This window comes from Amycolatopsis sp. NPDC031561 (assembly GCF_055580625.1).
This window is the reverse complement of sequence record NZ_JBVILA010000003.1, coordinates 174,029-230,572: the sequence shown is the minus strand read 5'-3', so window position 1 is coordinate 230,572 and position 56,544 is coordinate 174,029. Positions and strand designations below refer to the sequence as shown.

51 protein-coding genes (1 of these 51 running past the window's edge) are annotated in these 56,544 nt (G+C 68.9%); 29 read left to right on the top strand and 22 right to left on the bottom strand.

From position 1 onward, the window contains the following. The 3 genes in view from ACZ5IK_RS10210 to ACZ5IK_RS10200 are tightly spaced (at most 13 nt apart) and all read left to right on the top strand, a layout consistent with a single transcriptional unit that may run on beyond the window. A protein-coding gene (locus ACZ5IK_RS10210) for an ABC transporter ATP-binding protein (protein ID WP_465487423.1) crosses the window boundary here: on the top strand, positions 1 to 594 show its 3' portion. It extends 270 nt beyond the left edge of the window; the window shows 594 of its 864 coding nt (coding positions 271-864); its start codon lies off the left edge, out of view; the stop codon is at positions 592 to 594. 9 nt (positions 595 to 603) lie between these two features. Continuing rightward, positions 604 to 1,392 (top strand): ABC transporter permease, encoded by a 789-nt coding sequence (locus tag ACZ5IK_RS10205; RefSeq protein ID WP_465487422.1) that lies wholly within the window; start codon positions 604 to 606, stop codon positions 1,390 to 1,392. Between the two features lie 13 nt (positions 1,393 to 1,405). Next, entirely contained in the window at positions 1,406 to 2,326 is a 921-nt protein-coding gene (locus tag ACZ5IK_RS10200; protein WP_465487421.1) for an ABC transporter permease, read from the top strand. A gap of 35 nt (positions 2,327 to 2,361) precedes the next feature. Here the strand turns inward: ACZ5IK_RS10200 and asnB are convergent, their stop codons facing one another. Next, on the bottom strand, positions 2,362 to 4,194 hold the full coding sequence (gene asnB, locus ACZ5IK_RS10195) for an asparagine synthase (glutamine-hydrolyzing) (RefSeq protein ID WP_465487420.1): 1,833 nt from the start codon (positions 4,192 to 4,194) through the stop codon (positions 2,362 to 2,364). A gap of 344 nt (positions 4,195 to 4,538) precedes the next feature. On the opposite strand from asnB, the gene kdpF reads away from it, so the two are divergent. The 6 genes from kdpF to ACZ5IK_RS10165 are packed head-to-tail and all read left to right on the top strand — an operon-like array spanning position 4,539 to position 12,305. Next, complete coding sequence (gene kdpF / locus ACZ5IK_RS10190) at positions 4,539 to 4,640, top strand: K(+)-transporting ATPase subunit F (protein ID WP_020630647.1); 102 nt, start codon at positions 4,539 to 4,541, stop codon at positions 4,638 to 4,640. After that, positions 4,640 to 6,310 (top strand): potassium-transporting ATPase subunit KdpA, encoded by a 1,671-nt coding sequence (gene kdpA / locus ACZ5IK_RS10185; protein ID WP_465487419.1) that lies wholly within the window; start codon positions 4,640 to 4,642, stop codon positions 6,308 to 6,310. The genes kdpF and kdpA overlap by 1 nt, the downstream gene beginning before the upstream one ends. After that, positions 6,307 to 8,400, top strand: a complete 2,094-nt coding sequence (gene kdpB / locus ACZ5IK_RS10180; protein ID WP_465487418.1) for a potassium-transporting ATPase subunit KdpB — start codon at positions 6,307 to 6,309, stop codon at positions 8,398 to 8,400. The genes kdpA and kdpB overlap by 4 nt, the downstream gene beginning before the upstream one ends. Positions 8,401 to 8,404: 4 nt before the next feature. Then, entirely contained in the window at positions 8,405 to 9,016 is a 612-nt protein-coding gene (locus ACZ5IK_RS10175) for a potassium-transporting ATPase subunit C (protein WP_465487417.1), read from the top strand. 5 nt (positions 9,017 to 9,021) lie between these two features. After that, complete coding sequence (locus ACZ5IK_RS10170; RefSeq protein ID WP_465487416.1) at positions 9,022 to 11,607, top strand: DUF4118 domain-containing protein; 2,586 nt, start codon at positions 9,022 to 9,024, stop codon at positions 11,605 to 11,607. Then, positions 11,604 to 12,305, top strand: a complete 702-nt coding sequence (locus ACZ5IK_RS10165) for a response regulator (RefSeq protein ID WP_101609698.1) — start codon at positions 11,604 to 11,606, stop codon at positions 12,303 to 12,305. Before ACZ5IK_RS10170 ends, ACZ5IK_RS10165 begins: the two co-directional genes overlap by 4 nt. A 239-nt stretch (positions 12,306 to 12,544) precedes the next feature. On the opposite strand, the gene ACZ5IK_RS10160 is transcribed toward ACZ5IK_RS10165, so the two are convergent. Then, positions 12,545 to 13,144, bottom strand: coding sequence for a hypothetical protein (locus tag ACZ5IK_RS10160; protein WP_465487415.1), 600 nt, complete (start codon positions 13,142 to 13,144; stop codon positions 12,545 to 12,547). A gap of 243 nt (positions 13,145 to 13,387) precedes the next feature. Here ACZ5IK_RS10160 and ACZ5IK_RS10155 point away from each other — a divergent pair, with 243 nt between their 5' ends. Further along, positions 13,388 to 13,675 (top strand): acylphosphatase, encoded by a 288-nt coding sequence (locus tag ACZ5IK_RS10155; RefSeq protein WP_101609697.1) that lies wholly within the window; start codon positions 13,388 to 13,390, stop codon positions 13,673 to 13,675. A 90-nt stretch (positions 13,676 to 13,765) separates the two neighbouring features. Further along, entirely contained in the window at positions 13,766 to 17,365 is a 3,600-nt protein-coding gene (smc, locus tag ACZ5IK_RS10150) for a chromosome segregation protein SMC (protein WP_465487414.1), read from the top strand. 69 nt (positions 17,366 to 17,434) lie between these two features. On the opposite strand, the gene ACZ5IK_RS10145 is transcribed toward smc, so the two are convergent. After that, complete coding sequence (locus tag ACZ5IK_RS10145) at positions 17,435 to 19,018, bottom strand: sodium:solute symporter (protein ID WP_410605686.1); 1,584 nt, start codon at positions 19,016 to 19,018, stop codon at positions 17,435 to 17,437. Positions 19,019 to 19,027: 9 nt separating this feature from the next. Then, positions 19,028 to 20,239 carry an anhydro-N-acetylmuramic acid kinase gene (locus tag ACZ5IK_RS10140; RefSeq protein WP_465487413.1) on the bottom strand — a complete coding sequence of 404 codons (1,212 nt, stop codon included), beginning with the start codon at positions 20,237 to 20,239 and terminating at the stop codon, positions 19,028 to 19,030. 153 nt (positions 20,240 to 20,392) lie between these two features. Here ACZ5IK_RS10140 and ftsY point away from each other — a divergent pair, with 153 nt between their 5' ends. Next, positions 20,393 to 21,706 (top strand): signal recognition particle-docking protein FtsY, encoded by a 1,314-nt coding sequence (ftsY, locus tag ACZ5IK_RS10135; RefSeq protein ID WP_101609694.1) that lies wholly within the window; start codon positions 20,393 to 20,395, stop codon positions 21,704 to 21,706. A gap of 64 nt (positions 21,707 to 21,770) precedes the next feature. Here ftsY and ACZ5IK_RS10130 read toward each other — a convergent pair whose 3' ends face one another. Continuing rightward, positions 21,771 to 23,270 carry an MFS transporter gene (locus ACZ5IK_RS10130; RefSeq protein WP_465487412.1) on the bottom strand — a complete coding sequence of 500 codons (1,500 nt, stop codon included), beginning with the start codon at positions 23,268 to 23,270 and terminating at the stop codon, positions 21,771 to 21,773. A 108-nt stretch (positions 23,271 to 23,378) separates the two neighbouring features. On the opposite strand from ACZ5IK_RS10130, the gene ACZ5IK_RS10125 reads away from it, so the two are divergent. Continuing rightward, a complete protein-coding gene (locus ACZ5IK_RS10125) occupies positions 23,379 to 24,110 on the top strand; it encodes a TetR/AcrR family transcriptional regulator C-terminal domain-containing protein (RefSeq protein ID WP_465487411.1) in 732 nt (243 codons plus the stop codon). Here ACZ5IK_RS10125 and ACZ5IK_RS10120 read toward each other — a convergent pair. Then, entirely contained in the window at positions 24,100 to 24,876 is a 777-nt protein-coding gene (locus ACZ5IK_RS10120; protein WP_465487410.1) for an IclR family transcriptional regulator, read from the bottom strand. The genes ACZ5IK_RS10125 and ACZ5IK_RS10120 overlap by 11 nt on opposite strands. A gap of 103 nt (positions 24,877 to 24,979) precedes the next feature. Here ACZ5IK_RS10120 and aceB point away from each other — a divergent pair, with 103 nt between their 5' ends. Together aceB and ACZ5IK_RS10110 are read left to right on the top strand one after the other, a co-directional pair. After that, positions 24,980 to 26,557: a malate synthase A gene (gene aceB, locus ACZ5IK_RS10115; protein WP_465487409.1), complete on the top strand. Its 1,578-nt coding sequence runs from the start codon at positions 24,980 to 24,982 to the stop codon at positions 26,555 to 26,557. 4 nt (positions 26,558 to 26,561) lie between these two features. Continuing rightward, entirely contained in the window at positions 26,562 to 27,758 is a 1,197-nt protein-coding gene (locus tag ACZ5IK_RS10110) for a DUF6986 family protein (RefSeq protein ID WP_465487408.1), read from the top strand. Between the two features lie 96 nt (positions 27,759 to 27,854). On the opposite strand, the gene wzt is transcribed toward ACZ5IK_RS10110, so the two are convergent. Beyond that, positions 27,855 to 28,622, bottom strand: a complete 768-nt coding sequence (gene wzt, locus ACZ5IK_RS10105; protein WP_465487407.1) for a galactan export ABC transporter ATP-binding subunit Wzt/RfbE — start codon at positions 28,620 to 28,622, stop codon at positions 27,855 to 27,857. A gap of 97 nt (positions 28,623 to 28,719) precedes the next feature. Here wzt and ACZ5IK_RS10100 point away from each other — a divergent pair, with 97 nt between their 5' ends. Continuing rightward, complete coding sequence (locus ACZ5IK_RS10100) at positions 28,720 to 29,349, top strand: TetR/AcrR family transcriptional regulator (protein ID WP_465487406.1); 630 nt, start codon at positions 28,720 to 28,722, stop codon at positions 29,347 to 29,349. Positions 29,350 to 29,419: 70 nt separating this feature from the next. Here the strand turns inward: ACZ5IK_RS10100 and ACZ5IK_RS10095 are convergent, their stop codons facing one another. Continuing rightward, complete coding sequence (locus ACZ5IK_RS10095; RefSeq protein ID WP_465487405.1) at positions 29,420 to 30,667, bottom strand: HNH endonuclease signature motif containing protein; 1,248 nt, start codon at positions 30,665 to 30,667, stop codon at positions 29,420 to 29,422. Between the two features lie 317 nt (positions 30,668 to 30,984). Further along, positions 30,985 to 31,551 (bottom strand): CGNR zinc finger domain-containing protein, encoded by a 567-nt coding sequence (locus tag ACZ5IK_RS10090; protein WP_465487404.1) that lies wholly within the window; start codon positions 31,549 to 31,551, stop codon positions 30,985 to 30,987. An 83-nt stretch (positions 31,552 to 31,634) separates the two neighbouring features. On the opposite strand from ACZ5IK_RS10090, the gene ACZ5IK_RS10085 reads away from it, so the two are divergent. Continuing rightward, complete coding sequence (locus tag ACZ5IK_RS10085; RefSeq protein ID WP_465487403.1) at positions 31,635 to 32,807, top strand: epoxide hydrolase family protein; 1,173 nt, start codon at positions 31,635 to 31,637, stop codon at positions 32,805 to 32,807. Here the strand turns inward: ACZ5IK_RS10085 and ACZ5IK_RS10080 are convergent. Genes ACZ5IK_RS10080 through ACZ5IK_RS10065 form a run of 4 tightly spaced genes read right to left on the bottom strand, consistent with a single transcriptional unit; the run spans position 32,779 to position 35,834 of the window. Continuing rightward, positions 32,779 to 33,279, bottom strand: a complete 501-nt coding sequence (locus ACZ5IK_RS10080) for a GNAT family N-acetyltransferase (protein WP_465487402.1) — start codon at positions 33,277 to 33,279, stop codon at positions 32,779 to 32,781. The genes ACZ5IK_RS10085 and ACZ5IK_RS10080 overlap by 29 nt on opposite strands. Before the next feature lie 10 nt (positions 33,280 to 33,289). Next, positions 33,290 to 33,892, bottom strand: coding sequence for a DsbA family protein (locus ACZ5IK_RS10075; RefSeq protein WP_465487401.1), 603 nt, complete (start codon positions 33,890 to 33,892; stop codon positions 33,290 to 33,292). 36 nt (positions 33,893 to 33,928) lie between these two features. Continuing rightward, positions 33,929 to 34,411, bottom strand: coding sequence for a MarR family winged helix-turn-helix transcriptional regulator (locus tag ACZ5IK_RS10070; protein WP_465487400.1), 483 nt, complete (start codon positions 34,409 to 34,411; stop codon positions 33,929 to 33,931). Between the two features lies 1 nt (position 34,412). Then, the gene (locus tag ACZ5IK_RS10065) at positions 34,413 to 35,834 is read right to left on the bottom strand and encodes a PucR family transcriptional regulator (RefSeq protein ID WP_465487399.1); all 1,422 of its coding nucleotides are present in this window, start codon (positions 35,832 to 35,834) and stop codon (positions 34,413 to 34,415) included. Between the two features lie 136 nt (positions 35,835 to 35,970). Between ACZ5IK_RS10065 and ACZ5IK_RS10060 the strand changes: the two genes are divergently transcribed. Genes ACZ5IK_RS10060 through ACZ5IK_RS10030 form a run of 7 tightly spaced genes read left to right on the top strand, consistent with a single transcriptional unit; the run spans position 35,971 to position 43,303 of the window. Then, positions 35,971 to 36,840, top strand: coding sequence for an FAD binding domain-containing protein (locus ACZ5IK_RS10060; protein WP_465487398.1), 870 nt, complete (start codon positions 35,971 to 35,973; stop codon positions 36,838 to 36,840). Beyond that, positions 36,831 to 37,301: a (2Fe-2S)-binding protein gene (locus ACZ5IK_RS10055; RefSeq protein ID WP_465487397.1), complete on the top strand. Its 471-nt coding sequence runs from the start codon at positions 36,831 to 36,833 to the stop codon at positions 37,299 to 37,301. Before ACZ5IK_RS10060 ends, ACZ5IK_RS10055 begins: the two co-directional genes overlap by 10 nt. Next, positions 37,298 to 38,647: an 8-oxoguanine deaminase gene (locus ACZ5IK_RS10050; protein ID WP_465487396.1), complete on the top strand. Its 1,350-nt coding sequence runs from the start codon at positions 37,298 to 37,300 to the stop codon at positions 38,645 to 38,647. The genes ACZ5IK_RS10055 and ACZ5IK_RS10050 overlap by 4 nt, the downstream gene beginning before the upstream one ends. Next, on the top strand, positions 38,644 to 40,935 hold the full coding sequence (pucD, locus tag ACZ5IK_RS10045) for a xanthine dehydrogenase subunit D (RefSeq protein ID WP_465487395.1): 2,292 nt from the start codon (positions 38,644 to 38,646) through the stop codon (positions 40,933 to 40,935). Before ACZ5IK_RS10050 ends, pucD begins: the two co-directional genes overlap by 4 nt. Positions 40,936 to 40,969: 34 nt before the next feature. Next, entirely contained in the window at positions 40,970 to 41,464 is a 495-nt protein-coding gene (locus tag ACZ5IK_RS10040) for a nucleoside deaminase (RefSeq protein WP_020630619.1), read from the top strand. 34 nt (positions 41,465 to 41,498) lie between these two features. Beyond that, on the top strand, positions 41,499 to 42,941 hold the full coding sequence (locus ACZ5IK_RS10035; RefSeq protein WP_465487394.1) for an NCS2 family permease: 1,443 nt from the start codon (positions 41,499 to 41,501) through the stop codon (positions 42,939 to 42,941). Continuing rightward, positions 42,932 to 43,303: an allophanate hydrolase-related protein gene (locus ACZ5IK_RS10030; protein ID WP_465487393.1), complete on the top strand. Its 372-nt coding sequence runs from the start codon at positions 42,932 to 42,934 to the stop codon at positions 43,301 to 43,303. Before ACZ5IK_RS10035 ends, ACZ5IK_RS10030 begins: the two co-directional genes overlap by 10 nt. A 60-nt stretch (positions 43,304 to 43,363) precedes the next feature. Here the strand turns inward: ACZ5IK_RS10030 and ACZ5IK_RS10025 are convergent, their stop codons facing one another. Further along, positions 43,364 to 44,053: a hypothetical protein gene (locus tag ACZ5IK_RS10025; protein WP_465487392.1), complete on the bottom strand. Its 690-nt coding sequence runs from the start codon at positions 44,051 to 44,053 to the stop codon at positions 43,364 to 43,366. Between the two features lie 109 nt (positions 44,054 to 44,162). After that, positions 44,163 to 44,732 carry a TetR/AcrR family transcriptional regulator gene (locus ACZ5IK_RS10020; RefSeq protein WP_465487391.1) on the bottom strand — a complete coding sequence of 190 codons (570 nt, stop codon included), beginning with the start codon at positions 44,730 to 44,732 and terminating at the stop codon, positions 44,163 to 44,165. Positions 44,733 to 44,864: 132 nt separating this feature from the next. Here ACZ5IK_RS10020 and ACZ5IK_RS10015 point away from each other — a divergent pair, with 132 nt between their 5' ends. Both ACZ5IK_RS10015 and ACZ5IK_RS10010 read left to right on the top strand, forming a co-directional pair. Then, entirely contained in the window at positions 44,865 to 45,863 is a 999-nt protein-coding gene (locus ACZ5IK_RS10015) for an SGNH/GDSL hydrolase family protein (protein ID WP_465487390.1), read from the top strand. A 115-nt stretch (positions 45,864 to 45,978) separates the two neighbouring features. Further along, positions 45,979 to 47,499, top strand: coding sequence for an alpha/beta hydrolase (locus tag ACZ5IK_RS10010; RefSeq protein WP_465487389.1), 1,521 nt, complete (start codon positions 45,979 to 45,981; stop codon positions 47,497 to 47,499). Here ACZ5IK_RS10010 and pucL read toward each other — a convergent pair. The 4 genes from pucL to ACZ5IK_RS09990 are packed head-to-tail and all read right to left on the bottom strand — an operon-like array spanning position 47,496 to position 49,721. After that, positions 47,496 to 48,374, bottom strand: coding sequence for a factor-independent urate hydroxylase (pucL, locus tag ACZ5IK_RS10005; RefSeq protein WP_465487388.1), 879 nt, complete (start codon positions 48,372 to 48,374; stop codon positions 47,496 to 47,498). The two genes, ACZ5IK_RS10010 and pucL, sit on opposite strands and share 4 nt — an antisense overlap. Positions 48,375 to 48,380: 6 nt before the next feature. Then, a complete protein-coding gene (gene uraH, locus ACZ5IK_RS10000; RefSeq protein WP_465487387.1) occupies positions 48,381 to 48,698 on the bottom strand; it encodes a hydroxyisourate hydrolase in 318 nt (105 codons plus the stop codon). Then, a complete protein-coding gene (gene uraD / locus ACZ5IK_RS09995) occupies positions 48,695 to 49,186 on the bottom strand; it encodes a 2-oxo-4-hydroxy-4-carboxy-5-ureidoimidazoline decarboxylase (RefSeq protein ID WP_465487386.1) in 492 nt (163 codons plus the stop codon). The genes uraH and uraD overlap by 4 nt, the downstream gene beginning before the upstream one ends. Positions 49,187 to 49,244: 58 nt before the next feature. Beyond that, positions 49,245 to 49,721, bottom strand: a complete 477-nt coding sequence (locus tag ACZ5IK_RS09990; protein ID WP_465487385.1) for a helix-turn-helix domain-containing protein — start codon at positions 49,719 to 49,721, stop codon at positions 49,245 to 49,247. Positions 49,722 to 49,824: 103 nt separating this feature from the next. Here ACZ5IK_RS09990 and allB point away from each other — a divergent pair, with 103 nt between their 5' ends. Both allB and alc read left to right on the top strand, forming a co-directional pair. Continuing rightward, the gene (gene allB, locus ACZ5IK_RS09985) at positions 49,825 to 51,153 is read left to right on the top strand and encodes an allantoinase AllB (protein WP_465487384.1); all 1,329 of its coding nucleotides are present in this window, start codon (positions 49,825 to 49,827) and stop codon (positions 51,151 to 51,153) included. Between the two features lies 1 nt (position 51,154). Further along, the gene (alc, locus tag ACZ5IK_RS09980) at positions 51,155 to 52,171 is read left to right on the top strand and encodes an allantoicase (RefSeq protein WP_465487383.1); all 1,017 of its coding nucleotides are present in this window, start codon (positions 51,155 to 51,157) and stop codon (positions 52,169 to 52,171) included. Between the two features lie 70 nt (positions 52,172 to 52,241). Here alc and ACZ5IK_RS09975 read toward each other — a convergent pair whose 3' ends face one another. Then, complete coding sequence (locus ACZ5IK_RS09975) at positions 52,242 to 52,418, bottom strand: hypothetical protein (protein ID WP_465487382.1); 177 nt, start codon at positions 52,416 to 52,418, stop codon at positions 52,242 to 52,244. Between the two features lie 107 nt (positions 52,419 to 52,525). Between ACZ5IK_RS09975 and ACZ5IK_RS09970 the strand changes: the two genes are divergently transcribed. Further along, positions 52,526 to 54,643 carry a DNRLRE domain-containing protein gene (locus ACZ5IK_RS09970; protein WP_465487381.1) on the top strand — a complete coding sequence of 706 codons (2,118 nt, stop codon included), beginning with the start codon at positions 52,526 to 52,528 and terminating at the stop codon, positions 54,641 to 54,643. A 3-nt stretch (positions 54,644 to 54,646) separates the two neighbouring features. On the opposite strand, the gene ACZ5IK_RS09965 is transcribed toward ACZ5IK_RS09970, so the two are convergent. Further along, positions 54,647 to 55,123, bottom strand: a complete 477-nt coding sequence (locus ACZ5IK_RS09965) for a CoA-binding protein (protein WP_101609665.1) — start codon at positions 55,121 to 55,123, stop codon at positions 54,647 to 54,649. Next, positions 55,120 to 56,409, bottom strand: a complete 1,290-nt coding sequence (locus tag ACZ5IK_RS09960) for an O-acetylhomoserine aminocarboxypropyltransferase/cysteine synthase family protein (RefSeq protein ID WP_465487380.1) — start codon at positions 56,407 to 56,409, stop codon at positions 55,120 to 55,122. The genes ACZ5IK_RS09965 and ACZ5IK_RS09960 overlap by 4 nt, the downstream gene beginning before the upstream one ends. Between the last annotated feature and the right edge of the window lie 135 nt (positions 56,410 to 56,544).

The window sequence follows — 56,544 nt, the reverse complement described above, 5'->3', positions numbered from 1 at the left end:
GGCAGGCGCCTCAACCCCGGCTGGGACGACGAGTTCGCGCTCAAACGCATCGATTCGCTGCGGCTTCCCTTGAAACACAAGGTCGGCAAGCTGTCCGGCGGGCAGCGTGCGCAGGTCGCGCTCACCCTCGCGCTCGCGAAACGCCCGGACCTGCTGGTACTCGACGAGCCGCTCGCGAACCTCGACCCGCTGGCCCGCCACGAGGTCATGCGCGGGCTGATGGAGGCGGTCGCCGAAACCGGCATGACCGTTCTGCTCTCCTCGCACGTCGTCTCCGATCTGGAGAACACCTGCGACTGGCTGATCGTCCTCAACGGCGGCCGCGTCCAGGTCAGCGGCGACATCGACGAACTCGTCGCCGGGCACCGGATCCTTTCCGGGCCCGCGGAGGAGGCCGACGCGCTGGCCAAACGCGTCGCGGTCGTGGACGAGGCGCGAGCCGGACGGCAGGCGACCGTCTTCGCCCGTACCGAACCGGTCCCGCTCGGTCCACAGTGGACCGAAAGGCCGGCGAACCTGGAGGAGCTCGTCCTCGCCTACCTCCGGCGACCCGAATCCGCGAGCCTGCCTCGCCCGACACTGGCTTCGGCGTAAGGGGCGACGATGCTTTGGCTCACCTACCGCCAGCACCGCATGCAACTCCTGATCACGGCGGGCCTGCTGGTCCTCGTCGGGATCCTGTTGCTGATCAACGGGAACGCCGCGGCGGACAGTCTCGATCCGGCGAAGCTCTTCAAAGACCTGTACACCTACCTTTCCTGGCTGCAGGTCGTGCCGGTGGCGATCGGCGTCTTCTGGGGCGCGCCGCTGGTCGCGGCCGAGTTCGAACGCGGCACCACGAAACTCGCCTGGACCCAGTCGATCTCGCGGTTCCGCTGGCTCGGCGTGAAACTGGGGTTCCTCGCCGTCCTCGCTACCCTAGGCGGTCTCGCTTTCGGCATGATGATGCAGCGCTGGGTGGAGGTCTTCCCGACCGATCGCGGCGACACGGCGTTCACCAGTCGCTTCGACAATCCCGTCCTGTTCGCGATGACCGGCGTCGCGCCCGGCGCGTGGTGGCTCTTCGGATTCGTGCTCGGCACCGCCGCGGGCGCGCTCATCCGCAAGACCCTGCCCGCCATCGCCGTCACCATCGCGGTGACCGTCGGCCTGATGATCGGCGTGAGCAACTTCCGGGACTCCTACGCGGAGCCCCAGGTCGTCCCCATGGATACCGGACCCACCGGCCGGGTGGTGGAGATGGTCCGGGACGCCGCCGGGGAGATCACCGCGCTCAAGGTCCTGCCGCAGGAATGGTACTGGCGTTTCCAATGGACCGAGACCGGGATCCTCGCCGGAGTGAGCCTCCTGCTCGCCGCCGCCGCGTTCTACGCCATCCGACGCCGCTCCTAGAAAGGGATTGTCCTTGCTCTGGCTCACCTGGCGGCAGCACCGCACCCAGCTGCTCGTCACCTTGGGATTCCTCGCCGTGCTCGGTGGAGTCCTGCTCATGTCCGCGCAGATCGCCAAGGACGCCTCGAACGGCGAGATCTCCTTGTACTGTCACGGAGGCGGCACCCCGTGCCGTGAGTACGACGCGGGGCTGGAGGATCTCTATCAGAAGATCTACCCGCTGATCGCGATGCTGCCGTTCGTTCCGTTGCTGGCGGGTGTCTTCTGGGGCGCGCCGCTGCTCGCCAGGGAGTACGAGCGCAACACCCATCAGCTCGCGTGGACGCAGTCGATCGGCCGCGGGCACTGGCTGGCCGTCAAGTTCGGCGTCCTCGCCGGGTGCGCGATGCTGGCCGGACTGGCGTCGGGGCAGATGTTCGGCAGCTGGCTGGAACTGTTCCCCGGCAAGACGGAGACGTTCGTCGAGACGTCCTACTTCGGTGCGGTCGGGATCGCGCCCGCCGCCTGGTGGCTGTTCGCCTTCACCCTCGGTACGGCGGCCGGGGTGCTGGTGCGCAAGACCTTGCCCGCCATCGCGATCACGGTCGCGGTGTTCATCGCGGCCGCGATCGCCTTGCTCGTCCTGAGGCCGAATTACGCCGAGCCGGTGCGCACGATCGGTCCGGATCCGGCCGCGAAGGGGGCTCTGATCATCGAGGTGGGCAGGGTCGCGCCGGACGGCCGCGAGATGAGTTCGCTCGACGACGTGCCCGGCTGCCCGCTGGGGCTGGGGAAGAGCGAGTGCGCTCTGGCGGCGGGCTATCAGGACTTCACCGTCTACCAGCCCATCAGCCGGTTCTGGCGGTTCCAGTGGACCGAGGCGGGCATCCTGCTCGCCGCGACCGCGGTGCTCGGGGGCGTCGCGGTAGGGGGAACGGTCCGCCGCCGTCGCTGAGACGGCGGCGGACCGGGTACCGCCGCTTGGAAGACTCAGTCCAGCTGCAGTTCGGGCTGGTACAGATCGAACCAATGGTAGAGGTCCAGCGCCCGGTCGATGCCGGAGCGCTGGGCCGAGGACATCGTCGCCGGGTCCACTTCGGACACCCGGTGCAGCCAGTCCCGGTCCACCAGGGAGAACACCGGGTTGTCCCGTTCGGTCAGGGCCTCCTTGGCCTGCTGCTGCAACGCCGCCGCGTAGCCCGGGTCCTGAGTGGACGGATACGGGCTCTTGACCCGGTCGCGCACCGAAGCGGGCAGAACGTGCTTCGTGGCATGCCGCAGCAGGCTCTTTTCCCGGCCGTCGAACGTCTTCAGCGACCACGGCGTGTTGTAGACGTACTCGACGAGGCGGTGGTCGCAGAACGGCACCCGCACCTCGAGCCCGACGGCCATCGACGCCCGGTCCTTGCGGTCCAGCAGCATCCGCACGAACCGGGAGAGGTGGAGGTTGCAGACCGTCCGCATCTTCCGGTCCTGCTCGCTCTCGCCGTCGAGGTGCTCGACCTGGGCGACGGCGGTGCTGTACTGGTCGGCGATGTAACCGGGCAGGTCCAGCTTGGTCCGGACGTCCTCGCGCAGCAAGGCACCCCGCTCGCTGGTGAGCCCCATCCGGAAGGCGAGCCAGGGGAACGTTCCCGAGTTCACCGCGGCTTCGTCGTGGAACCAGCGGTAGCCGCCGAAGACCTCGTCGGCGGACTCGCCGGACAGCGCCACCGTCGACTCCGCGCGGATCGCCTTGAACAGCAGGTACAGCGAGGTGTCCATGTCGCCGAGCCCGGCCGGGATGTCCCGCGCGGTCAGCACCTTGCGGCGGATCTCGGGGTCGCTGAGTTCGGCGGGGTTCAGGATGACGTCCTGGTGCTCGGAGCCGACCAGGTCCGCGACGTCGCGGATGAACGGCGAGTCCGGGGTGTCGCGCACCTCGTCCGGCTGGAAGTTCTCTTCCTGGCCCTGGAAATCGACCGAGAACGTGCGCAGCCGCTCACCCTGCTCGGCCAGCCGCGCCGCCGCGAGACCGGTGACGGCGCTGGAGTCGAGCCCGCCGGACAGCAGGACGCAGCGGGGCACGTCGGCGATCAGCTGGCGGTGGACGATGTCGGTCATCAGCTCGCGGACCCGCTCGACCGTGGTCTCCTGGTCGTCCGTGTGCTGCTTCGCGTCGAGCTTCCAGTACGTCCGCGTGCGGATCCCGGAGCGGTCGACCGTGACGATCGTGCCCGGCCCGACCTCGTGCATGCCCTTCCACAGCGACCAGCCCGGCGTCTTGGTCATGGACATCAGTTCGCGGACACCGTCGGTGTCGACCACCTTGCGCGCCAAGGGGTTGGCGAGGATCGCCTTCGGCTCGGAGCCGAACAGGACGCCGTCCGAGGTCGGGTAGTAGTAGAACGGCTTGATGCCCATGCGGTCGCGGATCATCACGAGCTTCTCGTCGCGCTCGTCCCAGATCGCGAAGGCGTACATGCCGTTGAGGTGATCGACGACCTCGTCGCCCCACTCCAGGTAACCGTGGAGCACGACTTCGGTGTCGCTGTCGGTCTCGAATTTGTGGCCCCGCTGGGAAAGTTCCTGGCGGAGCTCGGTGAAGTTGTACGCCTCGCCGCTGTAGACCATGGCGGCCAGCCCGGCTTCGGCCATCGGCTGCCTGCCGCCCGGCAGGTCGATGATCGCGAGACGGCGGTGGCCCAGCGCCATGTTCGGCCGGACCCAGGTGCCCGAGTCGTCAGGACCGCGGCACGCCATGGTCTCGGTCATCGCGTCGACGACCTCCCGGCGCTGGGTCAGATCCGTGTCGAAGGAGACCCACCCTGCGATTCCGCACATCGCTACCTCCTGGTGATTAGTTAGCACATACAACTATCCGTAACACTGGTGTAACACGCTTCGTTCGGCTTGTCTGCCCGAATTGCACGCTCCGTCCGCAGTGCGTCACCGTCTGTGGGACAGGTCACCGGGCATCAAGAAGTCGTAAAGGCACCCGATCGGGGCATCAAGAGGCCGTCAGGCAGAGGTCTCGATGGCCCGTAACCAGCGCACTGTTGCGAGGTCCTGGTCACCGATGGGGTGACCTGTCCTGAGAGGTGCCTAGTGGCCGACTTGCTCTACGCCGTGCTCCTGATCGGCGTATTCGTGGTTCTCGCTCTGACCCTGCGCGGTCTGGAGAAGCTGTGACCGGCACGGGAACCGTGGCCAACGTCGTCGGCGGACTGCTGGCGCTGGGGCTGATCGTCTATTTGTTCATCGCACTGGTCAGGCCGGAGAAATTCTGATGTCAGACGTAATGGCCGGCCTCTTGCAGGCCGGCCTCCTCCTCATCGCGCTCGCGGTGGTCTACCGGCCACTCGGCGATTACATGGCGCGCGTCTTCTCGGTGTCTTCCGCCGAGAAGCACACCAAGGTCGAACGCGGCCTGTACCGCCTGTTCCGGGTGAACCCCGGATCGGAACAGCACTGGAAGACCTACGCGTCCGCCGTGATCGGCTTCTCGTTCGTCTCCGTCGTCTTCCTGTACCTGCTTCAGCGATTCCAAGCGATCCTGCCGTGGAGCCTCGGCAAGGAACCGGTCTCGCCGGCGGTCGCCTTCAACACCGCCGTCAGCTTCGTGACCAACACGAACTGGCAGTCCTACAGCCCCGAAGCGACCATGGGTCACTTCGTCCAGATGGCCGGGCTGACCGTGCAGAACTTCCTCTCCGCCGCCGTGGGCCTTTCGGTCGCCGTCGCGGTCGTCCGCGGTTTCGTCCGCGCGAAGACCGACCGTCTCGGCAACTTCTGGGTGGACCTGACCCGCGGCACGATCCGGATCCTGCTGCCGATCGCGTTCGTGGCCGCGATCGCGCTGATCGCGCTCGGCGTCGTCCAGAGCCTCAAGAGCGGTGTCGACGTCCTCAACCCCGACGGAAGCACCAGCAAGATCGCGCTCGCGCCGGCCGCGAGCCAGGAAGCCATCAAGGAACTCGGCACCAACGGCGGCGGCATCTTCAACGCCAACTCCGCGCACCCCTTCGAGAACCCCAACGCCTGGACCAACCTGATCGAGATCTTCCTGATCCTGGTCATCCCGGTCTCGCTGACCCGGACGTTCGGCAAGCTCGTCGGCAACACCAAACAGGGCTACGTCCTGCTCTCGGTGATGGCCACGCTGTTCACCGCGATGCTCACGGTGACCTGGCTGTCCGAAGCCCACGCGAGCGGTCCCGCGTCCTTGGCCGCCGGGGCGAACCTGGAAGGCAAGGAGCAGCGGTTCGGCATCGGCTTGAGCTCGCTGTTCGCCACCGCGACCACCGGCACGTCGACCGGCGCGGTCAACGGCGCGCACGACAGCTACAGCGGGCTCGGCGGCGGCGGGGTCCTGCTCAACATGCTGCTGGGCGAGATCTCGCCGGGCGGGGTGGGCACCGGTCTTTACGGCATCCTGGTGATGGCCGTGATCGCGATGTTCCTCGCCGGGCTGATGGTCGGCCGGACGCCGGAGTACCTGGGCAAGAAACTCGGCAAACGCGAGGTCACCTGCGCGGCCGTCGCCATGCTGGCGATGCCGACCGTGGTCCTGCTCGGCTCCGGTATCGCGCTCACGCTGGCCGACACCCCGGCCGCCATGACGAACTCGGGCGCGCACGGTCTCTCCGAGGTCCTTTACGCCTACGCCTCGGCGGGCAACAACAACGGCAGCGCGTTCGGCGGGCTCACCGTGACGAACGACTGGTTCCAGTCCTCGCTGTCGGTGGCGATGCTACTCGGCCGGTTCATCCCGATCATCGCCGTGCTGTGCCTGGCCGGATCCCTTGCCTCGCAACGGAAGGTCCCGGAGACCGCGGGCACGCTGCCCACCACCGGACCGCTGTTCGGCACGATGCTCGCGGGCACGATCGTGCTCGTCGCGGCCCTCACCTTCATCCCGGCGCTCGCGCTCGGGCCCATCGCAGAGGCACTCGCATGACCGTCACACAAGAACGCACGCCGGAAGAAACGGCGCAGCACCACAGCGAGAACACCGGCCGGGTAGGTGTCGGGATCTTCAGTCCCCGCCAGCTGCTGACCTCCCTCCCGGAGGCGCTGCGCAAGCTGAACCCCAAGCACCAGCTGGCCAACCCGGTCATGTTCGTGGTGTGGATCGGCTCGGCGCTGACGACGGTCTTCGCCGTCACCGACCCGAGCGTGTTCACCATCCTCATCACGATCTGGCTGTGGTTCACCGTCCTGTTCGCGAACCTCGCCGAGGCCGTCGCGGAGGGCCGGGGCAAGGCGCAGGCGGAAACCCTGCGGCGCAGCAAGAAGGAGACCATCGCGCGCCGTCTCACCGAGGACGGCGACGAGGAGAACGTGCCGGGTGCCGACCTGCGCGTCGGCGACCTCGTGGTCGTCGAGGCCGGACAGGTCATCCCGGGTGACGGCGACGTCGTCGAGGGCATCGCGACCGTCGACGAATCGGCCATCACCGGCGAATCGGCCCCGGTCATCCGGGAATCGGGCGGTGACCGGTGCGCGGTCACCGGCGGCACCACGGTGCTCTCGGACCGCGTCGTCGTGAAGATCACCACCAAACCCGGTGAGTCCTTTGTGGACCGCATGATCGCCTTGGTGGAGGGCGCTTCCCGGCAGAAGACACCGAACGAGATCGCGCTGACGATCCTGCTCTCGACGCTCACGATCATCTTCCTGCTCGCCGTCGTGGCGCTGCAGCCGATGGCGGGCTATTCCGGCAGCCAGCAGTCCGTGATCGTCCTGACCGCGTTGCTGGTCTGCCTGATCCCGACCACGATCGGCGCGCTGCTGTCCGCGATCGGCATCGCCGGGATGGACCGGCTGGTGCAGCGCAACGTGCTCGCGACGAGCGGCCGCGCGGTGGAAGCCGCAGGCGACGTCTCGACGCTGCTGCTGGACAAGACCGGCACGATCACCTTCGGCAACCGCAAGGCCACCGAGCTGGTCCCGGTCGGAACGTCCACTTCGGACGACATCGCCAAAGCGGCGAGGCTGTCCAGCCTCGCCGACGGCACGCCGGAGGGCCGCAGCATCGTCGAACTCGTCGCGAGGGAACACGGGCTCCCGGAGACGGCGTCCGACGACGAGAAGCTCGCGGACTTCGTCGAGTTCACCGCGCAGACACGGATGAGCGGTATCGACATCGGTGAGCGTCAGGTCCGCAAGGGGGCCACCGCCTCCGTCCGGGCGTGGGTCCGCGAACGCGGCGGCGACATGCCGGACGAGACCGAACGGGTCGTCGACGAGATCAGCCAGCAGGGCGGGACCCCGCTGGTGGTCGCGGAGTACGACGGCGTGAAAGCGTTCGTGCTCGGCGTGATCCGGCTGTCCGATGTGGTCAAACCAGGGATGAAGGAGCGGTTCGTCCAGCTCCGCGCGATGGGCATCAAGACCGTGATGATCACCGGGGACAACCCGCTGACCGCGAAGGCCATCGCGCAGGACGCGGGTGTCGACGACTACCTCGCCGAGGCCAAGCCCGAAGACAAGATGGCGCTGATCAAGAAGGAGCAGGAGGGCGGGCGGCTGGTCGCGATGACCGGCGACGGCACCAACGACGCCCCCGCGCTGGCGCAGTCCGACGTCGGCGTCGCGATGAACACCGGGACCTCCGCCGCCAAGGAGGCGGGGAACATGGTGGACCTCGACTCCGACCCGACGAAGCTGATCGAGATCGTGGAGATCGGCAAGCAGCTGCTGATCACCCGCGGCGCGCTGACCACCTTCAGCGTCGCCAACGACCTCGCGAAGTACTTCGCCATCCTGCCCGCGATGTTCACCGGCATCTTCGCCCAGCTCGGCGCGCTCAACATCATGAACCTGGCGACGCCGAAGTCGGCGATCCTGTCGGCGGTCATCTTCAACGCCCTGATCATCGTCGGGCTGATCCCGCTCGCCCTGCGCGGCGTCCGGTACAAGCCGTCCTCGGCTTCGGCGCTGCTGCGCCGGAACCTGCTGGTCTACGGCCTCGGCGGCATCGTCAGCCCGTTCCTCGGGATCTGGCTGATCGACCTGCTCGTCCGTCTCATCCCTGGAATCGGGTAATCCCATGAACGCACTGTTGAAGCAGACCCTCGCCGGGCTGCGTGTCCTGCTCGTCTTCACGGTCCTGCTGGGCGTCGTCTACCCGTTGGGCGTGTGGGCGGTCTCCCGGATCCCCGGCCTCGAAGGCAACGCGGAAGGCTCGATCATCACCCAGAACGGGCAAGCCGTCGGTTCGTCCCTGATCGGCGTCGACCCGGTCGCGGCCGACCCGGCCAAGGACCCCTGGTTCCACAACCGGCCGTCCGCGGGCTCGAAGGACGCCCTCGGTCCCGGCGACCCGTCGTCGTCCGGCGCGTCGAACAAGGGCCCGTACAACGAGGACCTGGTCGCCGCGATCGGCGAACGCAAGAAGCTCATCGCCGCCCGCGAGGGTGTCCAGGAGTCTCAGGTGCCCGCCGACGCGGTGACGACGTCGGGATCGGGGATGGATCCGGCGATCAGCGTCGCGTACGCGGACCTGCAGGTCGCCCGTGTGGCGCGGAACACCGGCCTCTCCGAGGAGAAGGTCCGGCAGCTCGTGGCGGAGAACACGGGCGGCGCCGGGATCGGTGCGCCGGGGGTCACTGTGCTGAAGGTCAACTTGGCCGTGCGCGACGCGGCCGGAGGAGCACACTGACACTCGTGGACGAGAACACGACCAAGCCGCGCCGGGGCGAGCTGAGGATCTACCTCGGCGCCGCCCCGGGCGTCGGCAAGACCTTCGCGATGCTCGGCGAGGCGCGACGCCGCCTCGACCGGGGCACCGACGTGGTCGTCGGCCTGGTCGAGACTCACGGACGCAAGAAGACCGCGGAGCTCGTCGAGGGGCTCGAGACCTTGCCTCGCCGCCGGTCCGAGCACCGGAACCACGAGTTCGAGGAGATGGACCTCGACGCGCTGCTCGCCCGCGCGCCCGAGGTCGCCGTGGTCGACGAACTCGCGCACACCAACGTGCCGGGTTCGCGCAACGAGAAGCGCTGGCAGGACATCGACGAACTGCTCGCCGCCGGGATCGACGTCCTCTCCACGGTGAACGTCCAGCACTTGCAGAGCCTCAACGACGTCGTCGAGCGGATCACCGGCGTCACCCAGCAGGAGACGGTGCCCGACGAGGTCGTGCGGCGGGCCGAGCAGCTGGAGCTGGTCGACATCACGCCCGAGGCGCTGCGGCGGCGCCTCGCGCACGGCAACGTCTACCCCGCCGAGCGGATCGACGCGGCGCTGGGCAACTACTTCCGTCCCGGCAACCTCACCGCCCTGCGGGAGCTCGCGCTGCTGTGGGTCGCCGACCAGGTCGACGTCGCCCTCCAGCGGTACCGGGCCGAGCAGAAGATCACCGACACGTGGGAAGCACGCGAACGGGTGGTCGTGTCCATCACCGGCGGCCCGGAAAGCGAGACGCTGATCCGCCGCGCGAGCCGGATCGCGAACCGCGCGGGCGCCGAACTGCAGGTCCTGCACATCCTGCGCGGGGACGGGCTGGCCGGGATGGGGCCGACGGCGGTCGGCAAGTACCGGAAGCTGACCGAAGAGGTCGGCGCGACCTTCCACACCGTCGTCGGCGACGACGTGCCGACGGCGCTGCTCGACTTCGCGCAGGGGGTGAACGCGACCCAGCTGGTCGTGGGCACGTCACGGCGTTCGCGGGTGGCGAGGCTGTTCGACGAGGGCATCGGCGCGGCCGTGGTCCAGCGGTCCGGCCCGATCGACGTCCACATGGTCACGCACGCGCAGGCGGGCGGGCGGTTGCGCGCTCGGTTCACCCGGAGCCCGTTGACACCGTCGCGACGACTGTCGGGCTGGGCCCTGGCCTTGGTGCTGCCGGCGCTGGCGACCCTGCTCGGGGTGCTGCTGCGGGACCAGCTGGACTTCTCGACCGACGTGGTCGACTACGTGCTCGCGACGGTGCTGGTCGCGCTGGTGGGCGGGCTCGGGCCCGCGCTGCTCGCGGCGGTGCTCTCGGCCGGGCTGCTGAACTTCTTCTTCACGCCACCGCTGTACAACCTGACCGTCCACGAACCGCGCAACGTGATCACCCTGGTCGCGATGGTGCTGGTGGCGATCCTCGTCGCGGCCGTCGTCGACACCGCCGCGAGGCGGGCCACCCAGGCCGCGCGGGCGCGGACCGAGGCGGCGCTGCTCGCCTCGTACGCGCGCACCGTGCTCACCCACACCAACCCGATCGAGCGGCTGCTGGAGAAGGTCCGCGAGAACTTCGGGATGACTTCGGTGACCCTGCTGGAAAAGCGGGACGGGAAGTGGAAACGGGTGGCGAGCGCCGGCACGGATCCCTGCGCCGACCCGGATCAGGCCGACGCCGACATCGCGGTCACCGCCGACGTCCACCTGACGTTGCGGGGACGCGCGCTGCCCGCGTCGGACCGGGGAGTGCTGGAAGCCGTCGCCGGGCAGGCGTTGCTCGCCCTGCGGCAGCAGCGGACGGCGAAGGCGGCCGTCCGCGCCGAACGCAAGGCCGAGGCGACCGAACTGCGCACGGCGCTGCTTTCGGCCGTGGGACACGACCTCCGCACGCCGCTGACGTCCATCAAGGCGTCCATCGGCAGCCTGCGCGCGACCGACATCTCACTGTCCGAAGAGGACACGGACGAGCTGCTGGAAGCGATCGAGGAGTCGGCGGACCGGCTCGCCGGGCTGATCGACAACCTGCTCGACTCCTCCCGGCTGGCGACCGGCGCGGTCCGCCCGCATCTGCGCCCGGTCGGCTTCGACGAGGTCGTCTCGCACGCCCTGTCCAATGTGGACAACTCGGATTCGGTCGTGGTCGCGATCGACGCGCGGCTGCCGTCGGTCTGCGCCGATCCCGGCCTGCTGGAACGGGTGGTGGCGAACGTGATCGACAACGCGCTGCGGCACGGCGTCTCCGGCGAACCGGTGGCTGCGCGCGCCAGCACGCATTCGGAGCACGTCGAACTGCGCATCATCGACCACGGCAAGGGGCTCAAGAAGGGCACCGCGGACTCGGCCTTCGCGCCCTTCCAGCGGCTCGGGGGAGACCGGGACAACGTGCCCGGCGTGGGACTGGGGCTGTCGGTCGCCAAGGGGTTCACCGAGGCGATGGGCGGGCGGATCCGGGCGGAGGACACGCCCGGCGGCGGGCTCACCGTCGTCATCTCGCTGCCCGCATATGTTGGTCAGGATCCCGAAAAGAACCTCCTCGCTTTCGACGACGAGGCTCTCGACAACGAAGAGGGGGAACGGGTGCGATGAACGCAGAAACCGCGTCGGCGACCGTTCTGGTCGTCGACGACGAACCGCAGATCGTGCGAGCCCTGCGGATCAACCTGTCGGCCCGTGGCTACAAGGTGATCACCGCGCACGACGGGACGGCCGCGCTGAAGGCCGTCGCCGAGACCAAACCCGACGTCGTCGTGCTCGACCTCGGCCTGCCCGACCTCGACGGCACCGAAGTGATCGCCGGGCTCCGCGGCTGGACGACGGTGCCGATCATCGTGCTGTCCGCGCGCGGCGACTCGGCCGACAAGGTGCAGGCCCTCGACGCAGGCGCCGACGACTACGTCACCAAACCCTTCGGCATGGACGAGCTCCTGGCACGCCTGCGCGCGGCGGTGCGGCGTTCGGCGGCGTCCAGTGTGGACGGTGCGGACGCGGTGGTGGACACGGGATCGTTCCGCATCGACCTGGCGGCCAAGAAGGTGCGCCGCGACGGCAAGGAAGTGCACCTCACCAAAACCGAATGGGGCGTGCTGGAACTGCTGGTGCGCAACCGGGGACGGCTGGTCGCGCAGAAGCAGCTGCTGCACGAGGTGTGGGGTCCTTCGTACGAGACCGAGTCGCACTACCTGCGGGTGTACCTGGCGCAGCTGCGGCGGAAGCTGGAACCGGAACCCTCGCGGCCGCGGCACCTGCTGACGGAGCCGGGGATGGGGTACCGGTTCGAGATGTGAGCGGGGTTTTCGTTCGGTCCCGGATGCGCTCGAGTGTCAGGAAAGGGGCTTTCAGGACACTTTTTGTCCTGAAAGCCCCTTTCCTGACATCCGGTAAGGCTTACCGAGGTCCACTCGTGGCCTTCGGGAGAACACGGGGAGGACGGGGACTTCCTCGGATCGGTGAGGGACTGTGTGGATCTTGGGACATCTGACGTCCCAAGATCCACACAGTGGGGCCTGGAATCACGTGGTGAGGCCTACCGAGCCGTGCTCGTGGAGGTGTCGGTACCGGAGACACTGGACCGGCCAGGTGAGGAGTCCGGGGCGCCGCTGGAGCTGGAACCGCCACCGCCGGTGGTGGTCGTCGGCGGGTTCTCGGTCGACGGCTTCGGCGTCGTGGTGGGCGGAGGCGTGGTCGGCGGCGTCGTCTTCGTCGAGGACGGCGGCAGCTTCGTCGGCGAGGGATCCGGTCCAGGACCCGGACCGGGGCCGGGCCCAGGTCCCGGGTTCGGCGGCACCACCGGGGGCGGGGTGACGACGCTGGTCGTCTCCTTGCCGTCCGGGCCGACCGACGTCACCGTGGTCGGCGGCGGGGTGGAGCTGGAGGACGCGCCGGGGACCGGCGAGCCGCTGACGGTCATCGGGCCGCCGGGGACGGCGTTGCCCGGGACCAGCTGGACACCGGCGGGCGTGCCCTGCCCGCCGGGGACGCCGGTGCCGCCCGCGGTGGCCGAGACGCCGGGGCCCGCCAGTTCGGCGATCGCCGCGAAGGCCGTCGCCACCACGAGGCCGCTGACGCCGAGTACGGCGTAGCCGGCGCGGTTGAGCTTGCCGGTGGCGCCGCGCGGGGGTGCCACGGACACTCGTGCGCTCGAATCAGACCCGTCGGGACGGGGCATGTGCTGGCTCCTCGGATGGGGGACTTCGGGGAGTTGAAACGGCTGATGAGAGAAACAGCGCGCCGTCTCCGGCTACCCGGGCGAGGTAGCCCAAAGTGGGGACCCGGCGCGGAGATTATCACCGCCGCCTCACCGTCTGCGAACGACGGCGAACGTTGTGTTCACCCTCCGCGTTCATTCGGATGGTGCACGATAGGGGTCGTGAGTGAGGAAGAAACGCACATCAGGCTGACCGCGTGGGTGCACGGCCGGGTCCAGGGTGTCGGTTTCCGCTGGTGGACCCGCAGTAGGGCGCTTGAGCTGGGGCTTGTCGGCAGCGCGGGCAATCTGGCCGACGGACGTGTCGAGGTGGTAGCGGAGGGTGTCCGTGAACACTGTGAGCGGCTTTTGACCGCTCTACGGTCGGGAGAATCACCCGGTAGTGTGGATCGCGTCGTCGAGCGCTGGTCGCCGGCGAAAGGCGGGATCCGCGGGTTCGTGGAGCGCTGAAGCCCCCGCGTCCCACGATCACCCTGGGCGCACAGGTAGCCTGGCCCGATTGAACGACCGGTTCCCGCAGCCTAGAGGGGTCAGCACGACGTGCACCTGAAGAGCCTGACGCTCAAGGGCTTCAAGTCCTTCGCCTCGGCGACGACGTTGCGTTTCGAGCCGGGCATCACCTGTGTGGTCGGGCCGAACGGCTCCGGCAAGTCGAACGTCCTCGACGCGCTCCGCTGGGTCATGGGCACCCAGGGCGCGAAGGACCTGCGCGGCGGCAAGATGGAGGACGTCATCTTCGCCGGGACCGCCGGCCGCGCCCCGCTCGGGCGCGCCGAGGTCACGCTCACCATCGACAACGCCGACGGCGCGCTGCCCATCGAGTACTCCGAGGTCTCGATCACCCGCCGGATGTTCCGCGACGGCGCGAGCGAGTACGAGATCAACGGCGACCGCTGCCGTCTGATGGACGTCCAAGAGCTGCTGTCGGACTCCGGTATCGGCCGCGAGATGCACGTCATCGTCGGGCAGGGGCAGCTTTCCGCGATCCTCGAATCCAAGCCCGAGGAGCGCCGCGCCTTCATCGAAGAGGCCGCGGGCGTCCTCAAGCACCGCAAGCGCAAGGAACAGACTCTGCGCAAGCTCGCGAACATGCAGGGCAACCTCGACCGCCTCGGCGACCTCACCACCGAGCTCCGCCGCCAGCTCAAGCCGCTGGGCAAACAGGCCGAGATCGCCCGCAAGGCGCAGTGGGTGCAGTCCGAACTGCGCGACGCCCGGCTGCGGCTGTTCGCCCACGACCTGGTCACCCAGCGCTCGGGCCTCGCCAAGGAAGAGGCCGACGAGCGGGTCGCCCGTCAGCGCCGTACCGAGGTCGAGCAGGCGCTGGAGATCGTCGCCGCAGAAGAAGCCGAGCTCGAGGCCTCGCTCGCCGAGGACGCGCCGCGCCTGGCCGCGGCCCAGGAGACTTGGTACAAGCTTTCCGCGTTGACGGAGCGGTTGCGCGGCACCGTGCGGCTCGCGCTGGAGCGTCAGCGGCACCTGTCGTCCGACGTGCAGCAGGCGAGCACCGGCCGCGACCCCGACGAGTTGCTCGCCGAGGCCGAGCACGTCGCCGAGCAGGAGCAGGAGCTCAACGAGGCCGTCGCCGAGGCACGCATGGTGCTTTCGGAGACCGTCCAGAAGCGTGAGCAGCTCGAACACCTCGTCCAGGCCGCCGAGCGCGCGCACATGGCCGCCGTCCGCGCCATCGCCGACAGGCGGGAAGGGCTGGCGAAGCTCGCCGGTCAGGTCGAGGCGCTGCGCAGCAAGAACGGCGCCACCTCCGACGAGATCGACAGGCTCACCGTGTCGCTCGAAGAGGCCGCCGAGCGCGCGGAGATCGCCGTCGAGGAACTCGAAGAGGCCAAAGCCGAGGGTGGCGTCGAAGAATCCGACGACGTCGACCTGCAGGCCCACCACGACCGCACGGTGGAGGCCAACAACGCCGCCAAGGCGCGGGTCGAGGAACTGGTCAAGGCCGAGCGGACCGCCGAGCGCGAGATCGCGTCGGAGAAAGCGCGTGTCGAGGCACTGTCGATGGGCTTGCGCCGCAAGGACGGCGCCGGGGCGCTGCTCGGCGCGCAGCACGAACTGCCGGGACTGCTCGGTTCGGTTGCCGCGCTGCTCACCGTCGAGGCGGGTCACGAGGTCGCGCTGGCCGCGGCGCTCGGCCCGGTCGCCGACGCGGTCGCGGTCAACGGCGGCGCCGACGCGCTCGCCGCGTTGAAGTTTTTGAAGGACAACGACTCCGGCCGCGCGGGCATTCTGCTCGGCGGGCTCGAGTCCGTTGTGGACACCAGTGCTTGGCCGTCGCTGCCCCAGGGCGCGCGCTGGGCACGCGAAGTGGTTTCGGCGCCGCCCGCGCTGCGCTCCGCCGTCGAGCACGCGCTCGACCGGGTGGCCATTGTGGACGGTCTGGAGTCCGCGCGGCGGCTCGTCGAGGTGTATCCCGAGGTCAGCACGGTCACGCCCGAGGGCGACGTCTTCGGCGCCCGCTGGGCGGTCGGTGGTTCCGCCCGCAGCGAGAGCGTCATCGAAATCCAGGCCGCCGTCGACGAGGCGGGCGACCGGCTGCACGCCGCCGAACGCGCGCTGGAACGCGCCGCCGCGGAACTCGAAGGCGCCCGCGCCGGACAGCAGGCCCGGCGCGAAGAGGTCGGCAGGGCCAAGGACGCGCTCGGGGACGCGAAGGTCCGCAAGGCCCGCTCGTCCGAGCGCTTGAACCGGATGCAGCAGGCCGCGCGTGCCGCGCAGGCCGAGATGGACCGGCTGAGCAACCAGCGTGCCAAGGTCGAGCAGAGCCGCGAAGAGGCGCTGCGGCAGCTCGCCGAACTCGAAGAGCGGCTGGCCGCCGTCGCCGATCAGGAGATCGACGAGGATCCGGACACCGCCGAGCGCGATCAGGCCGCCGAAGACCTCGGCACGGTCCGCCAGGAGGAGATGGAGTCCCGGCTCGCGCTGCGCACCGCCGAAGAGCGCGCGCGGAGCATCCAGGGCAAGGCCGAATCGCTCCGCCGCGCCGCGCACGCCGAGCGGCAGGCCCGTGAACGCGCCGAAAAGTCCAGGGCGGCGAGGAAACGCGGCGCCGAGATCGCCAACGCGGTGGTCAACGGCGGCGAGATCGCGCTGGAGCGCATCGAGGTCTCCGTGCAGCGCGCCGCCCACGAACGGGACGAGGCGCAGGCGCAGCGGCAGTCGCGGGAGACCGCGCTGACCCAGGTCCGCAGCAAGGTCCGCGAGCTGACCGGCGAGCTGGAGAAGCTCACCGACGCCGTGCACCGCGACGAGGTGCTTCGCGCCGAGCAGCGGTTGCGCCTGGAGCAGCTCGAAACCAAGATCGCCGAGGACTTCGGCATCGGCCTCGAGGACCTCGTCTCCGAGTACGGCCCGGACATCCCCGTGCCGCCGAGCGCGGGGGAGATGGCGGAGTACGAGGCCGCCAAGGAACGCGGCGAAGACGTCACCCAGCCGCCGCCGATGCCCTTCGACCGTGACACCCAGGCTCGCCGGGCGAAGCGCGCGGAGAAGGACCTGAGTCTGCTGGGCAAGGTCAACCCGCTGGCGCTGGAAGAGTTCGCGGCGCTGGAGGAGCGGTACAAGTTCCTCTCGACCCAGCTCGAAGACCTCAAGGACACCCGCAAGGACCTCGAAGCCGTCATCAAGCAGGTCGACGAGAAGATCCTCGAGGTCTTCGAGTCGGCGTACGAGGACGTCGCGCGCGAGTTCGAGACCGTGTTCAGCGTGCTGTTCCCGGGCGGTGAGGGCCGCATGGTGCTCACGCAGCCCAACGACCTGCTCTCCACCGGCGTCGACGTCGAAGCGCGCCCGCCGGGCAAGAAGGTCAAGCGGCTCTCGTTGCTCTCCGGTGGTGAGAAGTCGCTCGTCGCCGTCGGCATGCTGGTGGCGATCTTCCGCGCCCGGCCTTCGCCCTTCTACGTCATGGACGAGGTCGAGGCCGCGCTCGACGACACCAACATGCGACGGCTGATCGGGCTGCTGGAGCAGCTGCGGGACTCTTCGCAGCTGATCATCATCACCCACCAGAAGCCGACCATGGAGATCGCCGACGCCCTGTACGGCGTTTCGATGCAGGGCGACGGCATCACCAAGGTGATCTCGCAGCGGCTCCGGACCGCGGAAGAGGATCCGGTTCCGGCCTGACGCGTGTTATGAACGGGACTTTCCTTGCAAAATTTGCAAGGAAAGTCCCGTTCATTACATCCCGGGGCGCTAGACCGACGAAGGCTCCTTCACGTCCTCTTCGGCGAGCGGGTCCGCGCTGCTGTGCCGCAGCGAGAGCAACCCGCCCACCACGAGCGTGATCACCACGCCGCACAGCGTGTACCAGGGCCAGGCCAGCGCCACCGTGTTCCCCGACGCCTTGCTGAAGTCGACCCCGATCAGGCTGCCGTCCGGCTTGTTGAACTTGACGCCCAGGATGATGAACGCCATCACGACCACCGTCGACACGAACGCCACGATCGCGTCCACCTGCCTGGCCCGCTTGAACAACAGGCCCAGGAGGAACGCGCCGAGCAGCGCGCCGTAGGTGTAGCCGGTGATACCGAGCGCCTGCACCACGATCGGATCGGCCGAGGTCTTGTTGGAGGAGGCGAAGAAACCCGCGCACAGGATCAGCGCGCCCGCCCAGACGATCGTCCAGATCCGGCCGTGCCGCAGCCTGTCGGCTTCGGGCAGCTGCCTGCCGATCACCCGTTCGTAGACGTCGGTCACCGTGGACGAGGCCAGCGCGCCGAGCGACGAACTCAGTGCGGCGGCGAGGATCCCGGCGATCACGAAGCCCGACAACCCGCTCGGCAGATCGTTGACGATGAAGTTCGCGAACAGTTCGTCCTTGTTGGCCAGCCCGAGGCCCTCCGGCTTCGGCTTGGTCGGGTTCAGGCCGTTGTACAGCGCCCACAGCAGCACGCCGATGAACAGGAACAGCGCGAACTGGATGAACACCACGAAACCGCTGGCGACCAAGGCCTTCCGCGCGGCGCGCAGGTCGTTGGTGGACTGCAGGCGTTGCACGATCAGCTGGTCCGAGCCGTGCGACGCCATCGAGAGCACCGCGCCGCCGATCACCGCGGTGAAGAACGCGTACTGCCCGGTGAGCATGTTCGAGGAGAAGTCGAAGATCTGGAACTTGTTGGCGTCGACGGCCTTGCCGAACCAGCCGTCGGGCAGCCTGCTGGAGATCGCCCAGATCACCACGACCGCGCCGAGGATGTACCAGAGCATCTGGATCGCGTCGACCCAGACGACCGCGCGGACCCCGCCGAAGAAGCTGTAGAGCACCATGGCGATCCCGAGCCCGATCACGATGGTCCAGTACGAGACGGTCAGACCGTAGGCCGCCATCACCACCTTGATCGGGATCGCGGTGGCGAACAGCCGGATCCCGTCGGCCAGCGTGCGGGTGAGCAGGAAGGTCACCGACGCGGTGCCCTGCAGTCCGCTGCCGAACCGTTTGCCCAGGAAGGCGTACGCGGTGACCAGGTTGCCCGCCACGTAGCGCGGCAACAGCACCATCGACACCACGATCCGGCCCGCGATGTAGCCGATCGCCAGTGCGAGGTACGTCATCCCGCCGTCGCCGGGGGCGGCGATGTAGGCCACCGTCGGCACGGAAAGCACGGTGAGGGTGGAAGTCTCCGCGGAGACCACCGAAAGGCAGGCCACCCACCAGGAGATCTTGCCTTCCCCGACGAAGTAGTCCGAGCCGGATTTCTGTTTACCGCCGATCCAGACGCCCAGCAGGGGCATGCCGACCAGAAAAAGCCCGATGATCGCGAGGTCAAGTGCGCGCATCCGTATCTCCTATCGCTCGCCGGTCGTCGCCGCCACCCGTAGCCGGGTCACGGTTGAGGTATGCGGGGCAGGGAGCCGCAGGGGGCCCGCGCCCGGGGTGATGCTGCCGAGCAGCCGGTCGCCCCGGGCACCGGTCGCCGACGGGAGGTTCCCCGGGACGCCGGACCAGGTCAGCCAGCCGAGCAGAATGGTCAGGTATGCCTCTTTGCCCGCGCGCGGCAGTCCGTGGTCGTCGCTGGTCTTCACCGCCGTGCCGGGAAGGTTCCTGGCGAGCGAGGCCATCAGCGCCGGGTTGTCGGCGCCGCCGCCGGAGACGATCAGCGTGGCGATGGTGTGGCGACGGCATTCCGCGGCGATCGTCACCGCGGTCAGTTCGGTCAGTGTCGCCAAGAGGTCTTCCGCGCCGACCGGCGGGAGCCCGTCGAGTGCGGTGTCGAGGTACTCGCCGTGGAACAGTTCCTTGCCGGTCGACTTCGGCGGCGCGGCCGCGTAGTACGGGTCGAGCAGCAGCTTCGCCAGCAGGTCGGGCCGGACGTTGCCCCGCAAGGCGAGCGCCCCGTCGACATCGGCGCGCCTGCCGGTGACGCGGTGCGCGGCGATGTCCATCAGGGCGTTGCCGGGGCCGGTGTCGTAGGCGAGCACGTCGGCGTTGCCGGCGGGGACGACGGTGATGTTCGCGATACCGCCGATGTTGAGCGCCGCGACCGGTCCGGAGGCCGCCATTTCCCGGAGCCACAACGCGTCCAGGGTGCTGGCGAGCGGTGCGCCGTGCCCGCCTGCGGCGACGTCGCGCACGCGCAGGTCGGCCACCGCCGGCAGTCCGGTGCGCTCGGCGATCCACGCCGCGTTCCCCAGTTGCAGCGTGCCGCGGGCGGTGCCGTCCTCGACCCAGTGGAACACCGTCTGGCCGAGTGAGGCGACGACGTCGGCCTCGCCGCCGGCCAGTTCCTCGATGCCGCGTGCCGCCGCCTCGCCGAACGCCTGTCCCACCAAGGTGTCGAGTTTCGTCAGTTGTTCGGCGCTGCAGGGATTCGGCGGGAGGGCGCCGAGCAGGGCATCGCGAAGCGCTTCGGGATAGGGGACCTCGAACTGGCCGAGCGGGGAAAGCACCACCGTGTCCCCGTCGGCGCGCAGTTCGGCGGCCGCCACGTCGATCCCGTCGATCGAAGTGCCGGAGATGAGTCCGATCATCCGGACCCCAGTGCCGGAGAAAACCGTCATTCGGAGTGGTCTAGCCCTCGTGCCGGAGACCGCGCAAGCGACACCGTTTCTTCTTGTCCGAAATGAGTCCTATCCAGTGGGTGCTTGACAAGATCGGCTTGCTTCCCGTGGGGCGTCTACGTCGGGCCGTGTGCGGATGCGAGGATTGGCGCCGTGTCGAGCACCCCCTGGTTCTGGATCGTTGTCGTTGCCGTCGTGGTACTGGTCGCCGTATTGGTGACCGGGCTGCTCATCGCGCGCCGCCGCCGGATCAGCCTGGACGAATCCCAGGCTGCCGAGGCCGTCGAGCGCCAGAAGCCGAAGGGCGGCGGCTATACCGCGACCGGCGGGATCGCGCTGGCTCCCGGTGGTGAGAAGACCGAAGAGGCCGAAGAACCCGAGCACCCGGTCGAGGACCGTCCCGAGACGGACGGCCAGCCCGCCGTCGGGGACGACGCGGCGGTGCCGAGGGATTCCGCGCAGCGCACGGTGCGCGACGTCGAACTTCCCGAACCGGCCGAGGAAGCCGCTCCCGCGCCGGTGGAAGAGATCGCCCCGGCGACCGGGCGCCTGGAGCGGCTGCGCGGCAGGCTGGGCAAGTCCCGTTCGGTGTTCGGGCAGAGCCTGCTCGGCCTCCTGGGGGCAGGCGACCTGGACGAGGACTCGTGGCAGGACGTCGAGGACACGCTGCTCATGGCGGACCTGGGCGCTGCGACGACCACCGAGATCGTCGAGCGTCTCCGTGACGAACTGAAGCGCCGCGCCGTGCGGACGTCCGAGGAGGCGCGCACGGTCCTGCAGGAAGTGCTGACGGCCGCCCTCTCGACCGACGCCGTCCGGGCCGTCCGCGCGCTGCCGCACATCGTCGACGGGGCGAAGCAGCCCGCCGTCGTCCTGGTCGCCGGGGTCAACGGCACCGGCAAGACGACCACCACCGGCAAACTCGCCCGGGTGCTCGTCGCGCAGGGGAGCACCGTCGTGCTCGGCGCGGCCGACACCTTCCGTGCCGCCGCGGCGGACCAGCTGCAGACCTGGGGCGAGCGGGTGGGCGCGGAGGTCGTGCGCGGCAAGGAAGGCGCAGACCCGGCGGCGGTCGCCTTCGACGCCGTCAAACGCGGCACCGAGGCGGGCGTGGACGCCGTCCTGATCGACACCGCCGGCCGTCTGCACACCAAGACCGGCCTGATGGACGAGCTCGGCAAGGTCAAGCGAGTCGTCGAGAAGCAGGCGAAGGTGGACGAGGTGCTGCTGGTGCTCGACGCCACCACCGGGCAGAACGGGCTGATGCAGGCCCGCGTGTTCTCGGAGGTCATCGACGTGACCGGCATCGTCCTGACCAAACTGGACGGCACCGCGAAGGGCGGCATCGTCTTCCAGGTGCAGCGCGAACTCGGGGTGCCGGTCAAGCTGGTCGGTCTTGGCGAGGGGCCGGACGACCTGGCCCCGTTCGAACCGGGCGCTTTCGTGGAAGCCCTGCTCAGCAGCTAGTGAGTGCTATGAAAGTCCCCTTCATTGCAAAATTTGCAATGAAGGGGACTTTCATAGCATTTGGTCAGACCGTGACAGGGACGTTCTCGCCGGTCCCGGCCGAAGCGGTCTTCTTGTCCCGCATCACCACGAAGGCGACCACCGCCGCGGCCAGCACGCCCACGGCGCTCACGAGGAACGTCGTCGACATCGCCGAGGTGAACGACTCGCGCGCCGCGGTGATGAGGCCTCCGTCACCGGTAGCGAAGGCGTCACCGATCGAGAGGCGGGCTTTCGCCGGGGCGGAAGCGGGCATCTGCGCGGTGAACAGGCTGGACACGATGCTGCCCAGGATCGCGATGCCGAGCGCCGCGCCGAGCTGCTGGATCGTGTCGTTGAGCGCGGAGCCGACACCGGCCTGCTCCTCGGGGACCTCGCCCATCAGTGCCGCGATCGCCGACGGCATCGCCAGCCCGCCGCCGGCGCCGAGCAGGAACAGCGCGATCGCCGGGAGCAGGAAACCCGAGGTCGTCGACAGCGTCGAGAGCAGGCCGAATCCGGCGGCCATCACGGTCATCCCGGCCGCGGCCAGCACGTGGTTGCCGACCTTCTGGCCCAGCGTCGCGCCGAGGGTGTTGCAGAGCAGCGAAGCGATGGCCATCGGGATGAACGCGAGGCCGGCCTGGGTCGGGGTGTAGCCGAGGACGTACTGCAGGTACTGGGTCAGGAGCAGCAGCAGTCCGCCGTTGCCGATCTGCACCAGCGTGAGCGACAGGCTGCCGCCACTGAAGTTGCGCTTGCTGAACAGCTTGAGCGGGACCATCGGCGAAGGCGTGTGCCGCTCCCAGAAAACGAAACCGGTCAGGCTCGCCACCGCGATCACCAGCGGGATCAGGGTTCCGGCCTCGGTGATGCCGTGCTTGGGCAGCTCGATGATCGTCCAGACCAGCGCGACCATCCCGGTCGCGGACAGGATCGCGCCGAGCGGGTCGGGCTTCTGCCACGGGCCTTTCGATTCCGGCATCAGGGTGAGCGCGGCGAGCACGGCGATGACGACGATCGGCACGTTGATCAGGAACACCGCGCCCCACCAGAACCACGCGATCAGCACGCCGCCGAGCACCGGGCCGCCGATCAGGCCGAGCATCGCGACCGCGCTCCACGCCGCCATCGCCTTGCGGCGTTCGGCGTCGTCGAAGACGGTGATCAGGATCGACAGGGTGCTCGGCATGATCAGCGCGCCGCCGACCCCCATCGCCGCGCGGGACAGGATCAGTTCGAGCGGGTTCCCCGCGAACGCGGCGACGAGTGAGGCCACCCCGAACAGGAGGAGGCCGATGATCATCACCTTCCGGCGGCCGAACCGGTCGCCGAGGCTTCCCGACGTGAGCAGCAGCCCGGCGAACACCAGGATGTAGGAGTCGAGGATCCACTGCGTGTCCTGCGCGCTCGCCCCGAGGTCGTCGGCCAGCGGCGGCACGGCGACCGTCAGCACCATGTTGTCCACGACCAGCACGAGCGTGCTCAGGCACAGCACGATCAGGATCCACCAGCGGCGCGGATCGCGTCCTTGTGTCGAGTTCATCGGGTTACCCCCAGAGGTGGTTGCGTACGTTGTTCTGCTGTTGCGCACACTGTACGCAGAACGCGAGAGCGTTCGCAAGGGGGTACGTCGTGCGCTACAGTGGGCGGCATGTCAGCCGAAGAACAGCCGATCCAGTCGGTGTGGACCCGTCCCCGCCGGAAACGGGACCAGCCCGCGTTGAGTCAGGCGCAGATCGTCGCCGAGGCCGTCCGGATCCTGGACGTCGAAGGCGTCGACGCGCTGAGCATGCGGAGGCTCGGCACCGCGCTGAACGCGGGCGCGACGTCGCTCTACCGGCACGTGGCGAACCGTGACGAGCTGATCGAGCTGGTCGTCGACGAGGTCTACGGCGAGATCGCCGTACCGGACAGCGAAGATCCGGCGCGATGGCGCGAAGCGGCCGTCGTCGGGGCGGAGAGTGTCCGCGCGATGATCCTGCGGCACCCGTGGGTCGCTTCACTGCTCGGTTCGGTCGGCCTGTCGTATCTCGGGCCGAACGTCATGCGGCTCAACGAACGGCTGCTGGCCGTCTTCGTGACCGCGGGATTCCCCGGCGACGAGGCCGACCAGGCGATCAGCGCGGTCATCTCCTACGTCATCGGCATGGGGACGACCGAAGCGGCCTGGCTCACGACGGTCGCGAAGAGCGGGCGAAGCGAGCGTGAGTGGGCGAAGCAACTGCGCCCCGCCGTCGAGGCGGCGGCGCAGGAGCATCCGCATCAGCGGGAGCGGCTCGTCCAGGACGACGTCGAGGCCGACCCGGAGCGGCTTCGCGACGAGAAGTTCCGCTACGGGCTGGACAGGATGCTCGACGGTCTGGAGACCAGGCTCAAACGGTGACCCCGTCACGCGAAAGGGTCGAACCGAGCGAGGTCGCGATCCGCTGGACGACGGGCGCGATCCGCTCGACGGCCTCCATCGTGAGCCGTCCTGAAGGGCCGGACACCGAGACCGCCGCAGGCACCGGCGCGCCCGGGACCGCGACGGCCACGCAGCGGACGCCCAGTTCCTGCTCGGCTTCGTCGAGCGCGTAACCCTGCTGGGCGATCTTCGCCAGCTCACGCAGGAGCGCGTCCCGGTCGGTGAAGGTGTGCTCGGTGTACGAGGGCATGCCGGTCCGCGAGAGCAGGGCTGTGACGTCGTCGGACGGCAGGTGCGCGAGCATCGCCTTCCCCACGCCGGTGCCGTGCGGCAGGAGTCGCCGTCCGACCTCGGTGAACATCCGCATCGAGTGCTTCGAGGGCACCTGGGCGACGTAGACGACCTCGTCCCGCTCCAGGACGGCGAGGTTCGCGGTCTCGCCGACCTCGTCGACCAGTTCCGCGAGCAGCGGCCGCGCCCAGGAGCCGAACTGCATGCTGGCGTTCTCACCCAGCCGGATGAGCCGTGCGCCCAGCGCATACCGGCGGTTGGTGTTCTGCCGGACGTAACCCAGGTCCACCAGCGTCCTGATCAGCCGGTGGATGGTCGGCATCGGAAGTCCGGACAGGGTCGCCAGCTCCGAAAGACTGGCTTCGCCCCCGGTGTCCGCGAGATGTTCGAGGAGGTCGAAGGCCCGCTGAAGTGACTGGACGCCGCCGTCACGCCCGTTCTTCTCCGCTGCCACCGTGGTGCTCCTTACGTCGGCGTTGATGTTCCGCTATGCAGAAACTATAGTCCGTCATGTAAAACCGTAGGGACGTTATTTATCTGAACTCGGGGTGTTTCTCATGTCTGAAGCTCAGGTGCTCGGCGATCCGGTCGAGCGCGGGGACGAAATCCTCACGCCGGAGGCACTCGCCTTCCTCGCCGGCCTGCACGAGGCCTTCGCCGCCCGTCGCGACGAGCTGCTGCAGGCCAGGGGCAAGCGCCGCGAGGAGGCCAGGACCACCGGCAAGCTCGACTTCCTGCCCGAGACCAAGGAGGTCCGCGAGGGCGACTGGAAGGTGGCCGAGGCCCCGCCCGCGCTGCGCGACCGCCGGGTCGAGATCACCGGCCCGACCGACCGCAAGATGACCATCAACGCGCTGAACTCCGGCGCCAAGGTCTGGCTCGCCGACCTCGAGGACGCCAACACGCCGCACTGGGCGAACGTCGTCTCCGGCCAGGTCAACCTGTACGACGCCGTCCGCGAGAGCATCACGCTGGAAAGCGGCGGCAAGAGCTACGCGCTCAAGGACGACGTCGAGCACGCGACCATCGTCGTCCGCCCGCGTGGCTGGCATCTCGACGAGCGCGGCCTGTCCTTCGGCGGGCGCCAGGCCGTCGGCGCGCTGGTCGACTTCGGCCTGCACTTCTTCCACAACGCGCAGGAGCTGCTCAACCGCGGCAAGGGCCCGTACTTCTACCTGCCGAAGATGGAGAGCCACCTCGAAGCCCGGCTCTGGAACGACGTCTTCACCCACTCGGAGAAGACGCTCGGCATCGAGCACGGCACCGTCCGCGCGACCGTGCTGATCGAGACCATCCCGGCCGCGTTCGAGATGGACGAGATCCTCTACGAACTGCGCGAGCACGCCTCCGGCCTGAACGCCGGCCGCTGGGACTACCTGTTCAGCGTCATCAAGTACTTCCGTGACGCGGGCGAGAAGTTCGTGCTGCCGGACCGCAACTCGGTCACCATGACCGCGCCGTTCATGCGCGCGTACACCGAACTGCTGGTGCGCACCTGTCACAAGCGCGGCGCGTTCGCGATCGGCGGCATGGCCGCGTTCATCCCGAACCGCAAGGACCCGGAAGTCACCGCCGCGGCGCTCGACAAGGTCCGCGCGGACAAGAGCCGCGAGGCGGGCGACGGCTTCGACGGTTCGTGGGTCGCGCACCCGGGCATGGTCGAGATCTGCCGCGAGGAGTTCGACAAGGTCCTCGGCGACAAGCCGAACCAGCTCGACCGGACCCGCGACGAGGTGTCCGTCACCGCGGACCAGCTGCTCGACGCGGCCTCGACGCCGGGCGGCGCCACCGCGGCCGGCCTGCGTGCGGCGGTCGACGTCGGCATCCGCTACATCGCCTCCTGGCTGAGCGGGAACGGCGCGGCGGCGATCCACAACCTGATGGAGGACGCGGCCACCGCGGAGATCTCGCGTTCGCAGGTCTGGCAGTGGGTCCGGAACGGCACACAGCTCGACACCGGTGACAAGGTGACCGGCGAACTGGTGCGTGGTGTACTGGCCGAAGTCCGCGGCGAACTCGCCGCCGAGATCAAGCCGGAGCTGCTGGAGCCCGCCGTCGAGCTGTTCGAGCAGGTCGCGCTCGCCGACGAGTTCCCGGACTTCCTGACACTGCCCGCCTACGAACGGATCAAGTAGACAGATGGGGAACGGGCGGCTCACCGAGGACGTCTACACCGCCGCCGACGCGCGCCTGGCCGAGGCCGACGCGCGTGTCGCGGCGAAGTATCCCGGCGAGCCGCCCGGCCGCCAGCCCGTGCACACCGTGTACGTGCCCGCGTCGCGGTACAAGACGCGGCTCGTGGCGGACTGGGGCAAGCAGGCCCTGCGGGTCTTCGGCGAGCACGCCGATCAGCTGGGCCTGGACGCGGACATCGCCGACCGGGTCAGGACCAAACTCCTGACCGAGCCGATCGAGGATCTGCGGATCGACTTCGAGGACGGCCTCGGCAGGCCGGGCGACGACGAGGAGGACGCCACCGCGCTCGCCGCGGGGCGGACCCTCGCCGTCACGGGCGGGACGCCGTTCGTCGGTATCCGCTTCAAGAGTTTCGAGCAGGCGACCCGGCGCCGCGGCATCCGCACCCTCGATCTCTTCCTGACGGGACTGCTGGAAAGCGGGCCGCTGCCGGAAGGTTTCGTCGTCACGCTGCCGAAGGTGACCGCCGTCGAGCAGGTCGAAGTGGCGGCGGACGTCATGGAACGCCTCGAATCCGCGTACGGCCTGCCGGACGGCGCGCTGCGGTTCGAAGTCCAGATCGAGACGGCGCAGTCCATTGTGGACGTCGATGGGACGGTGGCGGTACCGCGGATCATCGAAGCCGCGCGCGGCCGGTGTTCGGGACTGCACTACGGAACCTACGACTACAGCGCCGGTCTCGGGATCAGTGCCGAGTACCAGAGCATGGAGCATCCGGCCGCCGATTTCGCCAAGCAGCTCATGCAGGTTTCGGCCGCGGGGACCGGTGTCCGGCTTTCGGACGGCTCGACGAACAAGCTGCCCGTCGGCGACGCGATCCTCCCGGCCTGGCGCGAACATCTGCGGCTGGTGCGGCGATCCCTGGAAAACGGCTTCTACCAGGGTTGGGATCTGCATCCGCACCAGCTGCCGACCCGCTTCGCCGCGACCTACGCGTTCTTCCGCGAGGGATTCCCGGCGGCATTGGGACGGCTGCGGGATTACGCGGACCAGACCGGGCGCGGTGTGCTCGACGAGCCGGCGACGGCACAGGCCTTGGCGAGTTTCCTGCTGCGCGGCTTGGACTGCGGGGCCGTGGACGCGGGGGAGCTCTCGTTCACCAGGCTCGAACTGGACGGATACGCGCGGCGGAGCGTGTGAGGAGCGGCTGAGCTGTGTCAGTCGGCTGAGTCGCGGCCGGGTGTTTCCTTGCGAGGAGCCGTCGGGTTTCGGTGGCGGGCACCGCCGCTTCGGCCTTCAGCTGGTCAAGATCTTCCTCTGAGCGCTCTCCGTGCCGTGGTACCGCGCGAGAACCTCGTCCAGCGAGCCGTGCGCGCGGATCCGGCCCTCGTCCATCCAGAGCGCGGTGGTGCACAGCTCCCGCAGCAGTTCGTCGGCGTGCGAGGCGAACACCAGTAAGCCGGAGCGGCGAGCGAGGTCCACCAGTCGTTCGCGCGCCTTGGTGAGGAACGCCGAGTCGACCGCGCCGAGTCCCTCGTCGAGAATGAGGATCTCGGGATCGATGGTGGTCACCACGCCGAGCGCGAGCCGCACCCGCATGCCGGCGGAGTAGGTGCGCAACGGCAGGCGCAGATAGTCGCCGAGCTCGGTGAACTCCGCGATGTCGTCGACCCGCTTCTCCATCTGCTTGCGGGTCATGCCGAGGAACAGGCCCCGGATCAGGATGTTCTCGTAGCCCGACACTTCGGGATCCAGCCCGACACCGAGGTCGAACACCGGCGCGATCCTGCCGTCGACCCGCGCACTGCCCCGCGTCGGCTCGTAGATGCCGGACAGCAGCCGCAGAAGCGTGGACTTCCCGGCGCCGTTGTGCCCGACCAGGCCGACTCGATCGCCGTCGCCCATCGACAGGGTGACGTCCCGCAGCGCCTCGATGACCGGGACTTTCGCGCCGGTGCCGATCTTGCCGCCTACCTTGCCGAGCACACGTTTCTTGAGTGACCGGGTCTTGGCGTCGAAGATCGGGAAATCGACGTAGGCGCCCTGTACCTCGATGCTCACCATGCCGCTGCCTCCCCGTCTCGTCAGATGCGAACGGAAGTTATCATTCGCATTCGGGCGACGTCCGGGCGCCCGCCGAGAGGGAGGTAACGTGCGGTCGGTGAGTCAGCAATCCGTCGATCAGGGCTTTCGCCCGCCGCAGCAAGCTCGCAGCCGGGAGTCCCTGCAGAAGGTGCTGGCCGCCGCTGAGCACGTGCTGGCGAGCCAAGGCCTCGAGGAGTTCACCGTCGGGGCGGTCGCCGAGCAGGCGGGGATGTCGGTGGGCGCGATCTACCGCCGGTTCTCGGGCAAGAACCAACTGCTGTACGCCGTGAAGGACGAACTGCTCGGACAGCTGGAAACCGGTGTCAGCGAAGCGCTTCACTCGGCGAAGCCCGGGCTGGACGGAATCGTCGGCGCGTTCACCCGGTCCTTGGCGCACACCTTCGCCCGCCACGACAGGATTTTTCCCGAACTGCTCGACGGTCAGCGCGCCGAGGGGCGCGATCGCGGGCTCCAAGCGCTGGCCACAATCCAGGACGCCTTTGTCGAGGCTGCTCTTCCTCGCGTCGAGGCGGACCGAGAGCCGGCTCTCCGGATGGTGACCCGGACCATCATCGGTTCCTGCGTGCACCGGGCCGCCAGTAGCCGGTTCTGGGCGGACGGTCTGAGCTGGAGTGCTTGGGCGAGCGAAACTACCGCGATGGCGCTGGCTTATCTGACTTCGGCGGGGGATTCGGGGCGCGGGTAGGTGCCCGGGTTTGGGTGATGCGGGCATGCCGAGGGGGCCCGTCGCCGGTGTGGCTGGCGGGCTCCTCGGGTCAAACGTGGGTGTTGCGCTGGGGTCTTCGTAGCGGATCCAGGTATTGGGGTGGGATGAACTCCGGCAACCCATCCGACGCCATCCGGACTTCCCAATCACCGTGGTGGATCAGCCGATGATGGAAGCCGCACAGCAACACCAGGTTCCGGAGGTCTGTCGGTCCACCGTCCGCCCAATGATGAATATGGTGCGCGTGGCAGTTCTTCGGCCGTCGATGGCAGCCGGGGAACGCACAGCCCCTGTCCCGGATGTTCAAGGCGCGTCGTTGGCCGGGGGTGACGAACCGTCTCAGCCGTCCCACGTCGAGGGGCTCACCTGCGGCGTTGAGCACGACGGGGAGCATGAGGCAGTCGCAGGCCGCCATGCGGGTTTCGCGGGCGGTCATCTTGCCGACGAAGTCCACACACGCCGTACCCAGGCCGGATTTCAGTTCGTCGAGCCCGATGGTGATGTGGATCAGGGTGCGGTAGCCGCTGGTGCCGGGTTGGTCCGGGCAGGCGATCGCCAAGTCGAGCAAATCAGCCCAGGCGTCACCCTGGCGTTCGGCTTTGGTGCGGAGGTCGGCTTGGCCGAACTCGTCCATCGGGCGAGGCTTGGCGTACGCCTCAAGAGCGGCCGCGGTGCGGGCACCGGTCTCGTCATCCAGCAGACCGTTCAGTGTCCAGAAGCCGTCTTTGCGGCGTTCCACCGTCAGCTCGCGGCGGGGCTGGGCGGGTTCGGGATCCTTCGGCTCGTTGCCGTCCGGGTCGAGCCAGGCCAGCAGGCCTTCCTCGGCTTCCGCGAGTTGCCGGGGACCGGCGTTCCGGGCCAGGTCGGCGAGGATCTTCTCCGCGGTCTCCCGATCCTCGACAGACGCCTCGGCCGGGATTTTCCGCAGGATCTCCACGAGCTGCTTGATCCGTTCCTCCCCGATCGCACCCTCCGCCGCCGCAGTAGCGGTGGCGGGCGCGAAAGCCGGGATCTCCGTGCCGTCCAGGGCACGTGTCGGGTTCAGATCGATTGCACGCTTCACATACGGCCGCGCTTCACCCTGACTCAACCCCGCGACCTCAGCGAACCACGCCACCGTCGACCCATAGCCATACAAGTCTTTCGCGCCCCGAGACTCGACCTCCGCCAAATACCGCCCCAAACCAGCGGACGCGACCCGCATCACCTGCAGGAACTGCTGCACGCCATGCGCAAGCTCCAGCTTGCCAGCGCGCCACAACTCCTGCGGCAACTCGGGAACAAAGGTCTCGGACACCCCACAATAATACCGCAATCAATCGAACAAGTGTTCGTAATTTTAGGCGACAAGCAATCCGCGCATTCACCACTGATGGGTGATTTCGCCGGGACGGCACCGCTACCCGGCGCAACACCGAACCGTCAGCTGCGCGTTTAGTCGGCTAAATGCGACAGGTCGTCCGCAGGGCAACGCCGAACAAGTGATTTCGCTGCTGGCGAGCGTTTTCGCCAAGGCGGCACCGCTGCCCGGCGCGATATCCGAATCGTTGCCGAAATTGGCCACGTCCCTCTGTCGTCGGCTACCGCATTTAGTCGACTAAATGCAAAGAACAATCACCCGCCAGGCCTGGGATTCTTGCGTTGATTGGCATGGAAGCGCGCCTTCTTTTGGCGATTCCCGCAAGTGTTCATGTCACACCATCTCCGGGTGCGACTTTGGCTGGTGTCAAAGAAAGCGGCCTGACAGGTCGGCGACGCACACAGAGCCAGCTTCCCGTCCCGCTCGCCCGCGATGACGCTGATCGCGTCGGCGGCGATCACGCCGAGGGCGTCTTCCGCGCGGGAAACCTGCCATCGCCGAGCGCCCTCGGCCGTCAGGACGGCCGCCGCCCGCCCCTGAACGCTGCACTCGTTGATGACCTGCACGGCGGACGCGGGGAGGGCCTTCTGGGTCGCGGCCGCCGTCGCGGCGGCGTGGATCGACTCCCTCAGTTTCTGGGCGAGGTCGAGTTGGGCGGTCGTGCAGGAGTCCACGGCGAGACCGTTCACCGCCAGCCAGTCGACGAGCCGGTGCGGCACGGGGATGCGCTCCACGGCGTCGCCCTGACGCTCCGTCAAGGTCGCCGTGAAGCTGGTCGCGAGCACGCTACCGAGGCGGAAGTCGGGGTATTCGGCGGACATGGAACCACCTTAGCCGGTTGCGTGTCGGCACGAAGACCTGTTAGAACCGTCTTAGCCGGTTCCACGACAGCCCAGGAGGTCTCATGTCCCGTCCGACCAGCGACGTCCAAGCATTCGAAGCCCGAGCAACCGACGCCGACCTCGACAATCTGCGCGCGCGACTGGCCGCGGCGCGGTTGCCGGAGGCTGAGACGGTCCATCGCGCCGAGCCCGGTCCTCGCCGCTGGGACCAGGGCGTTCCTCTCGCCGACCTCGTCGAGGTCGTGGACTACTGGCGCACCGGGTACGACTGGCGCTCCTTCGAAACGCGCCTCGACCGGATCGGCCAGTTCCGCGCGGTCATCGACGAGCTGGGAATCCACTTCCTGCACCGCCGGTCCGCGCGTGCGGACGCCACTCCGCTGATCTTGACGCACGGCTGGCCGGGCAGCGTCGCCGAGTTCGTCGACGTGGTGGACGAGCTGGCCGATCCGAAAGGCGCGGACGCGCCGGCGTTCCATGTCGTGGTCCCGTCACTGCCCGGCTTTGGTCACAGCGACAAGCCGACTCGCACCGGGTGGGGCACCGAGAAGATCGCTGCCGCGTGGGTGGAACTGATGGGAAGGCTCGGTTACGGCGAATTCCTGGCCCATGGCGGCGATTGGGGAGGCAACATCACCACGGTTCTCGGCGGCAGGTTCCCGGAGCACGTCCTCGGGATCCACACGACGTTCGCGGAGTCGCCACCCGGGATGACCACGGACGGGCTGACGGCGGCCGAGCGCGCGTGGACCGAGGAGACCTACGATTTCTGGCATCACCGCGCGGCGTACGCGAAGCAGCAGGCGACCCGGCCGCAGACCATCGGTTACTCGCTCGTCGACTCACCGGTCGGGCTGCTCGCCTGGATCCTGGACAAGTTCGCCGAGTGGTCGGACACCGAGGACAGCCCGTTCGAGACGATTTCCCGGGACAGGATCCTCGACGACGTCACCCTGTATTGGCTGACGCGGTCCGGCGCGTCATCGGCACGCATCTACTACGAAAGTCACAACTCGCTCGATCCCGAGCTCCGGGTCGACGTCCCGTCGGCGATCACTATTTATCCTCGCGACATCGAGAAGTATCCGCGCGCCTGGGCGCAGGAGCGATACCGGCGGATCGTCCGATGGAGGGCGCCCGAAAGCGGGGGTCATTTCCCGTCGCTGGAGGTTCCGGGGTATTTCGTCAACGACCTGCGAGAGGGCCTCACGGCAGTGCTGGCCGCTCATCGGTGAGTGTCTTCACGTAACGACGGCAGGGAACCGAAATCGGCCCGTCCGGACCGGACGCCTGGTTGTCGAACTCGCCCTCGTCCACCCACCCGCATCGCTCGTAGAACCGCCGCGCCCGCGCGTTTCCCGGTGCCACGGCGAGCCAGGCGCGTGAATGCCCGCCGTCGCCCACGAGCCGTTCCGCCTCCGCGAGCAATGCGCCCGCCACTCCGCTCCCGCGATGATCCGACGAGACGTAGACCTGCTCGACCTCGTCGCCGACGACCATCACGAATCCCGCCACTTCGCCGTTCACCAAGGCGACGGCGGTGTCGCCGACGCGGTCCGCGGCTCGTTCCCAGAACGAATCGCGGGTGCGGACGCGGACGAGTTCGTCGGGCACGTTGCCGAGATGGCCGTCCTGCCAGCCGTGGTACCAGATGCGCGCGACGGCGTCGGCGTCCGCGGCGGTCGCCGGCCGAAGTGTCAAAGGCATGACACGGAGTCTAGGAAACCAGCGCGCCGATCCGCCGTTCCACCTCGTCCGCGCTCGCGTTCCCGGCGACCAGCGTCACCACCCGTTCCCCGTCGTCCGCCAGCAAGGTCGGGTATCCGGTGACCCCCAGGTCCCGTGCCCGCCGGAAATCGGCCGCCGCGGAAACCCGGTCCAGCGCGGCCTCGACGGCGTCCCCGTCCAAACCCGCCCGCTGCGCGACCACTCGATACGTCGAGACGTCGGACAGGCTCAGCCCATCGAGGTAGAAAGCCTCCTGCAGCAAGGCCGCGAGCCGCACCGCGCGGTCCGGCGCGACTTCGCGCAAGGCCGCCATCCCGCAGGCGGCGGCTTCGGAGTCCATGACGAACTCGCCGTCCGCGATGAGCCGTTCGTAGCTCTCCCCGAACGGGGCCCCGGTCCGGCGGGTGATCTCGGCGTTGGCTCCTTGGACGTGGCCGAACTGCCGGATCGGCACCCGGCGCCCGCCGATGAACAGGCCGCCGGACACCACCTCGACCGGCAGGTCCGGATGCCGGTGCGCGACGTCGGCCATGGTCCTGGCGAAGCCGTAGGACCAGCCGCAGTACGCGTCGAAGACATAGATGAGCCTCATGACCAGACCCAACGATGCCTGACGAGTCAGATATTCCTACCGGAGCTTGGGGAGTGCGTCACGTGCGGAATGGCTCAGCGTCCGGAGGTCCTGCGTGAACTGTTCGCGATGGTCCGCGGGAAGCGGGTCGAGGAAGAGCCGCTGGATGTTCTCGACGTGCACCCGCGCCGCCCGCACGGTCGTCTCCTCGCCCGTCTCGGTCAGCCGCACGAGTTGCACGCGGCGGTCTTCGGCGTCGGAGGCGCGCACGACCAGGCCGAGGATCGTCATCCGGTCGACCAGCCGGGTCGCGCCGCCGGTGGTCAATACCTGCTCCTGCGCGATCGCGCGCATGCTCATCCCGGACTCACCGGCCCTGCCGACGATCAGCAGGACTTCGAACATCAGGTGCGAGATCCCGCATTCGGCCTCCAGCGCGCGGCCGAGCAGGTATTCGAGCCGGTTCGCCGCGCCCATCATCCGCCCGAAAGCGACCACACGCGGGTCGTAGGCGGCTTCTTTCGCCGTGGTGATGCCCATTTCAGCTCCCTGCCGACAAGGCCAAATAGACGTCGAGCTGTTCGGTGAACTCGGTCAGATCGGCGCCGAGCAGTTCGCTCGCCCGCCCGATCCGGTACCGCAAGGTGTTGACGTGGACGTGCAGTTCCCGCGCGGCCCGCGTCGGCGAGCCGGAGCATTCGAGGAAGACGCGCAGGGTGTGCACCAGATCGGTGCCCTGCTCCGCGTCGTAGCTCAGAAGGGGGCCCAGCACCCGCCGCCGCAACGCCGCCCGGAGTTCGTCGGGCGCGCCCGCGAGCAGCAGCCGGTGCATGCCGATCTCGCCGCCGGGGACGACCTCGACCGTGCCCGGCCGTTCCGCCGCCGCGGCCAGCGCGTAGCGCGCGACCTCCTTCGCGCCCCGCAGCATCGAAACCGGGGAACGGTCGCTGATCCCGATCAGCACCCGGCGGCACGGCAGCAGCGATTCCACTGCGGTCAACGCGGCCGTCACGGTGGCGGGCCAGTCTTCCGGCCACTCGCCGTCGTCCTCGGCCAGCGCCCAGGTCGTCTCCCCGGCGGGTCCGACGAGGGCGCCCGGCGGCAGCAGTTCGGTCAGGATGCCGCGCGCCGCTTCGGATCCCTCGGTGCGGGCGACGACGACGCGCAGATCGCCGCGCAGTCCGGTCGCGGTCAGCGCCGCGTGCGGATCGCTTCCCTCGTCGAGTGCGGCCAGCAACGGTTCGAGCACCCTGTCGGTGACCGCGCGGACCTCGTCCGCCCTGGTCCGCGCGAGTCCGATCAGCCCGGCGAGTTCTTCGGCGATCTCCGCCTGCGCGGCGGTCAGCGCGCCACCGATCGCGAGCAGCCACGGCAGCGCCTGCCTGCCGCCGACCGGCCGGACGGAGACGTCTTCCGCCTCCAGGGCGCGACCGCCCGCGGCGACGAAGCGCCCCACCAGTTCGGCCGGCGCGACGGCGGGCACCACCCAGCAGGGGAGGCCGATCTCGGCGCGGGCCCGGTCCAGCAGCGAATCCACCGACGCGTTTTCGGTCGCGGCTGAAAGCAAACGTTTGCGAGCGCCTTCCCCGGCCGCGGCCAGCGCCAGCACGACGCGTTCGGTGACGACCGAGAACGACAGGTCCGTCGGCACTTCCAGCAACGGGATCCGGTGCCGTGTGCACGCTTCGACGAGGTCTTCGGGGATCCCGTCGGAATCCGCTCCGGAAGCCGCCAGCGCCACGGCCCCGGCCTTCGCCAGCGCGGCGACGAAGGCCTCGGAATCACCCGGCCCGCGCCACCACAGCAACCCGCTCAGGACGAGTTCGCCCGCCGACACGTACCGCCCGGGATCGGGCAGTTCGGTGACGAAGATCCGGGAGACCGGACGGTCGAGCAGTGCCGTCCCGGCGCGGACGCGCAAGCGCAACCCGGGAAGCGCGAGCAGAGTTTTCACGGTCGTCATCAGGTTTGTAGGAAAGCACAAAACGACAGGTGCGTGCAGGGGAGATTTCATGCTTCGGCACCGTTGCCGCCATACGGGCGCAGGGCGTCTACTGAGTCAACCGTCACAGAACGCCGCCGAACCGAGGAGCCCGAGAGTGGATTTCCTGCGCCCCAGCTCGCTGACCGAGGCGCTCGCCGTCAAGGCCGAGCGACCCGACGCGGTGCCCATCGCGGGTGGCACGGATGTCATGGTGGAGCTCAACTTCGACCACCGCCGTCCCGGCGCGCTGCTCGATCTCAACCGCGTCACCGAACTCGCCGAGTGGACCGAGGCCGACGGCGAGATCCGGCTCGGCGCGTCCGTGCCCTACGTCCGGGTGATCGCTGAGCTGGGTGAAGTTCTGCCCGCGTTGGCGATGGCGTCGCGCACCGTCGGGTCGCCGCAGATCCGCAACCGCGGCACCGTCGGAGGGAATCTGGGCGCCGCGTCGCCCGCCGGTGACACGCATCCCGTGCTGCTCGTGCTCGGCGCCGAGATCGAGGCCGCGTCGGTACGCGGGACGCGGAGGATCCCGGCCGAGGAGTTCTATCTCGGCGTCAAACGCCACGCCCTCGAACCCGACGAGCTGATCACCGCGGTGTACCTGCCCGCCGAGGTCGGCCCGCAGCAGTTCGCCAAGGTCGGGACGCGCAACGCGATGGTCATCGCGGTCTGCTCGTTCGCGGTCGCCCTGCACCTCGGCACCCGTGAGGTCCGCGCCGCCGTCGGCTCGGCCGCGCCGACCCCGCGCCGGGCGACCGCCGCCGAAGAACTCCTCTCCGCCGAACTTCCCTGGTCCACCAAGGCTTCGATCACGGATTCGGTCAAACGCCGGTTCGGTGAGCTGGTGTCGGAGGCGTCGTCGCCGATCGACGACGTCCGCGGCAGCGCCGACTACCGCAAACACGCGTTGTCCGTCCTGGCGCGGCGGACACTGACCTGGGCGTGGAACGACTTCCAGAAGGGTGAACGCGAGTGCGCGTGAACGTGACGATCAACGGCGAGTCCCGGCAGGCCGACGACGTCTGGGAGGGCGAAAGCCTGCTGTACGTGCTCCGCGAGCGGCTCGGCCTCCCGGGCTCCAAGAACGCCTGTGAACAGGGCGAATGCGGGTCCTGCACGGTGTACCTCGACGAAGTCCCGGTGTGTTCGTGCCTGGTCGCGGCCGGTCAGGTCGAGGGCCGCGAGGTCCGTACGGTCGAAGGGCTCGCCGACGGCGACAAGCTGGACAGGGTCCAGCAGTCCTTTGTGGACGCGGGCGCCGTCCAATGTGGCTTCTGCACGCCCGGCCTCGTGGTGGCCGCGCACGATCTGCTCAACCGGGTCGAGAACCCGGCCGACGAGGAGATCCGCGAGGCGCTGGCGGGGAACCTGTGCCGGTGTACCGGGTACGAGAAGATCCTCGACGCCGTCCGGCTGGCCGCGACCAGGGGAGAGACCTCGTGAAGACCGTCATCGAGAACGCCGCGATCGCGACCGTCGACGGCGAGGGCACCGAACACGCCTCGGGCCACGTCGTCATCGAGAACGACCGCATCGCGGCGGTCGGCGCGGGCAGGGCTCCCCAGGACGACTACGACGAACGCGTCGACGGCTCCGGATACCTCGTCACGCCCGGGCTGATCAACACCCATCACCACCTCTACCAGTGGGCCACGCGCGGCCTCGCCGCCGACCACACGCTCTTCGAATGGCTCGTCGCGCTGTACCCGATCTGGGGCAGGCTCGACGCCGAGATCACGCACGCGGCGGCCACCGCCGGGCTCACCCGGCTCGCGACCACCGGCTGCACCACCGTCGCCGACCACCACTACGTCTTCCCGCGCGACGGCGGCGACCAGGTCGAGGCCCTCGCCGCCGCGCGGATCCGCGTCGGCGTGCGGCTGCACGTCGTCCGCGGCTCGATGGACCGCGGCGAGTCCCAGGGCGGGCTGCCGCCGGACAACCTCGTCGAGGAGACCGAGGCCGCGCTGCTCGGTACCGAGGCCGCGATCGACCGGTTCCACGACGGCTCCGCGGGCGCGCATCTGCAGATCGCGGCCGGGCCGTGCTCACCGTTCTCGGTGAGCGAGCGGCTGATGACCGGCGCGGCGGAACTGGCGCGGCGCAAGGGAGTCCGTCTCCACACGCACCTCGCCGAGACGGTCGACGAGGAGAAGCAGTGCCTCGCCGAGGTCGGCTGCACCCCGGCCGAGTACGCCGACAAACTCGGCTGGCTGGCCGACGACGTCTGGCTCGCGCACTCGATCCACCTCGCCCCGGACGCGATCCGGCGGATGGGCGCCACCGGCACCGGCGCGGCGCACTGCCCGACGTCGAACGGGCGGATCGGCGCCGGGATCGCGCCGGTCCGGCAGCTGCTCGACGCCGGGGTGGCGGTCGGGCTGGGCGTCGACGGCGCCGCGTCCAACGAATCCGGCGGCCTCGGCGAAGAGCTGCACCAGTCGCTGTTGCAGGCGCGACAGCGTGGCGGACCGCGTGCGCTGACCACGCGCGAGGCACTGTGGATGGGCACGATGGGCGGCGCGCGCTGCTTGGGCCGGGAGAAGGACCTCGGCTCGATCGAGGCGGGCAAACTCGCCGACCTCGCGGTCTGGGACCTGAACGGGCTGAACTACGCGGGGATCACCGACCCGGTCGCCGCGCTGGTGCTCGGCGCCACCCCGCCGATCGCGCGGCTGTTCGTCGGCGGCGCGACCGTGGTGACCGGCGGGACGCTGCGCGAGGAATCCGAAGACGAGATCGCCCGCGAGCTGGCCGTGGCCGGTGCCCGGCTGAGGGAGACGCTATGACCTCCACCGAAGTCTCCAAGCAGACCGCGACCGCCACGGACAACGGCGTGGGCGCGAGCCCGCGCCGCCCGGACGGCACGGTCAAGGTGCGCGGCGAGTTCGCCTACTCCTCGGACCTGTGGCACGAGGACATGCTGTGGGGCGCGACGCTGCGCAGCCCGCATCCGTACGCGCGGATCACCGGCATCGACATCACCGACGCCCTTGCCGTGCAAGGGGTCTACGCGGTGCTGACCCACGAAGACGTTCCGGGCGTGAACAAGTACGGCTTGGAGCACACCGACCAGCCTGTGCTCGCCGTCGACGTCGTGCGCTACCAGGGCGAGCCCGTCGCGCTCGTCGCCGCGGACCACCCCGAGACGGCGCGCCGCGCGATGAAGCGGATCAAGGTCGCCTACGAGGTCCTCGAACCGGTGACGGATTCCGAGAAGGCCGCCGCCGGCGAGGGCGCCGAGCTGCACCCCGGCGGGAACGTCGTGAGATACGCGAAGATCCGGCACGGTGATCAGTCGGTCGAGGCCGACGTCGTGGTGTCCGGTGTCTACGAAGTCGGCATGCAGGACCAGGCCTTCCTCGGGCCCGAGTCGGGTATGGCGATCCCGGACACCGAAGGCGGTGTCGACCTTTACGTCGCCACGCAATGGCTTCACGTCGACCAGCAGCAGATCGTGGCCGCGCTGGGCCTGCCCAAGGACAAGGTACGGCTGACGCTCGGCGGGGTCGGCGGCGCGTTCGGCGGCCGCGAGGACCTTTCGATCCAGGTCCACGCGTGCTTGCTGGCGCTGCACACCGGCAAGCCGGTCAAGATGGTCTACAACCGCGAGGAATCGTTCTACGGCCACGTGCACCGCCACCCCGCGAAGATGTACTACGAGCACGGCGCGGACAAGGACGGCCGGCTCGTCTATGTGAAGGCGAAGCTGTACCTGGACGGCGGCGCGTACGCCTCGTCCACCGGCGCGGTGGTCGCGAACGCGGCCACGCTCGGCGTCGGACCGTACAATGTGGACAGTGCTTCGGTCGACTGCTGGGGCGTGTACACGAACAACCCGCCTTGTGGCGCGATGCGCGGCTTCGGCGCGGTGCAGGCGGGGTTCGCGTACGAGTCCCAAATGGACAAGCTCGCGGAAGCCTGCGGCATCGACCCGGTCGACATCCGGATCCTGAACGCGATGGAGGAAGGCAGTCTCATGCCGACCGGGCAGGTGGTCGACTCGGCCGCCCCGGTGGCCGAACTGCTGGAACGCCTGCGCGCCAAGCCCTTGCCTGTCGCACACGAAGAACTGGATCTGCGCCGGATGCCCGGTGGCGTCTCCAACACCACGCACGGCGAAGGTGTCGTCCGGGGGATCGGGTACGCGGTCGGCATCAAGAACATCTGCTTCTCCGAGGGCTTCGACGACTACTCGACGGCCCGTGTGCGGCTGCAGCTCGTCGGCGGCGAACCCGCGGCGACCGTGCACACCGCCGCTTGCGAGGTCGGACAGGGGCTCGTGACGATCATGCAGCAGATCGTGCGGACCGAACTCGGCATCGAGCAGGTGACGATCCTGCCGATGGACACCAACATCGGCAACGGCGGTTCGACGTCGGCCTCGCGGCAGAGTTACGTCACCGGCGGCGCGGTCCAGGCCGCGTGCGTCGCGGTGCGATCCGGCCTGCACAAGCACTTGGCGGGCAAACTCGCCGCGGACGGGAAGCTGAACGTCGTCGGCGGCAAGGTCGTCGGGGCCGACGGCAGTGTGCTCGCCGACCTCGCGGACGTGCTCGGGGACGAGGTCTTCGACGAGGTCGTCGAATGGCGTCACCGCCCGACGACACCCATCGATCCCGAGACAGGGCAAGGGAACGCGCACGTCCAGTACGGCTTCGCGGCGCACCGCGCGGTCGTGGACGTCGACACCGAACTCGGGCTGATCAAGGTCGTCGCGCTCGACTGCGCGCAGGACGTCGGCAAGGCGCTCAACCCGCAGGCGGTGCTCGGCCAGATCCAGGGCGGCTCCGCGCAGGGCCTCGGACTCGCGGTGATGGAGGAGATCCAGACCGTCGACGGGAAGATCCGCAACCCGTCGTTCACCGACTACCTGATCCCGACCGTGCTGGACATGCCGCCGATGGACATCGACGTCCTGGAGCGGCCCGATCCGAACGCGCCGTATGGTCTGCGCGGGGTCGGCGAACCGCCGACGATCTCCTCCACCCCGGCGATCGTCGCGGCCATCCGCGCGGCCACCGGGCTGGCGCTGCCCCGCGTCCCGGTGCGCCCCGAACACCTCACCGGCACCTGAGAAACCCGTACTTTTTCGAACTAGGAGCACATCCGTGGGTACCCGTCTGTCCATTTCGGAGTCCGACGAGCAGAAATGGCTCGCCGAAGCCGTCCAGCTGGCCACCACGAACGTCGAACGCGGCGGCGGCCCGTTCGGCGCGATGATCGTCCGGGACGGTTCGGTGCTGGCCACCGGGACCAACCAGGTGACGCCGACGCTGGACCCGACGGCGCACGCCGAGGTGGTCGCGATCCGCGCGGCCTGCCAGGCGATCGGCGACTACAAACTCGACGGCTGCGTCCTCGTGACCTCCTGCGAGCCTTGCCCGCTCTGCCTTTCCGCCGCGCTCTGGGCGCGTGTCGGCAAGGTCGTCTACGCCGCGGACCGCCACGACGCGGCCGAGGCGGGCTTCGACGACCGCGAGTTCTACGACCTCTTTTCCCGCCCGCGCGAGACCTGGTCACTACCCGTCGGCCAACTGTCCCTTCCGGACTCTTTCGCGCCTTTCCAGGCCTGGCTGTCGAAACCCGACAAGAAGGCTTACTGAGTTTCTTCCCGCCCCACAACGTTGTGGAGTAGGCATGACCCAATTAGGTACAGAGCGTCCCCATCTGCCCTCGTCCGAGCCGAGGCGGCTGTCCGGGCTCGACCGCTGGTTCAAGATCTCCCACCGCGGCAGCACGGTCGGCCGCGAGGTGCGCGGCGGGATCACCACCTTCGTCGCGATGTGCTACATCGTGCTGCTCAACCCGCTCATCCTCGGCGCGTCGGCGGACATCACCGGCGCGCGGCTGAGCACCGAGGCGATCACCACCGCGACCGCGCTGGCGGCGGGCGTCACCACGATCCTGATGGGATTCGTGGGCAACGCGCCGCTGGCACTCGCGGCGGGCCTCGGCGTCAACGGCGTCGTCGCTTTCCAGATGGCGCCGACCATGACGTGGGCGCAGGCCTTCGGGCTCGTCGTCCTCGAAGGCGTCTGCATCGTGTTCATGGCGGTTTCCGGGATCCGGGAACGGATCATCAACGCGATCCCGATGCCGCTCAAGGTCGCGATCACCGTCGGCATCGGGCTCTACATCGCGCTGGTCGGCCTGGTCAGCGCCGGATTCGTCACGCGGACACCCGACTCCGCGCAGTCGACCGTGCCGGTGCGGATGGGGATCGCCGGCCATCTCGAAGGCTGGCCGATCGCGATCTTCTGCCTCGGGCTGCTGCTGATGATCGTGCTCGTGAGCCGCGGCGTTCCGGGCGCGGTGCTGATCAGCATCGCCGTCGCGACCGGGCTCGCGGTGCTGGTCAACAGCGTGTTCGAGGTCGACGGCTGGGGACTGGTCGAACCCAAGGTGCCCGACCAGGTCGTGGCCCATCCCGATTTCAGTCTGCTGGGGGACATCGACCTGTTCGGCGGCTTCGCGTCGGCGGGGGCGGTGACCGCGGCGGTCTTCCTGTTCACGCTGGTGCTTTCCGGGTTCTTCGACGCGATGGGCACGATCACCTCGGTCTCCGAGGAAGCCGGGCTGGTCAAGGACGGCAAGGTCGAAGGCATGGGCCGGATCCTGCTGGTCGACGGCGCGGGCGCGCTCGCGGGCGGGGTCACCGGATCGGCGCCGAACACGGTCTTCCTGGAGTCTGCGGCGGGCGTCGGTGAAGGCGCGCGGACCGGCCTGGCGAGCATCGTCACCGGCGGGTTGTTCACCGCGACCCTGTTCCTGACCCCGATCGCGGCGGTCGTCCCGGCGCAGGCCGCGGCGCCCGCGCTGGTGGTCATCGGCGGGATGATGATGGCCCAGTGCGCGCGGATCCCCTGGCGGGACCTGGACTTCGCGATCCCGGTGTTCCTGACCATCGCGCTGATCCCGTTCACCTACTCGATCACCAACGGCATCGGCGCCGGGCTGGTCGCCTACGTGCTGATCAAGATCTGCAAGGGCAAGGTCCGCGAGATCGGCTGGATCCTCGGGATCCTGGCCGCGGTGTTCGGGGTGTACTTCGGGATCGAAGGGATCATGTCGTGGTTCTGATGTTCCTCAACGGCGGCGGGATGCGCGGCGGCCCGCTGCACGAACAGTTGCAGGGCGCGCCGTTGTGCTGCGTGGCCCGATCCGCGCCGAAGTACCACTACTTCTCGGTGGGGGACCGGTTCCCAGCGATGTACGAAGGCGGATCGAGCTCCGTCGTCGGGGAGGTCTACGACCTGCCGCTTTCGGTGTTGCGTGACCATCTCGTCCCCGCGGAGCCACCGGAACTGGAACTGGGCGTCATCGAACTGGAGGACGGCGCGTCCTGCCTCGCAACCGTGCTGCGTTCGTCCTTTGTGGACTCCGACGAGCTGACGGACATCTCCGAGGTCGGCGACTGGCGGGCCTACCTGGCGTCCCGCTAGCGGTCCGTGAAGGCCTCCTTCCTACTCTCAGGGTAGGGAAGGAGGCCTTCACGGAACCGGTCAGAGCACGAAGACGAGGTCGCTCGCCGCCGCGTGGAACATCTCGGGCGTGCCCGCGTAGAAGGCCCGCCAGACACCGGGCTTGCGGTGTTCGGCCAATGCCGCGTAGGCCCAGGTGGTGCCGTTCCAGGTGGCGTCCACCGTCGCCGCCGTGGTCCACCGGTAGGTGCTGAGCGAGAAGTACTGGAGCTCGACCGGGATCGGGTTCGCGGTGTACTGGCCGGGGAAGTCGATCGTGCCGGAGCCGGTCACGGCCTTGGCCGCACCGCGGCCCGCCGCGAACGAGGTGATCTTCGCCGGGTGGAGCACGACGATCTTCGGGGTGTCGGCCTGCGAGTTCGCGACCGCCGCGTCGGTGGAGAAGAAGTCGGCGTGGTAGTTGCCGGTGCGGATCGGGGTGAGCGTCGCGCTGTAGGCGCCAGCGGCATCGGTGACTGGCTTGGCCTGAGGCTCGCCGCAGAAGCCGTTGAAACAGAAGGAAATACCCACCTCGGCGCCCGCGATCGGGGTGGCGTCGGCCTTCTTGAGCTTCCCGGAGATCGTGACGGTCTTCCCGGCGTCGATCTTCGTGCTGCTGGTGGTCGTGGTGAGGGTGGACGGCTGGACCTCGGCGGCGGTCGCGGGTACCGCGACGGCGGTCAGCAGGGCGGCGGCCGCGATGGTGCCGATCACGAGCTTCCTGATGATCATGTGCTCCCCAAACGGAATTCGGCGTTGACGACCGCTAGGTCGATCGGAAGCCGTTGTGCGTTGCGGAGAAACCCCGGAGTTCAGCAACCGGCCGTCGGTGCTTCACGCATCAAGGGAGCAGCGTGCGCGCCAACGCGACCGACGAGACCCCCGCGACCTCGAGCGCTTCGGTGTTACGCAGCGATCGGCTCAACACGAACGCCCCTTCGAGACTGTTCACCAACGCGATCGTGAGCTGGCGCGCCGCCACGGGTTCGAGGCCGTACTTGCCCAGCTTCTCGGTGCCTGTCTCGATCCACGCGGTGAAGACGTCGGCCGTCGCGATCCGCAGCTTTTCGTTGGTGCTCGCGACCTCCAGCGCGACCGTCGCGATGGGGCACGCGTCGGCGTAGTCCGTCGCCTGGAGTGTCTCGGCAGCGCTCGCGAAGCACGCTTCGATACCGTGGATCAGGTCCGGCTCTTCGGCGAAGAAGATCTCGAACAGCGCGAGGTACATCATCCCGGAGGTGCGGATGACCTCCTCGCCGAGCTGCTCCTTGCCGCCGGGGAAGAAGTGGTAGAGCGAGCCGAACGGCGCTTTCGCGGCCTCGACGATCTGCTTCACCCCGGTGCCGGTGTACCCGTTGCGCCTCAGCAGCTCGGCGCCGGCGTTCACGATGCGTTCCCGCGTTCCTGTCACGCTCCCATGATAGAGCGTTCTATCAAGTGCCGTTCTCACCCTGAAACGTGAAAGATGCTCACTTCTATTGTGGACGGAGGTGGGAACTTGTCAGGATCGGCCGGTAGTCCAACGACGGATCACGAGGTCGCCATGCGCCGTACCGCCCGACTTGTCCTCGCCACGCTGCTGGCTGTCGTCTCCCTGGCGAGTTTGGGGACACCGGCGAGCGCCGCGGAGAGCCCCGCTTTCCGCAAGTACGTCGCCCTCGGCGACTCGTACACCGCGGGCCCGCTGATCCCGTGGCAGCAGGCGAGCTGGTGCTTCCGGTCGAACAACAACTATCCGGCCTGGCTGGCCACCAAGCTCGGGCTCTACTACAAGCCGGGCGCGTTCACCGACGTCAGCTGCTCGTCGGCGGACACCACGAACATGACCAGCCCGCAGACTGTGCCTTCGCCGAGCCTCGCCCTCGGTTCGGTGCCCGCGCAGTTCGACGCGCTGACCCTGGACACCGACCTGGTGACCATCGGCATCGGCGGCAACGACTACAGCGTCTTCGGCAGCCTGATCGGTACCTGCCCCGAGCTGCGCGACGACGACCCGACCGGCTCGCCGTGCAAGGACCACTTCACGATCAACGGCAAGGACACCCTGCTCGCGGCGCTCGCGAACACCCAGCGCAACCTCGAACGCGCCGTCAAGGGCGTCCGTGAGCGTTCGCCGGCCGCCACCATCGTGCTGGTCGGCTACCCGAGGATCGTGCCGTCGAAGGGCTACTGTCCCAGCGTGGTCCCGTTCGCCGACGGCGACTACGCCTGGGCCGACGAGGTCGAACGCGCGCTCAACAAGGCCGTCTCCACCGCCGCCCGGAAGCAGGGCGCCCGCTACGTCGACACCTACGGGCCGAGCCGAGGCCACGACGCCTGCTCCGGTGACGCGGCGTGGGTCAGCGGCAAGGACACCAATCTCTTCCGCGCGGTCGCGTACCACCCGTACGCGGCGGGAATGAAGGCCGAAGCCGACTTGGTCTTCAAGGCGCTGGGCGGCACCACCGCGGCGTCCGCGAAGGCGCCGGACGCGCGGAACGCGACCACCGCGGACGAACTCCAGCGGAAGGCCGCCGCGGCGGGACTTGTGCCGCGGACCTAGCCGTCCCTCAATCCTTGGTTCACCTTCCGGCGCTACCTGCGGTCGATGTTCGCGCGGTGTGCCCGGTCCTAGCGTCGGGAGCCGTTGGGAAACCAAGGAAAGAAGGGGGCAGCAGATGAAGCGGCTATTGACCGCCGGGGTGATCCCGGTGGTCGTGGGCGGGTTGCTCGCCGGGGCCTTGCCGGCTTCGGCGAGCACGCTGAACACGACGAACATCCCGGACCGCTACACCGGCCAGACACTCGATTGGCATCCCTGCGCGGCGGAGGAGCTGATCACGTTGCCGCCGGGCACCGACATCGGCGGCCTCGAATGCGCGACCTACCGCACGCCCCGCGACTGGGACCGCGCGGCGGAGCGGCAGGATCTGACCATCGCGGTCAGCAGGCTGAAGTCGACCGGGCCGTCGACGGCGTCGGTGCTCACCAACCCGGGCGGGCCGGGTGGCGCCGGTCGCTGGTTCCCGGTCACCTTCCGAGGGCAGGAGAAGCTGCGTCAACACCAGGACGTCATCGGCATCGACGTCCGAGGGACCGGCAAGAGCACCAACGTCACCTGCCGTGGCAGCGCCGACCTCATCCGCCAGCTGGACCCGCGTGACCGCGATCCGCGCAACCTGAACCAGATCCTGGCCAACGCGGAACACGTGGCCAAGTCCTGTCAGGCCGCCAGTGGTGAACTCGGGCCGCTGATCACCACCTACCAGACGATCAAGGACTTCGACCTGCTCCGGGTGCTGCTCGGCCGGGAGAAGATCAACTGGGTCGGCTACTCGGGCGGCACCTGGCTGGGCGCGCACTACGCGCAGCAGTTCCCCCAGCGGACAGGGCGGTTCGTGCTGGACTCCTCGACGGAGTTCACCACGACGTGGCAGAACTCGTTCAACCGGCAGGCGGTCGGGTTCGAACGACGCTGGCGGCAGGACTTCCTGCCGTGGATGGCGCGCTACGACGCCAAGTACCACTTCGGCACCAGCGGCGAAGAGGTCCGGCAGGCCTACGAGCGGCTCCGGTACACCTTGTCGCGTCATCCGCTCAACGGCAACGGGCCGATGGAGCTCGAGTACGCGATGGTCTACATGCTCTACAAGAAGGAATCCTTCCCGGCGCTGGCCGACCTGCTGGTCAAGGTCCGGGCGGGGCTGGAGAACGGGGCGAAGGCCGACGCTCTCGCCGCGGTCAAGGACGCGGGGGACTTCCCGGACGCGCAGGACGCCACGTTCTGGAACACCCTCTGCGGGGAAGGGCGGTTCACCGGGACCCGCGAGTCGCTGATCCGCGACTCGCAGCGGAACCTCGACCGCGGACTGCTCATGGCGGGCGGCGGCGTGCTGAACGCCTCGGTCTGCCTGTTCTGGGACAAGCAACCGCGTCCGCTGCCGAAGCTGGACGGCAAGGGGGTCCCGCCGGTGCTGATCGTCCAGTCCGAGCACGACCCGGCGACGCCGATCGAGGGAGCCAGGAAGGCGCACGCCGGGTTCGCGAACTCGCGGATGCTGACGGTCACCGGTGAAGGCGACCACGGGCTCTACGCGACCGGCAACGCCGCCGTGGACAAGGTCGTGGACGCCTACCTGGTCGACGGGGCCGTCCCCGCCGACCAGAGCGTTCCCGGGATGCCGCTGCCGGTTCCTTAGAAAGCGGCGAGGGTGTGCCAAGCCATGCCTGCGTCCTCCGCGTCATCGCGCAGGACCACGCCCTCGATCAGGCCGTACGGCCGGTCGGCGGCGTAGAAGACCTCGTTGTCGTTCTTCAAGCCGAACGGCGAAAGGTCCACCAGAAAATGGTGCTTGTTCGGCAGTGAGAGCCGGACTTCGGCGACCTCTCCGCGTTCCTCGAGCACGGCCTCTCCCATCGCGTACAGCGTTTGCTGCAGGGAGAGGCTGTGCTTGTCCGCGAAGGTCTCCAGCAGGATCCGCCGGACCTCGGCGTGGCTCGCGGTCCAGTCGATGCCGTCACCTTGGTAACGCCAGCGAGCGGTCACGGCGGTCGCGAGGATCCGGTCGTTCGTCTCGGCCAGTGTCGTGTACTCGTCACGCGGGAAGCCGTGGAACTCCGAACCGGTCGACTTGAGCACGACGAGATCGTCCAAACCGGACACCACCCAGGCCTGACCGTCCTGAACGGTCACCGCGGTCGTGCGCTTTTCGCTGCCCGCCTGGGAGAACGCGTGGTCATGCCCGGAGATGCGGTTCCAGCCGTGCTCGTCGATCAGGACCCGGGCGCCGGAGATGTGCTCGAACGAGTCGACGAAGTGCCGTCCGAGGCGGAGCGCGAAGTCCTCGATCTCGCCGACCGGGGCCTCCTTGGCGAAGGCGTAGACGGTGTTCTTCTGCGTGTCGGTCGCGACGACGTCGGCGTTGTCACCGGTGAGGTGCGTGGCCGCGAGGTCGCCGCGCAGCGACGTCGAAACGGTGAGGTCCTTGAGATGGTGGACGGTGCCTTCGCGCCGCACGGTGACGAGCCGGACTTCGGCCTTGCCGTACTGGTTGGGGCCCAGGGTGATGGCCACGGGCGATCAGCTCCCTCGATAGGTGGAATAGGCGAACGGGCTCAGCAGCAACGGCACGTGGTGGTGCTCGGTCCCGTCGGCGATGCGGAAGGTCAAGGTGACTTCGGGGAAGAAGGAGTCCGGGCCGAGGTGGGCGCCGGTGTCGAAGACCAGCCGGTACACCCCGGGGTCCAGGGTTTCCGGGCCCAGGTCGCGGATCCGGCCGTCGGTGTCGGTCCGGCCGTCGGCGATCGGTTCGCCCGCGCCGGTTTCGAGGCGGACCCCGACGCCGGGGGCGGGGCGTCCCGCGGCGGTGTCGAGGATGTGCGTGGTCACCAGGCTCATGACGTCACCGCCTTTTCCAGCCGCAGCGCGGCGATCTTGGCCAGCTCTTGACCGGCCACTTCGAGTTCCTTCTCCGGATCGTTCGAGAGCCTCGAACGGAGGTTTTCCAGCAGTTCGGGGCCGCTCCGGCCGCTCGCGCAGACCAGGAACACGTGCCCGAACGTCGCTTCGTACTCGGCGTTGGCCGCCGCGAACTCACGCGCGGCGGAACCGTCCACACCGGACTGTTCCGAGCGCGACCAACCGGCTTCGGTGCTCTCGCCGCCCGATTTCTCCCCGATCCGGGGATGGGCGGCCATCGCCTGCCGGATCTCGTCGGGGCGCAGCGGGGTCAGCGACTCGGACGCGGCGAGCAGGGCGGCCAGGTCGGCGTAAGGGCGCCTGGCCAGCAGGGTTTCCACCCAGCGCGGGACGTCGAGACAGGCTGTCAGCACCGGCCGGACGTCCTGAGCGGGTGCCTGGTCGAACTCTCGAATGGTGAGCGGCACGGGAACCGACGGTACGGCGACGGATCCGCCTCCGTCAACATTTTGTTGAATTCACCCTTCAGTCTTGGTCGCGGTTGAGGTAGTTGTAGACCGTGAACCTCGTGACCCCCAGTGCTTCGGCGACGGTCGACACCGATTTGCGGAGGCCGAACGCGCCGCGTTCCTTGAGCAGCCGCACCGCGCGCTGCTTGGCGGCGCGGTCGAGGGTGTCGAGCTTGCCGCCCAGTTCGCGTTCGACGTCGCCGATGAGCCGGGCGAGCGCGCTGTGCAGTTCGACGGCCGGCTCGCCCGCGTCGTCGCCGACCTGCCGGAGTTGGAGGGTCACGCGGGTCGCGCCTCCGTTCAGCGCCGCCCTGGCGATGGCGGGGAGCGCGTCGAGCAGGGTGTCGGCGTCGCCGCGGACGAGGGTGCCGAGCGGGCCGAAGTCGGCCGAGAGGCCCGCTTCTTCCGCCGTGTCGCGTGCTTTGACGGCATGCTCGGGTGGCGGGCCTTCGCCGTGGAACGGTTCGCTGGTGAACTCGGCTTCTAACTGCACTCAGCGAAGGTAGCGCCGCCGAGGTTCATTGACGAGCAGGGTGGCCGGAGTTAATGTCGGAGTGCGAAACCTCGATTCCACTCAGTGGAAATTGGGAGTATCAATGGACTTGGTGATCAAGGCCGCCCGAGCTGTGACGGCCGCCGGAGAAGTACCCGCGACCATCGGCATCGAGGATGGCCGCATCGTCGCGGTGGAGCCCGCCGGAGCAGCACTGGACGGCGATCGGGTGCTCGAACTCGGCGAGGACGTCGTCCTGCTGCCGGGTCTCGTGGACACCCACGTGCACGTCAACGATCCGGGGCGCAGCGAATGGGAGGGCTTCGCTTCGGCGACCCGCGCGGCCGCGGCGGGCGGGGTCACCACGATCGTGGACATGCCGCTGAACAGCCTGCCGCCGACGGTCGACGTCGCGGCGCTGGAGGTGAAGCGCAAGACCGCCGAGGGGCGCGTGCACGTCGACGTCGGATTCTGGGGCGGTGCCATCCCGGGCAATCTGGCGGATCTGCGGGGGCTGCACGAGGCCGGGGTGTTCGGCTTCAAGTCGTTCCTGCTGCACTCCGGTGTCGACGAGTTCCCGCCGCTGGACGCGCGCGGGCTCGAAGAGGCGATGACCGAACTGCGGACCTTCGACGGCATGATCATCGTGCACGCGGAGGACTCCGACGCGATCGATCACGCGCCCGATCCGCACGGCGAGAAGTACGAGGACTTCCTGCACTCGCGGCCGCGTGGCGCGGAGAACGTGGCGATCGCGCAGGTCATCGAACTCGCCAGGAAGACCGGCGTGCGCGCGCACATCCTGCATCTGTCCTCTTCGGACGCGCTGCCGATGGTCGAGAGCGCGCGGCGCGACGGCGTCCGGCTGACCGCCGAGACCTGTCCGCACTACCTGAGTTTCACCGCGGAGGAGATCGGCGACGGGGCGACGCAGTTCAAGTGCTGCCCGCCGATCCGTGAGGCCGGGAACCGCGAACTGCTGTGGCAGGGCCTCGCGGACGGCGTCATCGACTGCGTCGTGACCGACCATTCGCCGTGCACGCCGGAGCTGAAACGCTTCGACAGCGGCGATTTCGGGCTCGCGTGGGGCGGGATCGCCGGACTGCAACTCGGTCTGCCCGCGGTCTGGACGCAGGCGCGGCAGCGCGGGTTCGCGCTCACCGACGTCGTCCGCTGGATGGCCGAACATCCGGCCGCGCAGGCGGGGATGCGCCGCAAGGGCCACCTCGCGCCGGGCTATGACGCCGACTTCAGCGTGTTCGCGCCCGACGATGCGTTCGTCGTCGACGTCGCGAAATTGAAGCACCGCAACCCGGTCAGCGCCTACCACGGACGTCCGCTCGCCGGTGTCGTGCGTAGCACGTGGTTGCGCGGCAAGGAGATCACCGGTGACGACCCGGCAGGCGTCCTGCTGACCCGGGGTGACTGCTGAGATGGAGGAGACCGTGAACGACCGTCCTGAGTGGACAAACCTGCCCGATCTGGCCTCGCGCAAGTTCGGCGGGACCGTGATGTGGGCGACGGACGAGTTGTTCGCCGAGAAGGAGAACCTGGTCAATCCCTGGACGCCCGCGCATCGGGCGGAGACCTTCGGTCCCAAGGGGCAGGTCTACGACGGCTGGGAGACCCGGCGGCACCGTGAGCCCGGAGACGACCAGGCCGTCGTCCGGCTCGGCGTGGCGGGCGCGATCACCGGCGTCGTCGTGGACACCGCGTTCTTCAAGGGGAACTACCCGCCGTTCGTCTCGGTCGAGGCGTGCGCCGTCGAGGGCTATCCGAGCGCGGCCGAAGTATCCGAAGCCGACTGGGATGTGCTGGTCAAACGCGGCGCGGCCTCGGGTCACACGGAGAACTTCTTCGAGGTCGGCGGGAGCAAGCGCTACACGCACGTCCGGCTGACCATGCACCCGGACGGCGGCGTCGCCCGGCTGCGGGTGCACGGGACGCCGATCCCGGATCCGCGCCTGCTCGACCTCGGCGCGCTGGACCTCGCTGCGCTGGAGAACGGCGCGGTCGTCACCGGATGCAGCGACATGTTCTATTCCTCGCCCAACAACCTCTTCTCGCCCGGGCTCGCCGCGCACCAGGCCGAGGGCTGGGAGACGTCCCGCCGCCGTGACGACGGGAACGACTGGGTCACCGTCCGGCTCGCCGGCGCGGGTGTCGTCCGGTTCGCCGAGCTGGACAACAGCAACCTGAAGGGCAACGCGCCCGGCTGGGCGGCGTTGAGCGGGCGGGACGGCGACGGCGAATGGGTCGAGCTGCTGCCGAAGACCCGCCTGCAGCCGGATACGCGGCACCGGTTCGCGCTCGCTTCGGGACCTGAGGTGACCGAAGTCCGTCTCGACATCTATCCCGACGGCGGCATGGCGCGCCTACGCCTCTTCGGTGCCCTGACCGACCGAGGTCGTGAGGACCTCGCTTCGCGCTTCGAGGCCTCTCGCCCCTGACGCGATTCGTCCTCTAGTTGCGGTGGTTCGCACTGCCAACTACCGCAACTAGAGGACGAAACGCGGGGGATCAGGGGCGGGCGCCGGGCCGGTTCAGGTACGCGGAGAGCAGCGAGAGGACGGTTCCGACCGAGAAGATCGCGGTGAGCCACCAAGCGCCGCCGATGGACAGGTTCCATACCAGGGCACCGACCATGAGCAATGCCATGACGATGTTCCTGAGCTGCAGCGGAGTCGGTTTGGCCATACCGCACCCTCTCACGCGGCCGGATTTTTTCGAGCGGCGGGCAACCCCGTGGATGTGACATGCGTAAGCAATGTGTCAACTTGTCACCCACGGCTGGGGAGATCGAAGTGCAAGCTGAAACCCGGAGAATCCCGCGGCGGGGCCTCGCGCTCGTTGCCGCGTGCCTGGCCGGGAGCGCCGTGTTCGCCGCTCCCGCGCAAGCGACGTCACCCGAAACGGTGGCGCGATCGCAGAACAAGCCGGTCGAGATCCTCTCCGAGCGTACGGAGAACTCGGCCACCTTCGCCAATCCCGACGGCTCCCGCACCACCCAGGTGCACGGCGGCCCGGTCCACGTCCGGCGCGGCGGCGACTGGGTCCCGGTCGACCTGACGCTGGTGAAGAGCGCCGACGGCCTCGTCCGGCCGAAGGCACATCCACGTGACCTCGTGCTGACGGGCGCGAACGGCAAGAGCGGGGATCTCGCCACCGTGCAGAGCCGGGACGGGAAGGTCGCCCTGCAGTACCCGGGCGCGCTGCCCGAACCGGTGCTCACCGGTGAGGTCGCCACCTATCCGGAGGTCCAGCCCGGCGTCGACCTGCAGGTCAAGGCCACGCGGACCGGGTTCGAGCAGTTCTTCGTCGTCAAGCGCCGTCCCGATCGCGCGCTGACGTTCGCCCTCCCGCTGCGGGCCACCGGGCTCACGCCGCGCACCGACGCGGACGGGAACACGGCGCTCGTCACGGCGTCCGGCGACGTGGTGGGCAGCGTGCCCGCCGCCGAGATGTGGGACTCGCGGATCGACCAGCGCAGCGGCGACCCGGCCGCGAAGGTGAAGGTCGGCAAAGTCGTGTCGGCCAAGGAGCGGGGGACCCTCGGCCTGAACGTGACGCCGGACGCGGGCTACTTCGCCGACCCGGCGCGCGCCTATCCGGTCATCGTCGACCCCGGCGTTTCGGTGTGGACGAACTTCGACACCTTCACGCAGTCGAACATCGCCACCACCGACCAGTCGGGTGCCACCGAACTCCGCATCGGCACCTACGACGGCGGGGCCACGAAGGCCCGGTCGTATCTCCACTTCGACGTGTCGCGGTTCCGGGGCGCGGAGATCGAATCGGCCACTTTGGCCCTGTGGGGCAACCACTCCTACTCGTGCTCGCCGCGCAACTGGGAGATCTGGGACACCGCGCTGGTGGGCACCGGTACCCGCTGGGCGAACCAGCCGGCTCCCAACACCCGCTGGGCGACGACGAACGCGACCCGCGGCTACAGCGCGGCTTGTGCGGCCGATTGGGTCCGGACGCCGATCGGGAACCTGATCGGCGCCTGGGCGGGCGCCGGGGTCACGACCGGTTCGATGCTGCTGAAGGCGGAGAACGAGGCGGATTCGTCCGGCTGGAAGAAGTTCTCGTCCAGTGAAGGCGGCAAGTCGCCGTACCTCGAGGTGACGTACCGGAACCAGCGGCCGAATCCCGCCGCCGGGCACGACATCTCGGATCGCGTCGACTCCGGCGGCGTCACCTACACGAAGTCACTGACGCCGACGCTGCGCTTCACGCCGACGGACCCCGACGGCGGCAACGTCACCGCTGTCTTCTATGTCTACGAAGGCGAAACGATGATCGGGGACTTCTGGCAGTGGGACGTCCCGTCCGGCACCACGGCGACGTGGACGGCGCCGCCGGGACTGTTGCAGGAGGGCCACAACTACCGGTTCCGGGCGACCACCTTCGACCCGGGCGGGGAGTTCGGCGACGACGCCTGGGTCTCGCTGCAAGCGGTGTCGAGCGGCCTCTACGCCGACGTCGCCGCGTGCGGCTGGAACAACGGGACCAAAGTCCAGCAGTGGCCGTCGAACGGCGCGGACTGCCAGAAGTTCTTCCCGTGGGGCACCGGCGACGGCTACTACCAGTTCCGCGCCAAGCATTCCGGGCAGGTGCTGGACAACACCGGCTGCAGTACGGCGAGCGGGAACCCGGTGACCACCTACGACCGCGTCGCGGGCGCGTGCCAGAAGTGGACGATCGAACCGCAGGGCGTCGGCACCGGGGTGTACCGGTACGCCGTCCAGAACGCGGGCAAACTGCTGGACCAGGGCTGCACCGCGGGCCAGGGGGCGCCGCTGTTCATCTGGGACCGCGTCCCGGGACGCGGCTGCCAGAACTGGCGGATGCCGGTGTCGCCGGCGAACGGTGTCACCGTCGGATGGCTGCCGTTCACGGTGAACACGGCGGCGGAATAGCGGTCAGGGAGCGGACTGGCGGCGGGAACTGATCACGCCGGTGTTGAAACCGGCGAGGTGGAGCCCACCGGCGAACCGGGCGTGCTCGATCTTGACGCAGCGGTTCATCACCACGTCCAGTCCGGCTTCCTTGGCCTGATCGGCGACGGGTTCGTGCCACAGGCCCAATTGCAGCCAGAGCGTGCGCGCTCCGGCCCTGACGACCTCCTCGGCGACGCCGGGGAGGTCGTCGTGCTTGCGGAACACGCTGACCAGGTCGACCTCGCCCGGCACGTCGGCCAGCGACGGGTACACCGGCCGCCCGAGGAGTTCGTCCAGCCGTGGGTTCACGAAGTTGACCTGGTACTCGCTGGAGGAGAGCAGGTACGTCGCGACGAAGTAGCTCGGCCTCGCCGGATTGTTCGAGGCGCCGACGATGGTCACGGACTTCGTCCGCGAGAGGAGGCGGCGGCGTTCGACCGCGCCGACGTCGTAGCTCATCCCGCCACCGCCTTGCCGAGTGCCTGGTCGAGATCCCACAGGATGTCGTCGACGTCTTCCAGGCCGATCGACAGGCGGATCAGGTCCGCGCCGACGCCCGCCGCACGCAGCTGGTCCTCGGAAAGCTGCTGGTGCGTGGTGGACGCCGGGTGGATGACCAGCGTCCGCGCGTCCCCGACATTCGCCAGATGCGACAGCAGTTCGACGGAGTTCACGAACGTTTCCCCGGCCGCTCGGCCGCCGTCGACGCCGAAGGAGAACACGGCACCGGGCCCGGCGGGCAGGTACTTCCGCGCCCGGTCGTGATGCGGGTGATCCGGCAGGCCCGCGTAGTTCACCCAGGCCACGCGCGGATCCGCGGCGAGGTACTCCGCGACGGCCCGCGCGTTGGCGATGTGGGCGTCCATCCGCTGTGGCAGGGTCTCGACCCCTTGCAGCAGAAGGAAGGCCGAGTGCGGGGAGAGGACGGCGCCGATATCGCGCAACTGCTCGGCGCGCAGCCGGGTGCAGAAGGCGTACTCGCCGAAGTTCTCCCAGTACTTCAGGCCGCCGTAGCTCTCGACGGCCTCGGTCATCCTCGGGAACTTCCCGTTGCCCCAGTCGAACTTCCCGGATTCGACGACCACCCCGCCGAGCGTGGTGCCGTGCCCGCCGAGGAACTTCGTCGCGGAATGCAGCACGATGTCCGCGCCGTGCTCGATCGGACGGCACAGGTACGGCGTCGCGAGGGTGGCGTCGACGACCAGCGGGATGTCTTGTGAATGCGCGAGTTCGGCCAGCCCGGCGAGGTCGGCGATCGCGCCGCCGGGATTGCCGATGACCTCGGTGAAGATCAGCTTCGTCCGGTCGGTGACGGCGGCCGCGTAGTCCTCGATGCGGTCTCCGCTGACGAAGGTGGTCTCGATGCCGAAGCGCCGCAGCGTGCCGGTGAGCTGGGTGACCGTCCCGCCGTAGAGCCCGCCCGCCGAGACGATGTGGTCCCCGGCCTCGGCCAGCGCGGAGAAGGTGAGGAACTCGGCTGCCTGGCCACTGCTCGTGGCGACACCGCCGATCGCGCCTTCGAGGCTGGCCAGGCGTTCCTCGAAGGCCGCGACCGTCGGATTGCCGATGCGGCTGTAGACGTTGCCGTACTTCTGCAGCGCGAACAGGTTCGCCGCGTCGGCCGCGTCCTCGAAGACGAAGCTCGTGGTCTGGTAGATGGGCACGGCGCGGGCGCCGGTCGCCGGGTCGGGCGTCCCGCCCGCGTGCAGGGCGCGGGTGCGGAAGCCCCAGGTGCGTTCACTCATCGCGCCCGACGCTACCTCGCGTCCCACCCCGTGACCATCGTTCCCAGCACGTGACCCGCTGGTCGGGGGTTTTTTTCTTTTTTTTGTTTTTTTTTCCTTGCCCCCCCCACCCCCCAAGAAAAAACAGAGGGTTTC

What these genes read in the sequence shown, in the direction of transcription:
- ACZ5IK_RS10205 (WP_465487422.1), top strand. Translation starts at nt 604, where the DNA reads ATGCTTTGGCTCACCTACCGCCAGCACCGCATGCAACTCCTGATCACG.
- asnB (WP_465487420.1), bottom strand. Translation starts at nt 4,194, where the DNA reads ATGTGCGGAATCGCAGGGTGGGTCTCCTTCGACACGGATCTGACCCAG.
- kdpA (WP_465487419.1), top strand. Translation starts at nt 4,640, where the DNA reads ATGTCAGACGTAATGGCCGGCCTCTTGCAGGCCGGCCTCCTCCTCATC.
- kdpB (WP_465487418.1), top strand. Translation starts at nt 6,307, where the DNA reads ATGACCGTCACACAAGAACGCACGCCGGAAGAAACGGCGCAGCACCAC.
- ACZ5IK_RS10175 (WP_465487417.1), top strand. Translation starts at nt 8,405, where the DNA reads ATGAACGCACTGTTGAAGCAGACCCTCGCCGGGCTGCGTGTCCTGCTC.
- ACZ5IK_RS10165 (WP_101609698.1), top strand. Translation starts at nt 11,604, where the DNA reads ATGAACGCAGAAACCGCGTCGGCGACCGTTCTGGTCGTCGACGACGAA.
- ACZ5IK_RS10145 (WP_410605686.1), bottom strand. Translation starts at nt 19,018, where the DNA reads ATGCGCGCACTTGACCTCGCGATCATCGGGCTTTTTCTGGTCGGCATG.
- ACZ5IK_RS10140 (WP_465487413.1), bottom strand. Translation starts at nt 20,239, where the DNA reads ATGACGGTTTTCTCCGGCACTGGGGTCCGGATGATCGGACTCATCTCC.
- ACZ5IK_RS10130 (WP_465487412.1), bottom strand. Translation starts at nt 23,270, where the DNA reads ATGAACTCGACACAAGGACGCGATCCGCGCCGCTGGTGGATCCTGATC.
- ACZ5IK_RS10125 (WP_465487411.1), top strand. Translation starts at nt 23,379, where the DNA reads ATGTCAGCCGAAGAACAGCCGATCCAGTCGGTGTGGACCCGTCCCCGC.
- aceB (WP_465487409.1), top strand. Translation starts at nt 24,980, where the DNA reads ATGTCTGAAGCTCAGGTGCTCGGCGATCCGGTCGAGCGCGGGGACGAA.
- ACZ5IK_RS10110 (WP_465487408.1), top strand. Translation starts at nt 26,562, where the DNA reads ATGGGGAACGGGCGGCTCACCGAGGACGTCTACACCGCCGCCGACGCG.
- wzt (WP_465487407.1), bottom strand. Translation starts at nt 28,622, where the DNA reads ATGGTGAGCATCGAGGTACAGGGCGCCTACGTCGATTTCCCGATCTTC.
- ACZ5IK_RS10090 (WP_465487404.1), bottom strand. Translation starts at nt 31,551, where the DNA reads ATGTCCGCCGAATACCCCGACTTCCGCCTCGGTAGCGTGCTCGCGACC.
- ACZ5IK_RS10085 (WP_465487403.1), top strand. Translation starts at nt 31,635, where the DNA reads ATGTCCCGTCCGACCAGCGACGTCCAAGCATTCGAAGCCCGAGCAACC.
- ACZ5IK_RS10080 (WP_465487402.1), bottom strand. Translation starts at nt 33,279, where the DNA reads ATGCCTTTGACACTTCGGCCGGCGACCGCCGCGGACGCCGACGCCGTC.
- ACZ5IK_RS10075 (WP_465487401.1), bottom strand. Translation starts at nt 33,892, where the DNA reads ATGAGGCTCATCTATGTCTTCGACGCGTACTGCGGCTGGTCCTACGGC.
- ACZ5IK_RS10070 (WP_465487400.1), bottom strand. Translation starts at nt 34,411, where the DNA reads ATGGGCATCACCACGGCGAAAGAAGCCGCCTACGACCCGCGTGTGGTC.
- ACZ5IK_RS10065 (WP_465487399.1), bottom strand. Translation starts at nt 35,834, where the DNA reads ATGACGACCGTGAAAACTCTGCTCGCGCTTCCCGGGTTGCGCTTGCGC.
- pucD (WP_465487395.1), top strand. Translation starts at nt 38,644, where the DNA reads ATGACCTCCACCGAAGTCTCCAAGCAGACCGCGACCGCCACGGACAAC.
- ACZ5IK_RS10035 (WP_465487394.1), top strand. Translation starts at nt 41,499, where the DNA reads ATGACCCAATTAGGTACAGAGCGTCCCCATCTGCCCTCGTCCGAGCCG.
- ACZ5IK_RS10025 (WP_465487392.1), bottom strand. Translation starts at nt 44,053, where the DNA reads ATGATCATCAGGAAGCTCGTGATCGGCACCATCGCGGCCGCCGCCCTG.
- ACZ5IK_RS10015 (WP_465487390.1), top strand. Translation starts at nt 44,865, where the DNA reads ATGCGCCGTACCGCCCGACTTGTCCTCGCCACGCTGCTGGCTGTCGTC.
- ACZ5IK_RS10010 (WP_465487389.1), top strand. Translation starts at nt 45,979, where the DNA reads ATGAAGCGGCTATTGACCGCCGGGGTGATCCCGGTGGTCGTGGGCGGG.
- uraH (WP_465487387.1), bottom strand. Translation starts at nt 48,698, where the DNA reads ATGAGCCTGGTGACCACGCACATCCTCGACACCGCCGCGGGACGCCCC.
- allB (WP_465487384.1), top strand. Translation starts at nt 49,825, where the DNA reads ATGGACTTGGTGATCAAGGCCGCCCGAGCTGTGACGGCCGCCGGAGAA.
- alc (WP_465487383.1), top strand. Translation starts at nt 51,155, where the DNA reads ATGGAGGAGACCGTGAACGACCGTCCTGAGTGGACAAACCTGCCCGAT.
- ACZ5IK_RS09975 (WP_465487382.1), bottom strand. Translation starts at nt 52,418, where the DNA reads ATGGCCAAACCGACTCCGCTGCAGCTCAGGAACATCGTCATGGCATTG.
- ACZ5IK_RS09965 (WP_101609665.1), bottom strand. Translation starts at nt 55,123, where the DNA reads ATGAGCTACGACGTCGGCGCGGTCGAACGCCGCCGCCTCCTCTCGCGG.
- ACZ5IK_RS09960 (WP_465487380.1), bottom strand. Translation starts at nt 56,409, where the DNA reads ATGAGTGAACGCACCTGGGGCTTCCGCACCCGCGCCCTGCACGCGGGC.